Source organism: Flavobacteriales bacterium (assembly GCA_020435415.1).
Taxonomy (GTDB): Bacteria; Bacteroidota; Bacteroidia; order JACJYZ01; family JACJYZ01; genus JACJYZ01.
The window spans coordinates 1-46,594 of sequence record JAGQZQ010000014.1; the positions used below are offsets into that span (position 1 = coordinate 1).

The 46,594-nt window shown below is 47.1% G+C and carries 36 protein-coding genes and 5 tRNA genes; 2 read left to right on the forward strand and 39 right to left on the reverse strand.

What is annotated here, in order from left to right; translation table 11 throughout:
• Positions 1–41: 41 nt before the first annotated feature.
• Both KDD36_04140 and KDD36_04145 read right to left on the reverse strand, forming a co-directional pair.
• Complete coding sequence (locus tag KDD36_04140) at positions 42–722, reverse strand: hypothetical protein (protein MCB0395818.1); 681 nt, start codon at positions 720–722, stop codon at positions 42–44.
• 110 nt (positions 723–832) lie between these two features.
• A complete protein-coding gene (locus KDD36_04145; protein ID MCB0395819.1) occupies positions 833–1,726 on the reverse strand; it encodes an alpha/beta hydrolase in 894 nt (297 codons plus the stop codon).
• Positions 1,727–1,941: 215 nt separating this feature from the next.
• Between KDD36_04145 and KDD36_04150 the strand changes: the two genes are divergently transcribed.
• Entirely contained in the window at positions 1,942–2,169 is a 228-nt protein-coding gene (locus KDD36_04150) for a hypothetical protein (protein ID MCB0395820.1), read from the forward strand.
• Between the two features lie 206 nt (positions 2,170–2,375).
• On the opposite strand, the gene KDD36_04155 is transcribed toward KDD36_04150, so the two are convergent.
• From KDD36_04155 to secDF, 33 genes are all read right to left on the reverse strand, one after another.
• Positions 2,376–2,699 carry a DUF3467 domain-containing protein gene (locus KDD36_04155; protein ID MCB0395821.1) on the reverse strand — a complete coding sequence of 108 codons (324 nt, stop codon included), beginning with the start codon at positions 2,697–2,699 and terminating at the stop codon, positions 2,376–2,378.
• Position 2,700: 1 nt separating this feature from the next.
• Positions 2,701–7,014: a DNA-directed RNA polymerase subunit beta' gene (gene rpoC / locus KDD36_04160; GenBank protein ID MCB0395822.1), complete on the reverse strand. Its 4,314-nt coding sequence runs from the start codon at positions 7,012–7,014 to the stop codon at positions 2,701–2,703.
• Between the two features lie 69 nt (positions 7,015–7,083).
• Positions 7,084–10,890 carry a DNA-directed RNA polymerase subunit beta gene (gene rpoB, locus KDD36_04165; GenBank protein MCB0395823.1) on the reverse strand — a complete coding sequence of 1,269 codons (3,807 nt, stop codon included), beginning with the start codon at positions 10,888–10,890 and terminating at the stop codon, positions 7,084–7,086.
• Between the two features lie 118 nt (positions 10,891–11,008).
• On the reverse strand, positions 11,009–11,389 hold the full coding sequence (rplL, locus tag KDD36_04170) for a 50S ribosomal protein L7/L12 (protein ID MCB0395824.1): 381 nt from the start codon (positions 11,387–11,389) through the stop codon (positions 11,009–11,011).
• Between the two features lie 41 nt (positions 11,390–11,430).
• On the reverse strand, positions 11,431–12,120 hold the full coding sequence (locus tag KDD36_04175) for a 50S ribosomal protein L10 (protein ID MCB0395825.1): 690 nt from the start codon (positions 12,118–12,120) through the stop codon (positions 11,431–11,433).
• A gap of 35 nt (positions 12,121–12,155) precedes the next feature.
• Complete coding sequence (gene rplA / locus KDD36_04180) at positions 12,156–12,851, reverse strand: 50S ribosomal protein L1 (GenBank protein MCB0395826.1); 696 nt, start codon at positions 12,849–12,851, stop codon at positions 12,156–12,158.
• 29 nt (positions 12,852–12,880) lie between these two features.
• Positions 12,881–13,321 (reverse strand): 50S ribosomal protein L11, encoded by a 441-nt coding sequence (gene rplK, locus KDD36_04185; protein MCB0395827.1) that lies wholly within the window; start codon positions 13,319–13,321, stop codon positions 12,881–12,883.
• A 20-nt stretch (positions 13,322–13,341) separates the two neighbouring features.
• A complete protein-coding gene (gene nusG / locus KDD36_04190; GenBank protein ID MCB0395828.1) occupies positions 13,342–13,896 on the reverse strand; it encodes a transcription termination/antitermination factor NusG in 555 nt (184 codons plus the stop codon).
• A 35-nt stretch (positions 13,897–13,931) separates the two neighbouring features.
• Positions 13,932–14,162, reverse strand: coding sequence for a preprotein translocase subunit SecE (secE, locus tag KDD36_04195; protein MCB0395829.1), 231 nt, complete (start codon positions 14,160–14,162; stop codon positions 13,932–13,934).
• Positions 14,163–14,167: 5 nt separating this feature from the next.
• Positions 14,168–14,240 (reverse strand) — tRNA-Trp (locus KDD36_04200).
• Between the two features lie 70 nt (positions 14,241–14,310).
• A complete protein-coding gene (gene tuf / locus KDD36_04205; GenBank protein ID MCB0395830.1) occupies positions 14,311–15,498 on the reverse strand; it encodes an elongation factor Tu in 1,188 nt (395 codons plus the stop codon).
• Positions 15,499–15,648: 150 nt separating this feature from the next.
• Positions 15,649–15,720, reverse strand: a tRNA-Thr gene (locus KDD36_04210).
• A gap of 17 nt (positions 15,721–15,737) precedes the next feature.
• Positions 15,738–15,811 (reverse strand) — tRNA-Gly (locus tag KDD36_04215).
• 40 nt (positions 15,812–15,851) lie between these two features.
• Positions 15,852–15,934 (reverse strand) — tRNA-Tyr (locus KDD36_04220).
• A 33-nt stretch (positions 15,935–15,967) separates the two neighbouring features.
• A tRNA-Thr gene (locus tag KDD36_04225) sits at positions 15,968–16,041 on the reverse strand.
• Positions 16,042–16,221: 180 nt separating this feature from the next.
• Positions 16,222–16,524, reverse strand: coding sequence for a ribosome-associated translation inhibitor RaiA (raiA, locus tag KDD36_04230; GenBank protein ID MCB0395831.1), 303 nt, complete (start codon positions 16,522–16,524; stop codon positions 16,222–16,224).
• A gap of 12 nt (positions 16,525–16,536) precedes the next feature.
• The gene (locus tag KDD36_04235) at positions 16,537–17,421 is read right to left on the reverse strand and encodes a tyrosine-type recombinase/integrase (GenBank protein MCB0395832.1); all 885 of its coding nucleotides are present in this window, start codon (positions 17,419–17,421) and stop codon (positions 16,537–16,539) included.
• Positions 17,422–17,503: 82 nt separating this feature from the next.
• Positions 17,504–17,701, reverse strand: a complete 198-nt coding sequence (locus KDD36_04240) for a 30S ribosomal protein S21 (protein MCB0395833.1) — start codon at positions 17,699–17,701, stop codon at positions 17,504–17,506.
• 110 nt (positions 17,702–17,811) lie between these two features.
• Entirely contained in the window at positions 17,812–18,954 is a 1,143-nt protein-coding gene (locus tag KDD36_04245) for an acyl-CoA dehydrogenase (GenBank protein MCB0395834.1), read from the reverse strand.
• Between the two features lie 6 nt (positions 18,955–18,960).
• On the reverse strand, positions 18,961–19,488 hold the full coding sequence (locus KDD36_04250; protein ID MCB0395835.1) for an adenine phosphoribosyltransferase: 528 nt from the start codon (positions 19,486–19,488) through the stop codon (positions 18,961–18,963).
• A complete protein-coding gene (locus KDD36_04255) occupies positions 19,485–20,183 on the reverse strand; it encodes a helix-hairpin-helix domain-containing protein (protein MCB0395836.1) in 699 nt (232 codons plus the stop codon). The genes KDD36_04250 and KDD36_04255 overlap by 4 nt, the downstream gene beginning before the upstream one ends.
• A 45-nt stretch (positions 20,184–20,228) precedes the next feature.
• A complete protein-coding gene (locus KDD36_04260; GenBank protein MCB0395837.1) occupies positions 20,229–21,776 on the reverse strand; it encodes an alanine:cation symporter family protein in 1,548 nt (515 codons plus the stop codon).
• A 57-nt stretch (positions 21,777–21,833) separates the two neighbouring features.
• Positions 21,834–22,745 (reverse strand): NAD(P)-dependent oxidoreductase, encoded by a 912-nt coding sequence (locus KDD36_04265; protein ID MCB0395838.1) that lies wholly within the window; start codon positions 22,743–22,745, stop codon positions 21,834–21,836.
• A gap of 11 nt (positions 22,746–22,756) precedes the next feature.
• Positions 22,757–23,764 carry a potassium channel protein gene (locus KDD36_04270; GenBank protein ID MCB0395839.1) on the reverse strand — a complete coding sequence of 336 codons (1,008 nt, stop codon included), beginning with the start codon at positions 23,762–23,764 and terminating at the stop codon, positions 22,757–22,759.
• 9 nt (positions 23,765–23,773) lie between these two features.
• Positions 23,774–25,093 carry a DUF2851 family protein gene (locus KDD36_04275; protein ID MCB0395840.1) on the reverse strand — a complete coding sequence of 440 codons (1,320 nt, stop codon included), beginning with the start codon at positions 25,091–25,093 and terminating at the stop codon, positions 23,774–23,776.
• A 140-nt stretch (positions 25,094–25,233) separates the two neighbouring features.
• On the reverse strand, positions 25,234–26,055 hold the full coding sequence (gene pyrF / locus KDD36_04280) for an orotidine-5'-phosphate decarboxylase (GenBank protein MCB0395841.1): 822 nt from the start codon (positions 26,053–26,055) through the stop codon (positions 25,234–25,236).
• A gap of 4 nt (positions 26,056–26,059) precedes the next feature.
• On the reverse strand, positions 26,060–27,139 hold the full coding sequence (gene prfA, locus KDD36_04285) for a peptide chain release factor 1 (protein MCB0395842.1): 1,080 nt from the start codon (positions 27,137–27,139) through the stop codon (positions 26,060–26,062).
• 9 nt (positions 27,140–27,148) lie between these two features.
• Positions 27,149–28,318 carry a phosphoribosylformylglycinamidine cyclo-ligase gene (locus tag KDD36_04290; protein ID MCB0395843.1) on the reverse strand — a complete coding sequence of 390 codons (1,170 nt, stop codon included), beginning with the start codon at positions 28,316–28,318 and terminating at the stop codon, positions 27,149–27,151.
• Positions 28,319–28,417: 99 nt separating this feature from the next.
• The gene (locus KDD36_04295) at positions 28,418–30,370 is read right to left on the reverse strand and encodes an OmpA family protein (protein MCB0395844.1); all 1,953 of its coding nucleotides are present in this window, start codon (positions 30,368–30,370) and stop codon (positions 28,418–28,420) included.
• 277 nt (positions 30,371–30,647) lie between these two features.
• Positions 30,648–32,846, reverse strand: a complete 2,199-nt coding sequence (locus KDD36_04300) for a glutamine synthetase III (protein ID MCB0395845.1) — start codon at positions 32,844–32,846, stop codon at positions 30,648–30,650.
• 195 nt (positions 32,847–33,041) lie between these two features.
• Positions 33,042–33,971 carry a calcium/sodium antiporter gene (locus KDD36_04305; GenBank protein ID MCB0395846.1) on the reverse strand — a complete coding sequence of 310 codons (930 nt, stop codon included), beginning with the start codon at positions 33,969–33,971 and terminating at the stop codon, positions 33,042–33,044.
• A 110-nt stretch (positions 33,972–34,081) separates the two neighbouring features.
• Entirely contained in the window at positions 34,082–34,324 is a 243-nt protein-coding gene (locus KDD36_04310) for a twin-arginine translocase TatA/TatE family subunit (protein MCB0395847.1), read from the reverse strand.
• Positions 34,325–34,332: 8 nt separating this feature from the next.
• Positions 34,333–37,329 carry a protein translocase subunit SecDF gene (gene secDF / locus KDD36_04315; protein ID MCB0395848.1) on the reverse strand — a complete coding sequence of 999 codons (2,997 nt, stop codon included), beginning with the start codon at positions 37,327–37,329 and terminating at the stop codon, positions 34,333–34,335.
• 195 nt (positions 37,330–37,524) lie between these two features.
• Here secDF and KDD36_04320 point away from each other — a divergent pair, with 195 nt between their 5' ends.
• Positions 37,525–39,975, forward strand: a complete 2,451-nt coding sequence (locus tag KDD36_04320) for a T9SS type A sorting domain-containing protein (protein MCB0395849.1) — start codon at positions 37,525–37,527, stop codon at positions 39,973–39,975.
• A gap of 220 nt (positions 39,976–40,195) precedes the next feature.
• Here the strand turns inward: KDD36_04320 and mdh are convergent, their stop codons facing one another.
• The 4 genes from mdh to KDD36_04340 form a co-directional block, all read right to left on the reverse strand.
• Complete coding sequence (mdh, locus tag KDD36_04325; protein MCB0395850.1) at positions 40,196–41,134, reverse strand: malate dehydrogenase; 939 nt, start codon at positions 41,132–41,134, stop codon at positions 40,196–40,198.
• A gap of 109 nt (positions 41,135–41,243) precedes the next feature.
• Complete coding sequence (gene gyrB, locus KDD36_04330; protein ID MCB0395851.1) at positions 41,244–43,208, reverse strand: DNA topoisomerase (ATP-hydrolyzing) subunit B; 1,965 nt, start codon at positions 43,206–43,208, stop codon at positions 41,244–41,246.
• A gap of 255 nt (positions 43,209–43,463) precedes the next feature.
• Positions 43,464–45,155, reverse strand: a complete 1,692-nt coding sequence (locus KDD36_04335; protein MCB0395852.1) for a hypothetical protein — start codon at positions 45,153–45,155, stop codon at positions 43,464–43,466.
• The coding region (locus tag KDD36_04340; GenBank protein MCB0395853.1) for a tetratricopeptide repeat protein at positions 45,148–46,594 on the reverse strand (1,447 nt) is incomplete at its 5' end. The genes KDD36_04340 and KDD36_04335, both read right to left, overlap by 8 nt.

Here is a 46,594-nt window from a genome sequence, read left to right on the forward strand (position 1 = left end):
CGCTAGCAGAAAGAGGCCGGTCAGAACGATGAAATACCTTTTCATTTGACTCCGAAGCAATGGGCCAATTGTTGAGAAAGGGTCACGCCTTCTGCACATGGCGACATGATGTTTTTTTGTCCGGACAAGTCTACCTCCTTAAAAAATTGCCCCAGGTCCAGCATCAGGTTCACATCACGCTTTGCAGGAACATCCAACGTGATGATCTGTAAAGAACTGAACGGATGCTGGTATCCACCCAGGTGAAATTCAAAACGCTTATCAGAAGCACCGGACGTTCCTTCCATTTTAAAATTCACATAACCACTTTGCCAGGTCCAGTACATTCCTTTGGTAGGATCAAGGTCACCGCCCATCGCGCCGGAAACATTCGTAGTACTGTCTATGCCCAGGTTAAATCTCACCTGATCAAAGGTGAACTGGTCAGTTGTTTGCAGTAAATGCTTCCGGGAACCATCCCTGGAAACATCCACGAGGTGATAACTGTTCTTTTCGGAATAGACCACCTTTCCATTTTGAAGCAACTGAATGCCGGAGAGATAAAACTTCAGGGTCTCAAGTTTAATGCCATGACCGTTTTGGATATGATATACGGAATCATTGAGAGTAACCGGACGGTTATTAAAAACAACGTCCAGGTTGATTTTCAGGGAATCTGATTGCTGACAAAAGCCTTTCAGGAAAAACAGGATGTGCAATATGGAGATCATTGATCTTTTCACCGTATGTGCAAATATTTATATCAACTGATAAAAGTGGAGGATTTTTGTTTACCAAGATATTGAAATTACCCGGCGATTACTTAAAGGTTTGAATATTCCAGGTGAACATCCTAATCGAGGAACTCACTGATGTCCTGCGTCCATTGCTCCTTATACCTTATTAAGTAATTTTCATGCCCGGCCTCCGGGTAAATGTTTACTTCTTTCATCCCGCCCAGGTTTGCGAATATTTCATCTATTTCGGCTCTACTCACTTTCTTATCCTTTGCCCCGTAAAGCAATAGTGTTGGACAATTGATCTTTCTGGCGTAACTGACAGGGTTATGTCCGAATGCCCAAAATCCATTTTGAACGCCACCCCAAAAAACAAGGAGACCTGCCATAGGAAAGGTAGGTGTATTCATTGCTTCAAATCTTGCACAAACCGTTTGATACATCGACCCGAACGGACATTCGAGTATGATTCCTTTTGGACTCATCTCGTAATCATTCATGGCCTTCATTATTGCAACTGCACCCATTGAAGTCCCGAACAAATAAATGTTTTGCTCTCCTTTCTGTGTAAGGTAATCAACACAAGACTTGACTTGCTCTCCTTCCATAAAGCCAATAGTGGTTTGGTTACCCTCAGATCCACCTGAGCCCATGAAATCAACCAAGAAAGTACTGGAACCCAACTCCCGGAAAATATCTGCCTTGTCCAGCATGGAGGATTTTTGTCCACTAAACCCGTGAAACAGGATAATCGTTCCTTTTGGATTTTCCGCCGTTATGCTCCAGCATTCTATATCCCTATTGCTTTTCAGCAATACCGTCTCATAGGGTTTCCCGGGAAGCGTCTTGTTTTCCGGTCGCGGATTACTGATCCCAAATAACAGGGTTTGCACTTTCTCCAATGAACTCAGCTCCTGAGGTGAATTGGTTTTTTGCGTTCCGCTATCCGCGAAATGAGTGAATTTATAGGAATGAAAAATGGCCACAACATTCATAAATATGAATATCATCACCAGGGCACCAACGCCTTTTTTTAACCAATTACGACTTGAGTTCAGAACAGTGTGTTATTAAATTATTTAGATTAGAATAGCGTGGGCAATAAAATACCTAAACGACGGACATGTAAGATTCGTTGCCCTCGTTAGCCATCTCTAATCAATAAGTACACATACTTTCTCAATAACGCTGAACATATTCCTCTGCATTTCGTTATCATTTGAATATGAGCACCGCAGAGCTTAAATCCAATCTTTGCAGACTTATAGACGGTATTTCCGATCACTCCGTCTTATCAGCCTTATATGCTATCCTATTAAGGGTACCGGCACAAGATGGATGGGACACACTGGAGGATGAACAGAAAGCAGAGATTGAAGAAGCGATGGGGCAGCTTGACAATGGTGAGGGTATTCCTCACGAAAAAGTATTCTCAAAATTCGAGGGCAGGTAGATGATAAATGAAAAGACATATCGTCTGGTCGCCGAAAGCGGCTGCCTCGCTCTATAGCCTTATCGCTTTTCTTGAAGGACATTGGGAGCAAAGGGTTACACAGGTGAAATCCTAAGAAATACTCCTTTAAAAAGCACAATCAACCATCCTGATACAAAAAAGCCCCGGTCAACAACCAGGGCTTTTTACATTATTATGATGGATGATCAGGCTTGCGCCGTGGGGCCACCGAAGTTCATCGGCACCGCATGGCCTGCCTCGGTGTCCTTGATCTCGCCATGTACCGACTCGAACTTGTCGAGGTTCTCCTTCATCGCCTTCAGCAGGCGCTTGGCATGCTGTGGCGTGAGCAGGATACGGGATTTGACGCGAGCCTTGGGTACACCCGGCATCACCTTTATAAAGTCCAGTACGAACTCTGAATTCGAGTGGGTGATGATGGCGAGGTTGGAATAGGTTCCTTCCGCCACATCTTCCGACAGCTCAATGTTCAGCTGGTTTTCGTCCTGTACATTTTTATTATCAGCCATATTACTTGGTTTCTTCGGCGACCGCTTCCTCCTTAGAGGCCTCTCTGCCTGATGTCAACGCTTCGTAGTCTTCCCTGGAACCAACCACGATCTTCTCATAGGCACGGATACCGGTACCTGCCGGGATACGGTGTCCTACGATCACGTTCTCTTTCAGTCCGCGCAGGTAGTCGATCTTGGCGCTGACAGCAGCTTCGTTGAGTACCTTCGTGGTTTCCTGGAACGATGCAGCGGAAATCCAGCTTTCTGTTTGCAGCGATGCACGTGTGATACCTTGCAGGATAGAGCTTGAAGTTGCCGGAACGGCATCCCTTGCTTCCACCGGCTTCTTATCTTTCCTCTTCAGCATGGAGTTCTCATCACGCAGTTTACGTGCGCTGATGATCTGACCTGCTTTGAAGGTTTCGGAATCACCGCCTTCAACAACCACCTTCTTTCCGAAGATCCAGTCGTTCTCCTCAGTAAACTCGGTCTTGTTAACCAGTTGTCTTTCCAGGAAGCGGGTATCACCCGGATCCTGAATTTCAACCTTACGCATCATCTGACGCACGATCACCTCAAAGTGTTTGTCATTGATCTTCACACCCTGCAAACGGTATACTTCCTGTACCTCGTTCACCAGGTATTCCTGCACCTTGGTCGGACCTTTGATGGACAGGATATCGGATGGTGTGATGGCACCGTCAGACAATGGCTCACCAGCTTTCACGAAGTCATTCTCCTGGATCAGGATGTGCTTGGAAAGTGGCACCAGATACTTCTTCACTTCACCGGTCTTGGATTCGATGATGATTTCACGGTTACCGCGCTTGATCTTACCAAAGGACACGATGCCGTCGATCTCGGATACCACGGCTGGGTTAGACGGGTTCCGTGCTTCGAACAGTTCGGTCACACGAGGCAGACCTCCCGTGATGTCACCGGACTTACGGGTGGCACGCGGGATCTTCACAAGGATATCACCTGATTTGGTCTTATCCTTGTCGTTCACCATAATGTGTGCACCTACCGGGATGTTATAGTTTTTGAGAGGATCGGCGCCCTTCTTTCCGGTTGTGATCCGGATGGTTGGGTTCTTGGTTTTATCCTTGCTCTCAACGATCACTTTTTCCTTGTAGCCTGTTTGCTCGTCGGACTCTTCCTTGAACGTGATGCCTTCTTCGATGTTCTCAAACTCCAGCACCCCGTCGAATTCGGAGATGATTACGGCGTTATAAGGATCCCAGTCACAGATCAGATCACCTTTGGCCACCTTTGAGCCGGGTTTCACATACAACAGGGCACCATAAGGAATGTTACCGGTCATCAGCACAATACGTGTGTTCGGATCAACAATACGGAGTTCCGCAGAACGACCGATCACCACATCGTACTTCTTATCGCCATCATTCTTGGCAACAAACCGGAGTTCATCAATTTCCACGATCCCGTCATACTTTGCAGTCAACTGGGATTCAGAAGCGATCTTACTCGCGGTACCACCCACGTGGAAGGTACGCAGTGTCAACTGTGTTCCAGGCTCACCGATCGACTGAGCAGCGATCACACCTACGGCTTCACCCATCTGTACCATACGGCTTGTGGCCAGGTTACGGCCATAGCAGCGGGCGCAAACACCTTTCTTCGATTCGCATGTCAGCACCGAACGGATTTCCACCTGTTCGATAGGAGAATCTTCAACACGCTGTGCAATTTCTTCGTTGATCTCTTCACCTGAATTGGCAATTTGCTCACCGGTGATCGGATCAAAGATATCGTGAAGCGAGGTACGTCCGAGAATCCGGTCGTAGAGTGTTTCCACTACTTCTTCGTTGTTCTTCAGTGCTGTTGCTACCAGTCCGCGAAGCGTTCCGCAATCCGGCTCGGTGATCACCACATCCTGTGCGACGTCAACAAGACGACGGGTCAGGTAACCGGCATCGGCCGTTTTCAGGGCCGTATCCGCAAGACCTTTCCGTGCACCGTGGGTAGAGATGAAATACTCAAGGATCGACAGTCCCTCCTTAAAGTTGGAGATGATCGGGTTCTCGATGATCTCACCTCCGGTTGATCCGGACTTCTGCGGCTTGGCCATCAGACCCCGCATACCGGACAGCTGACGGATCTGCTCTTTCGAACCCCGTGCACCGGAATCCAGCATCATGTAGATCGGGTTGAAACCCTGCTTATCGGTAGAAAGGGTGTTCAACAGTTTCTGGGTGATACGGGAATTGGTATGTGTCCAGATATCGATGATCTGGTTGTAACGTTCGTTGTTGGTGATGAAACCCATGTTGTAGGAGTTCATCACATCATCCACCTGCAGGTGTGCATCATCGATCATCTTCTCTTTGTCTTCAGGGATGATCACGTCAAGCAGGTTGAAAGACAGTCCGCCTTTGAAGGCTTCCATAAAGCCAAGAGATTTGATATCGTCCAGGAAGTGGGCGGTATCGGCCAGGCTGGTCTCCTTCATGATACGGGAGATAATACGCTGCAGTGATTTCTTGGTCAGCAGTTCATCTATATAACCGATGCCCTTAGGTACCACCTGATTGAACAGTACGCGACCCACAGTGGTTTCCACCAGTTTGGTCACCAGTTCGTTATTCTCCTTCACCTCGGTACGCACCTTGATCACACTGTGAAGTTCCACCACCTTTTCGTTATAGGCGATGATCACATCTTCGGGTGAGTAGAACGTCATACCTTCACCGATCATAGCACGGTCTTCATCCGTCACACGACTCTTGGTCATGTAGTACAGACCCAATACCATGTCTTGCGATGGTACGGTGATCGGTGCACCATTGGCGGGGTTAAGGATGTTGTGTGATGCCAGCATCAACAGCTGAGCTTCCAGGATAGCCGCGTTTCCGAGGGGAACGTGAACGGCCATCTGGTCACCGTCAAAGTCGGCGTTGAATGCCGAACATACGAGCGGGTGAAGCTGAATGGCTTTTCCTTCAATAAGTTTTGGCTGGAAGGATTGGATACCGAGGCGGTGAAGCGTCGGGGCCCGGTTCAGAAGAACCGGATGGCCTTTCAGTACATTTTCGAGGATATCCCAGATAACGGGATCCTTCCTGTCCACAATCTTCTTTGCGGATTTCACTGTTTTCACAATACCACGTTCGATCAGCTTACGGATCACGAACGGTTTGAACAGCTCAGCAGCCATATTCTTTGGCAGTCCGCACTCGTGCAGTTTCATTTCAGGACCTACGACGATCACCGAACGTGCAGAGTAGTCAACCCGTTTACCGAGAAGGTTCTGACGGAAGCGACCTTGTTTTCCTTTGAGGCTATCGCTAAGGGATTTCAGGGCGCGGTTTGATTCCGTCTTCACGGCGCTGGCCTTACGGCTGTTGTCGAAGAGTGAATCCACGGCTTCCTGAAGCATCCGTTTCTCGTTTCTCAGGATCACCTCCGGTGCCTTGATCTCGATCAGGCGTTTGAGGCGGTTGTTCCTGATGATCACACGGCGGTAGAGATCATTCAGATCCGAGGTAGCAAAACGGCCACCATCCAGAGGTACAAGTGGGCGCAGTTCCGGCGGGATCACAGGCACCACCTTGATGATCATCCACTCCGGGTTGTTATCTTTTTGCTCTTGTGATTGACGGAAAGCTTCTACTACCTGCAATCTTTTCAGGGCTTCATTCTTCCGTTGCTGAGACGTTTCAGTGTTGGCCTGGTGACGGAGACTGTAAGACAGTTCATCCAGGTTCAAACGTGCAAGCAGATCATGCAATGCATCTGCTCCCATCTTCGCAATGAACTTCTGCGGATCGGTATCGTCCAGGTATTGGTTTTCTTTCGGCAGTTCCTCCAGGATGTTCAGGTATTCCTCTTCCGTAAGAAAGTCCAGGTAAGCCAGTCCGTCGGCTTCTTTTACCCCGGGTTGGATCACCACATAACGCTCGTAATAAATGATACTATCGAGCTTCTTCGTAGGTAAACCCAGCAGATAACCGATCTTATTCGGCAGGGATCTGAAATACCAGATATGGGCCACAGGCACCACCAACTGAATATGTCCCATTCTTTCGCGTCTTACCTTCTTCTCTGTCACTTCGACACCACAACGGTCGCAGACAATTCCCTTATAGCGGATACGCTTATACTTTCCGCAGTGACACTCCCAGTCTTTCACCGGTCCGAAGATCCTTTCACAGAACAAGCCATCACGTTCCGGCTTATAGGTTCTGTAGTTGATGGTCTCTGGCTTTAATACTTCGCCGCTGGACCTTTCCAGGATACTTTCCGGAGAGGCAAGACTAATGACGATCTTCGAGAATTCGCTTCTGGACTTAGTGTCTTTTTTGAAAGCCATGTGCTCTATATTAATAAGTTGTATAAATCTACTTTACTTCAGGTCAACGAGTATGGGGGCGGCCGCAGATCAGGGATCAAGTGACACGTCGAGACCCAGGCCACGCAATTCGTGCAACAGTACGTTGAACGATTCGGGGATACCCGGTTTCGGCATGGCTTCACCCTTAACGATAGACTCGTAGGCTTTTGCCCTTCCAACCACATCATCCGACTTCACCGTCAGGATTTCCTGAAGGATATTGGATGCACCGAATGCTTCCAGTGCCCAGACTTCCATCTCACCGAAACGCTGACCACCGAACTGCGCTTTACCGCCGAGAGGTTGTTGCGTGATGAGAGAGTATGGTCCGATGGAACGTGCGTGCATCTTATCATCCACCATATGACCCAGTTTCAGCATGTAGATCACACCTACGGTTGTGGGCTGCTGGAAACGCTCTCCTGTGCCACCATCGTGCAGGTACGTTTTACCGAAAGACGGTATACCGGCAGATTTGGTGTGTTCTTCGATCTCTTCGATAGAAGCACCGTCGAAGATCGGGGTATAGAACCGTTGGCCTGTTTTCAGTCCGGCCCATCCGAGAACGGTCTCATAGATCTGACCGAGGTTCATCCGGGAAGGTACACCCAGCGGGTTCAGTACGATGTCGACAGGCGTTCCGTCTTCCAGGAACGGCATATCTTCCTCACGTACGATCTTCGCTACGATACCCTTGTTACCGTGACGTCCGGCCATCTTATCCCCTACCTTCAGTTTCCGCTTCTTAGCGATATAAACCTTGGCGAGTTGAACGATACCGGTAGGCAGTTCATCCCCAACGGTCACCTGGAATTTCTTCCGCTTGTAGTGACCCATCAGGTCATTGGCCTTGATACTATAACTGTGTAACAACTGCTTGATAAGATCATTCTTCTTCTTATCAGGTGTCCATTCGCTTGGATCAACTTGCGTGTAGTCTACCTTTTGCAGAGCCTTCTGCGTGAACTTGGTTCCTTTGGGGATCACCATTTCCTTGAAGATGGTGGTCACACCGTTGGAGACCTTGCCGCTTACCAGCACAAACAATTTATCGACCAGTTTGGATTTCAGTTCACCGGCTTCCTTCTGGTATTCAGCATCCAGCTTTTCGATCAGCGCTTTGTCGGCATTGCGTGCCTTACGGTCTTTCAATGCACGTGAGAAAAGCTTTTTGTTGATCACCACACCTTCCACAGAGGGAGGTGCTTTCAGCGAAGCGTCCTTCACATCACCTGCTTTGTCACCGAAGATGGCACGAAGCAGTTTTTCTTCCGGAGAAGGATCTGTTTCCCCTTTTGGAGTGATCTTACCGATAAGGATATCTCCTTCCTTCACTTCGGCACCGACACGGATCAGACCATTTTCGTCGAGATCCTTGGTTGCTTCTTCACTCACATTAGGGATATCCGAGGTCAATTCCTCAAGTCCACGTTTTGTGTCGCGTACTTCCAGTACATATTCGTCGATATGGATGGAGGTGAAGATATCTTCACGAACCACCTTTTCAGAGATCACAATGGCATCCTCGAAGTTGTATCCTTTCCATGGCATGAAGGCCACCATCAGGTTCCGACCGAGGGCCAGTTCACCTTCTTCGGTTGCATATCCTTCACAAAGCACCTGTCCGCGTTTCACCTTTTCACCCACCGCAACGATCGGTCTCAGGTTGATGCAGGTATTCTGGTTGGTCTTCTGGAATTTGGTCAGGGAATATGATTTCAACTCATCGTCGAACGTCACGAGTTTTTCTTCTTCACTCTGAATGTAACGGATACTGATACGTTCCGCATCCACATATTCAACCACACCATCACCTTCCGAGTTGATCAGCACGCGCGAGTCGCGGGCTACCAGGGGCTCCAGACCGGTACCTACGATAGGGGCCTGGGGTCTGAGCAATGGCACGGCCTGACGTTGCATGTTCGATCCCATCAACGCACGGTTGGCATCATCATGCTCCAAGAATGGAATAAGTGATGCGGCAATCGATGCGATCTGGTTCGGCGCTACGTCCATCAGGTCGATATTCTTTGGTTCCACAACCGGGAAGTCACCTTCAAAACGTGCCTTTACCCGATTATTGGTAAAGACGCCATCATCTTTGATCGGGGCATTCGCCTGTGCGATCACCTTTCTGTCTTCCTCTTCAGCGCTGAGGTACACCACATCCTGGGCCAGTTTCACCTTGCCTTTTTCAACAGAGCGGTAGGGTGTTTCGATAAAACCAAGCTTATTGATCTTGGCATACACACACAAAGAAGAGATCAGACCGATATTCGGACCTTCCGGTGTTTCGATCGTACATAGACGACCGTAGTGGGTATAGTGTACGTCACGAACCTCAAAGCCGGCACGTTCGCGGGAGAGACCACCTGGTCCGAGGGCGGAAAGCCTTCTTTTGTGGGTTACTTCAGCGAGTGGGTTGGTTTGGTCCATGAACTGTGACAACTGATTTGTTCCGAAGAACGAATTGATCACGGAAGACAAGGTCTTGGCGTTGATCAGGTCAGTAGGTGTGAACACCTCATTGTCCCGGACGTTCATTCTTTCACGGATCGTTCTGGCCATACGGGCAAGACCGATGCCGAACTGTGTGTGCAGCTGCTCACCTACCGTACGTACACGACGATTGCTAAGGTGATCGATATCATCCACATCAGCCTTGGAGTTGATCAGTTCGATCAGGTACTTGATGATAAAGATGATATCTTCTTTGGAGAGAACGCGCAGTTCAGGATCTATATCCAGACCGAGTTTCTTGTTCAGACGATACCGTCCTACCTCACCCAGATCGTATCGGGTTTCAGAGAAGAATAATTTTTCAATGATGCCGCGGGCGGTTTCTTCATCCGGTGGCTCAGCATTACGAAGCTGACGGTAGATATGCTCTACGGCTTCCTTCTCAGAGTTTGAAGTATCCTTCTGAAGCGTATTATATATGATAGCAAAATCTGCGGAGTTCACATCTTCCTTATGCAGGATGATGGTTTTGGCTCCGGATTCGAGAATCTGATCCAGGTGTTCCTTTTCGAGGATTGTCTCACGGTCAAGGATGATCTCATTCCGTTCGATGGATACAACCTCGCCGGTATCTTCATCCACAAAATCTTCAAGCCATGAGCGAAGCACACGGGCAGCAAGCTTACGTCCGATGCAATTTTTCAGCGATGTCTTGGAAACCTTCAGTTCATCCGCAAGATTGAAAATCTCAAGAATGTCCTTATCACTTTCATAGCCGATGGCCCTGAGCAGGGTGGTTACGGGTAATTTCTTTTTACGATCGATGTACGCATACATTACCGCATTAACGTCCGTGGCAAATTCGATCCACGAACCTTTGAACGGGATCACGCGGGCACTATAGAGCTTGGTGCCGTTCGCATGTCTGCTTTGACCGAAGAATACACCCGGGGATCTGTGAAGCTGAGAAACGACAACACGTTCTGCACCATTCACCACGAACGAACCTTTGGGGGTCATGTAAGGGATCATTCCCAGGTACACATCCTGAACGATGGTTTCGAAGTCCTCGTGTTCGGGGTCCGTGCAGTAAAGCTTCAGCTTTGCCTTGAGGGGTACGTTATGGGTAAGTCCCCTTTCGATACATTCTTCAATGGTATATCTGGGGGGATCGATAAAGTAGTCGAGGAACTCGAGTACAAAGTTGTTTCTGGCGTCGGTAATCGGAAAATTTTCCGAGAAGACCTTAAACAGGCCTTCAGATCGACGGTTCTCAGGGGTTGTTTCGAGTTGGAAGAACTCTTTAAAAGACTTCAACTGGATTTCAAGAAAATCCGGGTACTCGAGGGTGTTTTTTGTAGAAGAGAAGTTAATTGCTGCTTTCTTCTTTGACACAGGCGCTGCCACAGGCTAAGATTTTGAAATTGTTAAAAGAACCGTAGGAACGAAAAGGCCATAGACTCCCCTTCTCAGAAGGGGAGTCCTGACCTAAATCTTCTTGAAAGAAGCTAAATTATGCGAGCTCAACTTCGGCTCCTGCTTCTTCCAGCTGTTGTTTCAAAGACTCTGCTTCGTCTTTGCTAACACCTTCCTTGATCGGTTTCGGGGCACCGTCAACCAGGTCCTTGGCTTCTTTCAAACCAAGACCGGTGAGGTCCTTCACGAGCTTCACAACGGCAAGTTTAGATGCGCCACCTGATTTCAGGATTACATCAAACGCTGACTTGGCCTCAGCACCTGCATCTGCAGCACCGCCTGCAACGCCACCTGCAACAGCAACTGCTGCGGCTGCCGGCTCGATACCATACTCGTCCTTCAGGATCTGAGCAAGTTCACTAACCTCTTTTACAGTCAGATTTACCAACTGATCTGCAAAAACCTTAAGATCTGCCATTTTTATTGATTTTAAAGATGAATTACTGTTTTGGATATTGCTTACTCACTTTTTTCACTACCTGCCTCATTTTCCGCACTCGGTTTGTTCTCAGGTGCGCTTTCACCACCTTCAGCGGGTTGTTCCTCTGCTTCTCCCTGGGGAGCTGCTGCGGATGCTTCTGCTGCGGGTGCTTCTGTCGCTGCCTGAGGTGCAGCTGCTGCTTTGGGTTGTACAGGATTTTCCTCCAGTGATTTTAATAAACCAGCGATGGTGTTCTTCCCGTACTGCAATGCAGATACCACATTCTTCGCAGGAGATTGCAACAGAGCGATAATTTCTCCGACAAGCTCTTCTTTCGATTTGAGCGTCGCCAGGGTTTCGATCTGATCATCTCCTATGTAGATGGACTCTTCTACATAAGCAGCCTTCAAAATTGGTCTGTCATGTGCCTTTCTGAATTCCTTGATAATCTTGGCCGGTACATTGGCCGTTTCGGAAAACATGATTGAGGTGGATCCGTTTAGAATGGCATGCAGATCGGCATAGCCGTCATTTGCACGTTCCATGGCTTTCAACAACAACTTGTTCTTCACCACCTCAAGGCTCACCCCTTTTTCGAAGCACTTCCTACGCAGTTGATTAGAGACCTCAACCGTCAGATTGGAAATATCAGTCAGGTAAAAATGAGGGTTACCGGATAGCTTATCCGCCAACCTGTCTATTACCTGATTTTTGTCTTGCTTGTTCATGGGTTATAAGCATTAATTCGTTCAGGGAAACATTATTATTCTGCAAGCGTCTTGGTATCTACCTCGATGCCGGGGCTCATGGTAGAAGAAAGAGAAATACTTTTCAGGTATGTCCCTTTAGCCGATGACGGTTTCAGTTTAATAATGGTCTGGAGCAGTTCCCTGGCGTTTTCGAATAACTTTTGGTCTTCGAAGGAAGCTTTGCCAACGGAAGCGTGGATAATTCCCTGCTTATCCACTTTAAAATCAATTTTACCCGCTTTTACCTCTGTAACGGCTTTACCCACATCAGGCGTAACAGTTCCTGTTTTCGGGTTAGGCATGAGGCCTCTGGGGCCGAGTATTTTACCGAGGGCACCGATTTTGGCCATCACACTTGGCATGGTGATGATCACATCGATATCGGTCCATCCGGTTTTGATCTTTTCGATATAGTCGTCAAGGCCTACATGATCCGCGCCCGCTTTCTTTGCTTCTTCTTCTTTGTCGGCTGTGCAAAGAACCAGTACACGAACTTCCTTACCGAGCCCATGAGGCAGGGTAACGGTTCCTCTTACCATTTCATTGGCCTGACGGGGATCCACACCCAATCTGACGGCCAGATCCACTGACGCATCAAAATTCGCTTTGGTCACTTCCTTCACCAATTTCACTGCATCGTTCAATTGGTATTGCTGACCGGGTTGAATTTTCGACAGTGCTTCCTTTCGTTTTTTACTGATCCTTGCCATGATCTTGACGTGTTCGATATTATAATAAATTAAGCGGGGGCGTTTCCACCACTTACATTGATTCCCATACTTCTTGCGGTACCGGCCACCATTTTCATGGCAGACTCTACGGTGAAGGCATTCAGGTCAGGCATTTTATCTTCAGCGATCTTTCTAACTTGATCCCAGCTAACGGTAGCCACCTTTTTACGGTTGGGCTCCGGGCTTCCTGATTTTTGCTTGCTCACTTCCTTGAGTTGCACGGCAACAGGTGGGGTCTTGATGATAAATTCAAATGACTTATCCGTATAGACCGTGATGATAACCGGAAGCACCTTACCCGGTTGATCCTGCGTTCTTGCGTTGAACTGCTTGCAGAAATCCATGATGTTCACACCCTTGGCACCCAGTGCGGGTCCGATGGGCGGGGCGGGATTTGCGGCGCCACCTTTTACCTGAAGCTTAATCAGGCCTGAAACTTCCTTTGCCATAATGTGTATTAACTAATTCGTTAAGATTCTTTTTCCACTTGCATGTAACTCAATTCGAGTGGCGTTTTACGCCCGAATATTTTCACCATTACCTTCAGTTTCTTTTTCTCGTCATTGATCTCCTCAATCACTCCGCTGAAGCTGTTGAATGGTCCGTCGATCACCTTCACTGTTTCCCCTACGATGAAAGGAACCGTGATTTCCTCTTCACTTTCCGCCAGTTCATCCACTTTACCCAGAATCCTGTTTACTTCAGACATGCGCAGTGGAACTGCCTCACCCCTGTTACCAAGAAAACCCATCACTCCGGGTATGTTTTTCAATACGTGAGGAATCTCTCCTACAAGATTGGCTTCCACCAGAATGTATCCCGGGAAGAAGTTACGCTCTTTACTTACTTTCTTTCCTTTTCGTATCTGATATACTTTTTCAGTGGGTATCAGAACTTGTGAAATATAATCCGCCAGGCCCAGCCTGCTTACTTCAGACTCGATATAATCCTTAACCTTCTTTTCCTTACCACTGGCCGCACGAACAACGTACCACTTTTTTTCGCTATTTTCAGTTTGGCTCATATGAAGTGCCTGGGACACGATTACTGGTTACTTAATTAGCTATCAATACCATAAAAAAGGCCGAAGACGCCGTTCCATCCGAAGATTCCGCCCGGATTGATTCCGAAAACGACATCCATGATCAATACGGCCACTGCAATCAGAACAGAAGCGATCATCACGATGATGCCGCTGCTTTGCAGTTCGCTCCAGGTGGGCCAGGACACTTTGTGTACCAGCTCATCAACTGTTTCTTCCAGGTATGCTTTTAGACCCACTTTATCAATGTTAACACGGGTGGAGAGACTCGAACTCCCAACCTATGGTTTTGGAGACCATTGCTCTACCAATTGAGCTACACCCGTAAATCTTAATCCACTCAGAGACAGGCAAAGGTGTGCAAACAGCACACCTTCACCGTCTAATCATGGCTAATTATTTTACAATCTCAACAACCTGGCCGGCACCAACGGTTCTACCACCTTCACGGATGGCGAAACGCAGTCCTTTGTCCATGGCTACAGGAACGATCAATTTTACATCGATCGTCACGTTATCACCGGGCATTACCATTTCACGACCTTCTGGCAGCATGATCTCACCGGTAACATCCGTTGTTCTGAAATAGAACTGTGGTCTGTATTTGTTATGGAAAGGGGTATGACGACCACCTTCTTCTTTCTTCAATACATAAACCTCAGCTTTAAATTCTGTATGAGGAGTGATAGAACCTGGTTTTGCGATAACCATTCCACGACGGATATCATTCTTATCGATACCACGAAGCAGAAGACCTACGTTGTCACCAGCTTCACCGCGGTCGAGGAGTTTTCTGAACATCTCAACACCAGTAACGGTTGATTTCAGTTTTTCTTCCTGCATACCTACGATCTCAACCTCTTCACTCACGTTGATCACACCGGTTTCGATCTTACCGGTAGCAACGGTACCACGACCTGTGATTGAGAACACGTCCTCAACGGGCATCAGGAATGGCTTTTCAACATCACGCTTGGGAACCGGAACGTAGTCATCCACTGCGGCCATAAGTTCCATGATTTTGTCAACCCATTTTTCATCACCATTCAAACCACCAAGGGCAGAACCACGGATGATCGGGGTATTGTCACCGTCAAATTCGTAGAAAGAAAGCAGCTCTCTGATTTCCATTTCAACGAGATCCAACAGTTCAGGATCGTCTACCATGTCTACTTTGTTCATGAAAACAACGATACGAGGTACACCAACCTGACGGGCAAGAAGGATATGTTCGCGAGTCTGTGGCATCGGACCATCTGTAGAAGCTACCACGAGAATGGCACCGTCCATTTGCGCAGCACCAGTTACCATGTTCTTCACATAGTCGGCGTGACCTGGGCAATCCACGTGGGCGTAGTGACGGTTTGCAGTTTGGTACTCAACGTGAGAGGTGTTGATCGTGATACCACGCTCTTTTTCTTCAGGTGCATTGTCGATCGAGTCAAACGACCGCAGTTCTGAAAGTCCCTTACTGGCCAGCACAGTTGTAATTGCTGCCGTAAGTGTGGTTTTTCCGTGGTCAACGTGACCAATCGTACCAATGTTCACGTGGGGTTTGGTCCGTTCGAATTTTTCTTTTGCCATGACTATACTTACTTAATGTTGGTTAAAAAAACTTTCCTATTTCAACAAAATACTTCAGGCCTTTAACCTGCAAGACACTTTCTTTCGCCCTGTACATTTCTCATACATGGCAGACATTGGGTCCGCAACCTCATCAGCGTTGCATCCCTGAGCCAATGATGGGACTTGAACCCATGACCTCTTCCTTACCAAGGAAGTGCTCTACCACTGAGCTACATCGGCTACTGAGCCCCGTCTTGAGCGGGAAACGGGATTCGAACCCGCGACCCTCAGCTTGGAAGGCTGATGCTCTAGCCAACTGAGCTACTCCCGCTTAAAATCCCTTCGAAAATATTCGAAGAACGAGGCCCAAGTGGGGAGAGCAGGATTCGAACCTACGAAGGCGAAAGCCAACAGATTTACAGTCTGCCCCGTTTGACCGCTTCGGTATCTCCCCCTTTTTTGTAGGTTGTTTATGACTAAGAACGAAAGCCGATGGAGGGATTCGAACCCCCGACCGGCTGATTACAAATCAGCTGCTCTGGCCAGCTGAGCTACATCGGCATTTATGCTGGTACTCAATGCTTTACAATTCTTAAACAATTCCTTTCCAAAAAAGAACTGCAAATCTATGAAAAAGATTCGCTGCATACAACACTGAGGTTAAAAAAAATACGTAAAGACAAAAGAAAAACCCCGGCCTTACGACCGGGGTTTGACAGTTTGATTTCTCTATCGGAGCTCTCAGACCTTGCGGACTTTCTCCTTGTAACGCTTGATCTGGCGCCGTAAAGCCTCAACCGCAACATCGGTTGATTCTTCAAATGACTTGGCATGTTTCTTGGCAAACAACTCCCTTCCGGGAATATTCAAGCGAATCTCGGCTACCTTATTATCGATGCCGTTGTTTCCTTTTTCAATTCGCAAATACACTTCTCCACCAATAATGTTGTCAAAATACTGCTGGAGTTTATCAATTCGTTCCTGAACAAACGCAACTAGCTTGTGATCAGCGTCAAAATGAATGGAATGGATCTTTAAATTCATACGCGTCAGGTATTATGCCCTGGGATGGGCTTGTTTATAAATAGACTTCAATTTATCTACGGTATTGTGGGTATACACTTGTGTTGCAGCCAGACTTGCATGCCCGAGCAACTCTTTGATAGCGTTCAGGTCTGCTCCGTTATTTAGCAGGTGTGTCGCAAATGTATGACGGAGAACATGTGGACTTTTGGTAGTAATTGTGGAAACCTGCCCCAATGTGTTATGCACCAACCTGTATACAAACTTCGGATACAAGGGTTTTCCATTATTCAGGGTAAGCAGCCTTCCATGACTTTTATTATCAGTATGGGTGTCACGCACTTGTTGGTACGCCAGGATTGCATCTATGACTTGAGGAGAAACCGGTATAATCCGTTCTTTATTCCTTTTACCCAGCACTTTTATCTGTGACTGAAAACGATCTACATCTTCATCACACAAAGACACCAGTTCCGCCAACCGCATTCCGGTGGCATAAAGCAATTCCAGTATTAGTTGATCACGCTTTCCGGGAAAGCCATCATCAAATTGAACCTCGGACCATATCCGGTCCATAGAAGATGCTTCTACAAATACCGGAAGCCGCTTTGGTTTCTTGGGAGCCACCACTTTGGACATAGGATCTCCTTCAAATCCATGATGGCGCTGCAGATACTTATAATAACTTCTTAGGGATGAGATTTTCCGATTGATGGATGAAGCTGTCAAGCCGCTCTCGGACAGCTCAGCGAGCCACGACCGGATCATGCCATGTCTTACGGAAGACAACTCTACAGTCTCGTAAGTCCGAATGAGGTAATCAGAAAATTGTTGTAAGTCCTTTTTATAGGAAGAAAGCGTGTGAGGGGAATAACGCTTCTCAATTTCAATATATTTCAGGAACCGGGTAAGCGACATAAAAGCTTCAAGTGAGCGTACATCTTCTTCAACGTTAAATTTACGAAAAAGTTTTGGAAGATGCAGGGGCTTTCAGGAAGCTCTAGTTGCTGGCGAACTGGTCTTTCATTTTCTCCTTGTAGACAGCTTTCAATTTCTTTTGACGCCGGTCTACAGAAGGCTTTGTGAAAGTTTGACGGTCTCTTAATTCCCGCACCACACCCGTACGCTCAAATTTCTTTTTGAACTTCTTGAGTGCCTTCTCAATGTTTTCGCCTTCTTTTACAGGTATAATAATCATATGTCGACCTTTCTATACAATAATTAGGAGCGCAAAGATAAGACAACAGTTTTAAACATGCAACACAGCAAGAAAGTTTACGGTTGCCAAGAACCCTCGAACCTTAAACTCTAAACCTTCAATATCTCCCGTGCGATGACCAGTTTTTGTATTTCAGATGTTCCTTCGCCGATGGTGCACAGTTTGGAATCACGGTAAAACTTCTCTACCGGAAACTCTTTTGTATATCCATACCCACCGAAAATCTGCACAGCTTCTGTAGAAACACGGACAGACACTTCCGATGCATAATACTTGGCCATTGCAGCCAGTGTGGTTACAACTTCACCCGCATCCTTCTTAGCGGCAGCCTGGAAAGTCAACAATTCAGCCGCCTCCACTTCTGTTCTCATATCGGCCAACTTAAAGGCAATGCCCTGAAAGTTAGATATCGGCTGATTGAACTGGTGTCGTTCCTTTGCGTATTTCAACGAAGCATCCAAAGCGCCTTTGGCAATGCCCAATGACAACGAGGCGATAGATATCCTGCCACCATCAAGCACTTTCATGGCCTGTACGAAACCGTCACCTACTTCACCCAGGATATTGTCTTTATGAACACGGCAATTATCAAAGATCAGCTCCGTTGTTTCCGACGCACGCATGCCCAGTTTGTCCTCCTTTTTTCCAGCAGAAAAACCCGGCGTACCTTTTTCAACCACGAAGGCCGTGGTTCCCTTGCGATCGCCTTTCTCCCCTGTTCTGACGATAACAACCGCAACGTCACCTGACTTACCATGCGTGATGAAGTTTTTACTTCCGTTGATCACATAATGATCCCCATCTTCCACCGCGGTGGTCAGCATATTCCCGGCATCGGATCCTGTATTGGTCTCAGTCAACCCCCAGGCTCCGATCCATTCACCGGATGCCAACTTTGGAAGCCATTTCTTCTTTTGCTCCTCATTGGCAAACTGCAGGATGTGCCCGGTGCATAAGGAATTATGCGCTGCGGTGGATAGTCCAATTGAGCCACATATGCGGGCAATCTCGGAAACCACAACCACATAATCCTTGTAGGTTAGTCCTGATCCGCCATATTCAGTTGGCACCAAGACCCCCATCAGGCCGAGTTCACCCAACTTCTTAAACACTTCAATGGGAAATTCCTGGGATTCATCCCACTTCATCAGATTGGGACGAATATGCTTGTCCCCAAAGTCACGAATCATATCAGCGATCATGCGCTGATTCTCGCTCAGTTCGAAATTCATCATAAATTAATATTCTGCAAGACTGTAGGTGTGCTCCGAAAAGGCAACCAGCTTGCTATTTCCACTCAGAAACGACAAATGTATCAAAAAAACGAAAGCGGAAACGCTCCCTCCCATTCTTTCCACCAATTGAGCGGTGGCAGATGCTGTTCCTCCGGTTGCTAAAAGGTCGTCATGGATGAGAACTTTCCAGCCTGACCGGATCGCATCCACATGCATTTCCACCTCAGCAAATCCGTATTCCAGTTCATACTGCTGTGTTACCGTTTCATAAGGGAGCTTTCCCACTTTGCGAACGGGTACGAAGGGCACATTCATCGCCTGCGCCAGCATAAAACCGAACATGAACCCACGGCTTTCAATTGAAACGACAGCATCAATGGAGAGATGCGAGACCAACTCCTTCATGGCCTTGGTAATCTCCCCACAAAGTACCGGATCAAGAAAAACGGGCGTGATGTCTTTGAACATGATGCCCGGCTTGGGGAAGTCAGGTACATCCCTGATAGCGGCTTTAAGCTGATCTGATATCATAGTGCTATTAAATAAGGTGCAATTTTAGCATATAATTCCGGGGTTACCAATCCCCTTTCCACAAGCTCGGCATTGTTCTGAAACGGCGAATCACGTCTGCTGTTGGCAATTGATTTCACAAGTTCAAGAGAGAAATACGGATGTCGCAACAGCGTTCGGAAATCCGAATCATTCAAGTGGAGGTGTGGCTCCGGAACAACTTCCAGTTTCATCAGTTTTTTATTTTGGTTAACCACAGCAGAGTCAAGGCCATATACCTCATACAGCTGATTGATATTGCTAAACCCTCCGAGCAGATCCCGGTATTTCACAATGCGTCCGGAAAGCACGGAACCGATACCTGGAAGTTTCTGAAATGTTTCTGCCGAAGCGGTATTGATTTCAACGGGATCCGGTTTCACTTCCTGTTTACGGACGCTGCGCTGGGAAATCCGGTATTTTGCACTTGGGGCCGGATTTACCTCACCTGAGGAATCTGTCAGCGTTAAAGATTTTTCGGGATCCGGGCCATGCGCTTGTTGCTTTATCAATGCATGCTCCTGCAAATTCGATGGTAATTCCGGTGGTTTGGGGTCCGGCCACCATTCAATTACAGCCCATAGAAAAAGAATGAGTGTGGCCAGAATGATCAGGCCACGCTTTTCACCATTGGTATAGCTGTGGTACTCGAGGACGAGCTTGCGAAATGGATGCATGCTTCATAAAATGCCCTCTGAATGAAAAAATGTCTGCTTCCAGACCTACTTATATTGCTTGATCTCCCCGGATTTGATCCTGGACACAAATGAATTCAGTTGATTCTTCACAACTGGTGCAAGAATAACCAGACCTAACACATTGGGAAAGCACATGGCAAAGATCATGGCATCCGAGAACCCGACCACGCTATTCATATTCATCGCGGATCCGAAAACTACGAATAGCAAAAAGATCAATTTATACGTCAAATCCATGGCCTTTGTATCACCAAACAAAAAGGTCCATGCCTTTAATCCGTAGTAGGACCATGATATCATTGTTGAAAATGCGAAAAGCACAACTGCCACACCAAGCACATACCTGCTGCCAGGAATGACACTTTCAAAAGCATGGGAAGTAAGCGTAATACCATCGGTTTCCGCGGACGAATAGAAACCAGTGATTACAATGACCAAAGCCGTCATTGTGCAAACCACAACAGTATCAATGAAAGGTTCCAGGAGTGCGACCAACCCTTCGGTTACCGGCTCATTGGTTTTTACAGCAGCGTGTGCAATTGAAGCAGAACCAATTCCCGCCTCATTTGAAAATGCCGCCCTTTGAAAACCGGTGATCAATACACCAATAAATCCACCAAGTGCTGCCGAAGGAGAAAAGGCGCCTTCAAAGATCAAAGAGAATGCCAATGGAATCTCACTGAAATGCCCCATGATCACAATAAGAGCAGCCAGTACGTAAAGACCGCACATAAATGGAACGATCTTATCCGTGACCTTCGCAATACCCTTAATACCACCCACAATAACGATAAAAACGAGGGCAGCCATAACCAACCCAAATATCCAGCGACCACCACCCGAAATGATGCTATCCGGGCCTCCGGTAATATTGATAAATTGTTGACATGCCTGATTAACCTGGAACATATTACCTCCGCCAAATGAACCACCGATACAGCATATCGCAAATATCACAGCCAGCACGGCACCAAATCCACCCATTCCTTTTTCTTTCAGGCCTTGTTTCAGATAGTACATAGGTCCACCGGAAACCACCCCGTTATCATCAATTTTCCTGTATATAACACCCAGTGTACATTCTACAAACTTGGATGACATCCCCAACAACCCCGCAACAATCATCCAGAACGTTGCACCTGGGCCCCCAACGGTGATTGCGATAGCTACACCGGCAATATTTCCTAAACCAACCGTTCCTGAGAGGGCTGCCGTGAGTGCCTGGAAGTGAGAAACCTCTCCCTTGTCATTCGGATCATCGTATTTCCCCCGAACAATGGATAGGGACAGCGGAAAACCCCGAAGGTTGATAAAGCCCATATATATGGTAAAGCCAATCGCTCCCAGAACCAGCCAAATTAAAACAAAAGGGACTTCTTTAGAGGAAGTGATCGGAATTGTTGTAAATATAAAATTGGTAATGGCATTAGAAGCAGGCGTTAAGGCATCATCGATACGCTGATCAAATGATTTCTGAACCGTATCAATTGCTTCCGGATCCTGTGCAAAAGTGGACAGGCTTAGGGCAATAAGAATTCCAGAAATCAGTAAGTTGATTTTATTTAATCGCATGTTTGGGGATTTTTGTTCCGGGTCAAATATAGCTCAATTTGGATGAAACGACCAAGCTTAACCGACCGGCATTTTCTTCAATTGTTCCGATAGAATCCGGAGGCCTTCCTGAAATGAATGGGGTTTATAACCCAGTTCCTTCTTCGCCTTATCCAGCACAAACCCTGTTACGGGAGGTCTTTCTGCAGCCTGGTTAAGTGACGAGGTTTCTATCTCCGTGATCAGGCTTTTATCTCCACCAAAGAAGTCTGCCACCTGTTGTGCCAGCTCCACCATGTTCATCATCTCATCACCCGACACATGAAAAATTCCGGTGGCTTTTCGTTTTGCTATTCGGATGCAGGCATCAGCAAGGTCCTCCGCCAAAGTAGGCATTCGGTACTGGTCGTTTACTATACGTAGGGTCTCTCCGCTTGAAAGGGCCTGTTTCACCCATAATACAATATTGGATCGGCTCATCCCTTCCGCCACGCCATAGATAATGATGGTGCGTGCAATGGCCCATGGCAACGATGATTTCATCACCAACGCTTCCGATGCAACCTTGGAGCGGGCATAGTGACTTAATGGCCCAACGGCATCCTCTTCCTTGTATGGCCCGTTCTTTCCATCAAATACAAAATCGGTGGAGAGATGTATAAAGTGTGCTTTATGTGGTTTGCATGCTTCGAGCATATTTCCAACCGCATCCACATTGATCTTCCAGCACAATTCCTGATCTTTTTCACAGGCATCCACATTGGTCATGGCTGCTGTATTGATGACAACATCCGGTTTAACCATATCAAAAACACGGGTCACTTCATTCGGATCCGTAATATCCATGGGATAGTAAACATACCCTGATTGGTCACTGATCCTGTTTTCACCCTTCGAGGTAGCAAACAGGTTGATGTCCGGATCATTCATCAGCGCATGAATGATCTTCTGTCCCAACAGCCCGTTGCTGCCTGTTACCAATATCTTCAATGCCTTGCTCATTAAACCTTTAATAGAATATCCTTGAGTTTTCCCACTTGTTCCGGGGTTCCCAGCACAAACACTTTGGAGTTGGACTCGATCCTTGTTTCAGGAGATGGGTTGATCACAAAAGCACCTTGTGAAGTTCTGAACCCGACAATATTGGCGCCGGATCTTTTTCTGATCTCCAGTTCACTTATGGTTTTATTGCGCAGATCCTCGGGAAGGTTTTCAAATGATATTTCTTCCAGATTCGTGCTGAGGGAATATTGACCGACGATATAGTCGATAAACTCAATGACATCCGGTTTTACCACCAGAGACGCCATATGTGCCCCACCTATCTTATCCGGCATAATCACGTTATCAGCACCGGCCCTTTTAAGCTTTTTGTCGGAATGTTCATCTGAAGCACGGCTAATGATCATCAGGTCCTTATTCATGCCGCGTGCGGTCAGGACAACCAACAAGTTATCCGCGTCTTTTGGCAGTGTAGTGATCAGGGCACGGGCATGCCCAATGCGTGCTTCTTCAAGCACCTCATCTTGTGTAGCATCACCTTCCAGCACCAGGTGTTCACTGTGTTCACGGATAACGGATAATGACTCTTCCTTTTGTTCTATCACAATATAGGGTTGTCCATGCGCCTGCAGTTGCGCTGCTGCTTGTCTGCCATTTCTTCCGAAACCACAGATCACCACATGATTATTCAGTTTTTGAATTTCCCTGGTCAACTTCTGATCTTTAAAAAAACGCTGAAATTCCCCTTCCACTACAAATACGGTAACCGCGGAAACAGCGTAAGCAAATGTACCAAAACTTGTTACAATCAGGACGATGGTAAAAATTCTGCCGGATTGTGACAGGTCACCCACTTCTCTGAACCCGACAGTCGACACCGTGATCACGGTCATGTAAAGCGCATCGGCAAATGAATAGCCCTCCAGGATCATATACCCTGAAACACCAAGCGTTGCAATAAAGAACAGCAATAAAAAAGCGAACAGGATTCTTGAAAAACGTTTCATGGTCAGGGGTTAACAGGCTGTGTCGGGCGGATGCTCCTTGGCCCTCAGATACGCCGAACCGACGTTGCAAATTAAGCACTTTTTTTGTTGACAATATTTGTCATGCAAGTGAAACAATGCCTGGGAATGTCCACTATGAACCGGTTCCAGTGGTGATTGACAAAACATCCTTGTAATGTGATTGTCTTCCGGTTTTAATACCTGTAACCAGTTCAATGCTCTTTCCTTCCATGCTTGTTGTTCATAGGCCTCACCCATGGCAAACAAGGCAGGAGCCATCGTATTTACCACAATTCCAATCCTTGCGTTTACACCAATACAGGTAGCATGTGGCTTTGTGTTTTGTTTGAAATGCCAGTGTTCTTTCCAAAACGGGGATGCGTTTAACTCCAGTTTTTCAAGAAGGTCGTGTACCTTTTCCGTATCCCGCACCAGTCCGGAAAATGAAGGTATGGCATACAACAGCGCTGCCAGCTGGGCCATGCGGAATGTCGGGAAATTATATGGTCTCATCCGCAGGAACTTCCACACATGGCCGTCCATCATTGGGGTCTTTTGGATGGTAAGCCAATATTGATACTTTTCTATGAGGCCAGATACATATGGATGTGAAGATTGGGGCGGAAGCAAACCGGCAGTACCGAACAAGGCCGCCTCGATCATCATCAGGTCATGTCTTTTCTTCTGGATCACCTTCAACGGCAGGCGTTGCGCCAGCCATTGAAAAGGCAATGCATTGACATGAAAACCGAAGCTTCTGCACAACATCCGGTATATGGCCTCATCCCAATCCCCGCATAATTTGATCAAGGTCTTCCAAACAGAAATCCGATGTTCCAGACGTTCCACCATCATACGGTCAAGCCACGAAATTGCCTCAACGGCAGAGACCTGATGTATCGCATTTCCGCATGGCAATCCGGATTTTGCAAAATGAAGCCTGTTCATACGGGAAAGGACATCATCACTGATCCACTTCCGGATTTCAAACACTTCCGGTATACGTCCATTGGCCGAACGCACCTCCGTATCATGAACCCAAACCACGTGAAGGATCACATTGTTATAAGCCGGATCGCACTGGTGTTGGTGACGCACCCAATCAGATGAACGAACGTGTATCTCAACATGACCCGCCCAGGTGATGTTACCCACGCGGATACGGGCTTCGGTAAAATCCGGACCGGCATGATCATTTCGCCTTCCTGGTTGCACAACCGAGCAAGCTTTTCCACCGTGAAGTAAAAGATTAGGGGAAGGAAGTAATTGATTTTCCCAGACGAAGGCGATGAATGCTTCGTCGATGGATTCGGGTAAGGTAATGGACATGGGCATTGTCCCCGTATCAAACAAGTTCAACAATGCCCTCTGCGGGATGGCATCCATCCCGGTGTCCCGAAATTAGTCAATAACCGAACACAAAAAGTGATGGTGTAAGTTTAGTCAAAAGGTTTTCTGTGAAATCCGGATCAGCCAACCGGAGTAAAAGTATCCATCAATGCGGCCATTTCTGTTTGCATACGTCTGGCTTCTTCCGCAGATTTTTCAGCGAAGTCTTCACCCTTACCGGCGTAGAGGATAGATCTGGAGCTATTTACCAGAAGGCCGACATCTTTATTCATACCGTAGCGGGCGACTTCATCCAGACTTCCTCCCTGTGCACCCACGCCCGGAACGAGCAAAAAATGATCAGGAATCTCCCGGCGGATCTCTTCCAGATATGCAGCCTGGGTAGCACCTACCACATACATCATATTATCTGCGGTGCCCCAGGCAGATGATGCCTTTAAAACCTTTTTATAGAGTGGAATCCCATCGACCTTAAGGTGTTGAAAATCATCAGCTCCTTTGTTGGATGTCAGGGCAAGAAGAATCACCCATTTGTTGTCATATTCCAAAAAGGGCCGCACACTGTCTTCTCCCATGTAAGGAGCAACCGTAATGGCATGGAATGGCATTTCCTCAAAGAACGCCCGGGCATAAAGGCCGGATGTATTTCCGATATCCCCTCGTTTGGCATCCGCAATGGTCATGACATCTTTCGGGAGGTACTCCACAGTTTTACGCAGACTTTCCCAGCCTTTTTTGCCGTGTGCCTCATAAAAAGCCAGATTGGGCTTATAAGCAACCGCATAAGGCAAGGTGGCATCTATCACCGCTTTGTTAAAAGCAAACAAAGGATCAGGTTCGATCAAAAGGTGCCGCGGCATTTTCTCCAGGTCAGGATCAAGTCCTACACAAAGGAATGAACGCTTGGATCGAATTTGTTTTACAAGTTCCTTTCTGGTCATATGATCAGGCGGCATGTTCAGTTCCTTCCTTCAGACGTTCGGCATTTTCCGCCACCTGAAGTGCATCTATGATCTCATCGATGGCACCGTCCAATATGGCTGACAAATTATAAAGTGTCAACCCGATGCGATGATCGGTCACCCTGCCCTGAGGGTAATTATAGGTTCTGATCTTGGCAGATCTGTCGCCGGTGGCCACCATGGTCTTCCGTTTCTTCGAGGTCTCTTCCATTCGTTTTTTCCATTCAATCTCATAGATTCTGGAACGCAAAACGGAGAGCGCCTTTTCATAGTTCTTTATCTGCGATTTCTCATCCTGGCAGGAAGCGACAATCCCGGTGGGAATATGAGTGAGACGTATCGCGGAATAAGTGGTATTCACTGATTGTCCGCCAGGACCTGATGAACAGAAGGTATCCTTCCGGATATCGGAATCTTTCAGCTGGATATCTATTTCTTCCGCTTCCGGCAGAACTACTACTGAAGCTGCGGAGGTATGCACCCGGCCTTGTGTTTCCGTTTGAGGTACACGTTGCACACGATGTACTCCTGATTCATACTTCAAAATACCATAAGCGCCGGGACCAACCACTTTAAAAATCATTTCTTTAAAACCGCCTGCGGTGCCTTGCGTATGGTCCATGGCCTCCAGTTTCCATCCACGGGTCTCCACAAACCTGGTGTACATACGATAGAGGTCACCGGCAAAAATGCTGGCTTCGTCTCCACCGGTACCAGCCCTGATTTCCACAATCGCGTTGCGGTCATCTTCCGGATCTTTCGGCAACAACAATACCTTGATCTGCTCTTCAAGTTCTTCCTTCTTTTCAGAAAGCGTATCGATCTCCGACTTGGCCATCTCCCTGAACTCTTCATCCTTTTCGGTTTCCAATATCTTTTTGGAAGATTCGAGATTTTGTACAACCTCCTTATAAATCTTGTACATATCCACGATATCCTGAAGATCTTTATACTCTTTGGAAAGACGTATGAATTGCTTCTGATCGGCAATGATGTTGGGATCGGTGATTTGTTCACCAACTGCATCCCAGCGCTGTTTTATGGCTTCGAGTTTGTCTAACACAACACTTAATTAATGATATTGAAAAGATCCATGTGTGCTGCTGATGGCAACTTCACTGCGATCGGCTTTTTCCGTACGACCGATGATTTGTGCCTGGATGCCAAATGACTCCGCAATATCTATCACCTTATTTGCAGAAGCTTCTTCCAGGTAAATCTCCAATCTGTGTCCCATATTAAACACCTTATACATTTCTTCCCATGGAGTTCCGGAGTCTTTTTGAATCATCGCAAACAAAGGCGGCACAGGCAACATGTTATCTTTGACTACACGCACGCCTTCAATGAACTTCAGCACTTTGGTTTGTCCCCCCCCTGAACAATGGATCATTCCCTTGATTGCGGATCGTTCAGTTTCAAGGATTTTATGAACGACGGGCGCGTAGGTGCGGGTAGGAGACAACAACAACTTACCAACCGGCAGACCTGTCTTTTCCTCAATATCCGTTAGCTTGTGAGGACCGGTATAAAGCACATCTTCCGGCACATTCGGATCAAAACTTTCGGGGTAATTCCTGAGATAATGTTTAGAAAGCACATCATGACGTGCGGATGTGAGGCCATTGCTACCCATTCCGCTGTTGTATTCTTTCTCATAGTTTGCCTGTCCGTATGAAGCAAGTCCTACAACTGCCAGTCCCGGGGTTATATTATTCACCACAAGGTCCGACCTCTTCAAGCGGGCAAAAGCGGTGAATCCCACATCAAGGGTTCTGACGATATCGCCAACGTCGGCTGTTTCACCACCTGCCAAATGTATCTCCACACCCAATGCTTTCAACTCGTCAGCCAACTCTGCCGTTCCTTGAATCAGATGTTTGAGAACATCTGCTGTTATAAGATTTTTGTTCCTTCCGATGGTAGAAGAAAAGACGATGCCTGTTGTTGCTCCGACACAGATCAGGTCATCAAGATTCATGACCAGTGCATCCTGCACAATATTCTTCCACACGCCAAGATCACCTGTTTCTTTCCAGTACAGATAAGCTATGGCTGTTTTTGTACCGGCGGTATCCGCATGCATGATATTGCAATATTGCTCATCACCACCGATGTGATCGGGAAGAATTTTGCAAAAGGCATGGGGGTGCAATCCTTTATCAAGGTTGGCAATGGCATTATGAACATCCTGCTTATCTGCAGAAACGCCGCGTCTGTCGTATTTAAGTGAATGACTCATTTGAGGAACAAAGGTACGTTGAAAATCATGTTGGTCGTGCAGGAAATAAAAAAAGCATCCCGCTTTTTGCGGGATGCTCAGGGTATATACTGTTTAAAACTATCGTCCGCTTGCTGCCTTCGGCACATAGTCGTCCCTCAATACCCGGAATACGGTACGACGGTTTTTCTGGTGTGCTGCTTCTTTTTCATCTTCCGTTTCAAGCTTGGCTATTTCGGCATCGCTTACCAGAAGTTTCTTCTCGCCATAACCCACAGGCACCATGCGATCAGCAGGAATCCCTTTAGAGATCAGGTAGTCTACACATGATTTGGCACGGTTCTGCGACAGTTTCTGGTTGTATTTATCGCTACCGCGTGAGTCGGTGTGTGAAGAAAGTTCGATAACGATCGTTGGGTTATCAATCAATACCTTGTAAAGGAAGTCCAGAGAATCCTTTGACTCCGGCCTTAGTTCATATTTATCCAGATCGTACAATACATCGGGAAAACGAATCTCACCCACCTTGATGCTTTGGAGATAAAAGTCGTGGATCAGGTCCGTTGACTCGGTCAGGCCAACAGTGGTTTCAGTTCCGCTGTCTTTCAGATAATCCTTTTTGGTAGCAACCAGATCATAGGTCACGTTCTGGGCAATCTTAGTAAAGTAATGTCCTGCTGTATCGGTGTTGATCTGCATACTTTCGCCATTGGAACCGGTAATGCTAACGGTGGTGCTTGGCAATACCTGTTTGGAATCAACATCATAAGCCACACCCTGCAGGGTGAAGATCAATGGTGGCAACCAGAACATATAGATATCATCACCACCTTTTCCGTTAACGCGGTTGGAAGTAAAGTATCCTCTCTCTGCTGTCTTCTCAATGATGATGGCAAAATCGTCACCAGGACTGTTGATTGGCGACTTCATATTTTCGGGTTTGGTCCACTTACCTTCTTTCTGGTCTGACCAGAAAATATCCAGTCCACCCATACCGGCATGTCCATTAGACGCGAAGTACAGCTTTCCGTCTGCATGGATGAATGGGTACATTTCATCACCGGGGGTATTGATGGTGGGTCCGAGGTTCTCCGGATCAGACCACACTTTGGTCTTTTTATCGTAGTTGCTTTTCCAGATATCCTTACCACCCTGGCCGCCGGCCATGTCAGAGGCAAAGTAAATGGTAAGTTCATCTTCGGTCAAGCTGGGGTGTCCTACAGTAGAGGAATCATTCCCGAAGGGAAGTTCAACCACATCTTCCCAACCTGTTCCTTTCTTTCTGGACTGGCATATTTTACACACCAACTGTTTGTCCTGCTCCGCTGTACAACGGGTGAAGGTCATCTCATTGGCTCTTTCATTCAGCCATGGGCTTCCGTCATTGGATTCGCCATTAGCAGTCCCGGGGATGAGCGTTGGTTCACTCCATTTACCATTGCGATCACGCTTGGTTTCGTAGAGGTCGCTGAAACTTTCACCTGTCCATTCATCCACTCCTTTTCCCGTTGAGCTGGGGCGGGTGGATGTGAAATACAATATGGAGTAGTCCTTCTTGGCGTATGCCGGTGAAAAGTCGGATTGAGGGCTATTGATCAGCGCCATGTTCTCCACCTTATATCTTGTGGGATTGTCTTTCCAGTCCTGTGCATTCTTACAGGCCTCCACTCCTGCTTCGCCGCGGGAATCATCGGGAACCAGCTTTTTATACTTCTCATATTCCACAATGGCTTCCTCATACTTCTCATTGATCTTTTTCATATCAGCGAGGTAGAGTTGCGCAATGGGGTCCTTATATTTTGCTTTGATCGCCTTATCATACCAAATCTCCGCTTGCTTCGTATCATTGATATAACGATAGCATTCTGCGGTCTTAAAGAGTATCTCAGCTTTCTTTACAGGCTTTTTCTCCTTGGCATAAGCCTTCTTGAATGGATCTATGGCTGCCGAGTATTGGTAATTATTGAATTTGGCATTGGCATCATCCAGGAAATCCTTTTGCGCAAAGGACGACAGACTGCAAATGGCCAGGAAAAATACCGTACCTAGAAAGCGTGCAAGATTGGAGATCATAGATTTCGTTTTGGATAAGACTGTGCGCTCTTGGTCACCATTGACCGCCGCTAAATAAATAATTATTTTCAAATAATACAAGCCGATTGCCATGCAACAGCCGGTCGTAATTACTGAATGACAGGCTTTTCGAATCCATACCGATTGGGTTGTCTTTCACCAATCAGCCAACGATCATCAAGCTGTTTACATGGCCTTGACTCAGGAGTAAATGAATTCCGAAATATTTCGAGTCGAACATCAAAAAAAGGGGCGATTGCCCCTTTTTTATCCATGTTTATCTTGAGAACAGCAACTCCCGGTATTTCGGAAGCGGCCATATCTCATCATCAATCACCAATTCAAGTTTATCCACATTGTAACGGATCACCTCAAAATACTTTTTCACATCGTGGCAATAGGCCACTGCTTTCTTTCTGGCATCTGTAATCGCGTTGGCTTTTTTCCGCGCCTCGAGCATTTCGTTTGCCCCATTTGTGATCGCCGCAACATGTTCAGAGATGGTCTTAATGGTATCCAACGGAATCTTTGCTGCCTTATCATACTCCGCTTTGGTAAGAACCTCTTTCAATCCTCTGACATTTTCCAGCAGTACATTTTGATAGCGGATAGCAGTAGGCACAATGTGATTGATCGCCAGATCCCCCATCACCCTCGATTCAATCTGAATCTTCTTGGTATATGTTTCCAGTTGGATTTCATAGCGGGCATGCAATTCCCGTTCCGTGTAAATATCGTTTCTACTGAAGAACTCGGCCGCCTCTTTGGTGATCATTGCATCCAGTGCTTCCGGAGTGGTCTTGACATTTGAAAGACCCCGTTTGGCAGCTTCCTTCACCCACGCATCACCGTAACCATTTCCTTCGAAACGAATGTTCTTGGAGTCGATGATGTATTGACGAAGCACCCTTAAAATGGCCACATCTTTCTTTGCACCTTTCTTAATGTGCTTATCCACCTCCACTTTGAACTTCTTCAGCTGATCGGCCATGATCGCATTCATGATCGTCATTGCGGATGCGCAGTTGGCCGAAGACCCTACTGCCCTCAGTTCAAACTTATTTCCGGTAAAGGCGAAAGGAGATGTCCTGTTACGGTCTGTATTATCCTTAAGAATCTCCGGAATTTTTCCGATATCCAACTTAAGAGCCGTTTTATCATCGGGAGATAAATTTCCCTTCCCTACTCTTTCAACAAGGTCATCCAACACGTTGGTTAACTGCGAGCCGATAAAGATGGAAATGATTGCAGGTGGCGCTTCATTGGCTCCCAGCCGATGGTCGTTTCCGGCGGATGCGATACAGGCACGAAGCAAATCGGCATGCTGATGAACCGCCATAATGGTATTCACAAAAAAGGTCAGAAACTGAAGGTTTGTCTTTGGTGTAGAACCGGGACTCAACAGGTTTTTACCTGTACTTGTGGCCAGCGACCAGTTGTTATGCTTTCCGGAACCATTGACACCGGCATACGGTTTCTCATGCAACAGCACCCGGAAATTATGACGACGCGCGGTTTTCTCCATCACATCCATGAGGAGTTGGTTATGATCCACGGCCAGGTTACATTCCTCAAATACCGGCGCGCACTCAAACTGGTTGGGCGCAACCTCATTGTGACGTGTTTTCACCGGTATACCCAACATCAGACATTCCGCTTCAAAGTCTCTCATAAAAGCACCCACCCGGTCGGGAATTGAGCCGAAATAGTGATCTTCCAATTGCTGATCCTTTGCGGATGCGTGCCCGAAGAGGGTTCTTCCTGTCAAAGCAAGATCCTGACGTGCCGCATATAGTGCCGAGTCCACGAGGAAGTATTCCTGTTCCCAGCCCAGGGTAGCAGTTACCTTGGTAACATTCTTGTCGAAATACTGACAAACAGCCGTTGCAGCTTCATCCACTTTATGAAGTGCCCTGAGCAATGGCGTCTTATAGTCCAGCGCATCACCTGTATATGATACGAATATCGTTGGGATGCAAAGTGTTTTACCAATAATAAAGGCCGGAGATGTCGGATCCCACGCTGTATATCCACGGGCTTCAAACGTATTTCTCAATCCACCGCTTGGAAAACTGGAAGCATCCGGCTCCTGTTGCACCAGTTGGTTGCCACCGAAGGATTCAAAAGCCCGTCCGTCAGAGGTAGGTTCAAAAAACGCATCATGTTTTTCAGCAGTAGAACCGGTTAATGGCTGAAACCAGTGTGTATAATGGGTCGCACCGCGCTCAATAGCCCAGGCCTTCATTGATGATGCCACCTGATCGGCAATCTTCCTGCTAAGCCTTTCCCCGCGTTGAACGGCATTCCGTACATCACTGAAAGCATCATCCGGCAAATACTCACGCATGGCATCAATTCCGAACACTTTACTTCCATAATACGTTGAAACAGATCCTTGAACTCCATTGGGTACAGATGGCACCCTGTTGATCACGCTATCAAGGGCTTCAAATCTGAAACTGGCTGCTGTAGACATATAAATAGCTGTTATTAGGTGTTAATGTGACGCAAAGGTATTCCATTTCAGGGGTCAAGTCAAATATTTTACACTTTTTTTGAGATTACCCCCCTAAATTTTTACACACTCCATCCATTTTTTTATTTTATCCAAGATTTCATGCAAAAAAAAGACCCTAACGGGTCTGAATTTTAAAAAAGATCAACTCCGTTTCTAAAACAAGAGAATCATATAAACCGCATAGGCTGCAATCAACACCAACCCCGCAAGACGTTCAATCCTGAATCGGAATATCATCATGGGAAGGATGACAGCACTTGTTCCCAACATCCAGAACACATCGGAACGCATGACCTCTTCCGCTACCGGGATTTCTGCGAAAAGTGAAGTCGTTCCAAGTATGGCGAGGAGGTTAAAAATATTCGACCCGATAAGATTACCCACGGTGATATCCGTCTCACGCCGAAAGGAAGCCATCACAGACGTGACCAGTTCCGGAACACTTGTACCAAACGCGATCATTGAGACCGCAATAATCCTTTCAGACACGCCAAGCTTGGTGGCAATGTTCACCGCACCGCCAATCATCCAATCGGCACCAAATGCCAGACCCACACCACCAGCGACGATAAGCGTAATACTTTTCCAAACGGACATGTACTTTTTTACACCTTCATTATCGCCCTTTTGTTTTTCTTCACGCCTGGATTTCATCACCAGCCAGATCATAAAACTGATCAACACCACAAGGAAAACCATTCCTTCCCACATTTCCAGAATGCCATTCCATGCGAAAACGGTAAAAAGCAAACTGGCAATCATCATCATGGGCCAGTCAATTCTAACCGAAGAACGATTGACTGCAACGGGAAAGATTAGCGCGGTGATTCCAAGAATAAGGGCAATGTTGGCAATGTTTGAACCCACTACATTCCCTATTGCAATATCCGGATGACCATTCAATGCAGCCTGTATACTCACGATAAGCTCGGGCGCCGAAGTGCCCATGGATACCACGGTCATACCCACCACCAGGGTGGATATTTTAAGGCGCAGTGCAATAGCAACCGCACCTTTAACAAGTAACTCGCCCGCCACAACCAACGTGGCAAGTCCACCAATAAGTAACAGGTAATTATTCACGGTCTGACCGGATGGGTTAAAGAATGCAGGTAAAGTTAATCCGGGAACCGAAGATAGGGATGTCTTTCTTCTTTAAAAATTTTCTCTTGTACTATAGGACTAGGTCCTGATCAGTTGGACGATGACGCGGATGGTTCATCATTCTTTCTGGCATCGTCCTTCTTTTTGTCCTGATCGATGTTTGTACTTTGCTGGATCTCCCGCTGAATATCATTCGCCGCATTCTTGAATTCACGCATGCCCTTACCAAGGCCACGAGCCAGTTCAGGTATTCGTTTTGCACCAAAGAACAACAGGATCACCAACATGATGACGACAATCTCTCCTCCTCCGAGATTAAAAAAAAGCAGCATACTGTCTACTACTTAGTGTCTTCCTTTTTTGGCTTTACCAAATCCACTACAATAGGAGTGGCAATACAAATTGACGAATAGGTACCCACAATCACACCGATAAGAAGTGCAAACGAGAATCCGCGAATCACTTCACCACCTAAGATAAAGATAGAGATCAACACCAGGAATACCGTCACCGATGTATTGATGGTTCGCCCAAGTGTACTGTTCAAGGCCATATTAATAACTTCCGGCATTTCTTTGCGCTTATGCTCCGCGAGATATTCACGGATACGGTCAAACACAACCACCGTATCGTTAATGGAATAACCGATCACCGTAAGCGTAGCAGCAATGAATGCCTGGTTCACTTCCATGGAGAAAGGCACAATGGCATCCAGTAAGGAGAATGCTCCGAGTACAAAAAGTATATCGTGTGCCAATGCAGCAAGTGCTCCCAGACCGAATTGCCATTTCTTAAACCGGATCAGGATATACAGGAAGATAATGAATAGCGAAAATGTAAGCGCCCATACCGCATTCTGCTTGATATCATCCGCAATCGTTGCCTCAACCTTATTAGAGCTTTCGATACTCCAGTTGGGCTGAATGGAATTCAATCCCTCCTCAAGTGCCGTCTGCACCTGATTATCTACCTCCTGGCCATCCTGATCAATCATATAATTGGTGGTGATACGCAGCTGGTTTGACCCTCCATAGGTTTTAACCTCGGGAATGGATCCGCCAAACGGTACTTTCAGAATGTTACCAACTTCCGAAGCATTAACCGGTTTATCGAAGCTAACCACATAAGACCTTCCACCCACAAAATCGATCCCCAGATTGAGTCCCTTTGTAGCCAGTGAGAAGATACCAACAGCGATAACGGCCCCAGAGATGGCATAATACAGTTTCCGCTTCCCAACAAAATTGATACTCAAATTACTGAACAGGCTCTTGGTAGCTTTCGTATAAAACGTAATCTTTTGTTCCTTGTCCATCATCCACAAGAAAACCAGTCTTGTAATAAATATGGCAGAGAACAATGAGGTAAGAATACCAATGATGAGCGTAGTTGCAAAGCCCTGAACCGGACCGCTACCGAAAGTGAATAGCACGATACCTGTCAGCATGGTGGTAACGTTCGCATCCACAATGGAAGAATATGCATTTTTATATCCGTCCTTCAGGGCCAGTCTCAACCCCTTACCCTGTGCCAATTCCTCACGCACCCGTTCATAGATAAGTACGTTCGCATCCACGGCCATACCGATGGTCAGCACGATACCCGCAACACCTGGCAGGGTCAGAACCGCACCCAGTGATGCAAGCACACCCATGATAAAGAAGATGTTGGCAAGAAGTGCGATGTTGGAAACCATCCCGGCACGTGAGTAATAGAACACCATGTACAACAGAACCAGCACCATCGCAATAGCGAAGGACTGGAAACCGTCACGAATGGCTTTATGACCGAGAGAGGGGCCCACCACTGCCTTTTCAACAATACGGGCTGGGGCTGGAAGCTTACCGGCTTTGAGTACGTTTGCAAGGTCTTCTGCTTCCTGAATGGAGAAACTTCCGGAAATCACGGATATACCATTCCCGATCTCCTGTTTTACATAAGGATGAGAATAAACATAGTTATCCAGCACAACCGCAATGGAACGCTTCTGAGAACCTGATGATGCTTCTTTGGTGAGCTTCTTCCATGAGTTTGCTCCCTGAGCATTCATGATCATCAACACTTCCGCTTCAGCGCGGTTCTGACCGAATTCCTGACGGGCATCTACCACCACATCACCGGAAAGCGCCGGACTACCATCCCTGTTGGTTACTTTAAGCGCAACCAGGGTCATCACAGCCTGTTTTTCTCCGACAGGTTTTACGTTCCAGGCAAACTTCACTTCCCTGGGCAGGAGATCACGCAATTCCTCCATATGCAGGTATTCATTCACCTTGGCAGTGTCCTTCACCTGCACATAACCGACAATGGCGCCGGGAGCCAATCCGCCTTTTTCGTCCGTGGGCGGTTGCAATAATTCAAACAATGGGTTCTTCTGACTTAATGCATCAGTTTCAGCTTTATCCTCTAAGGATTTCGCCAATGAATCATTCTTCAGTGAATCAGGGACAGTCACCACTGTCCCGTCTGCTACAACTGAGGTGTCAGGATTCTGAGGCTCACTGAAGAAATCCGTCACATCATCTCCCGTACTCTTCGCCGTTGAGTCTGCCGGATCGCTCAATTGCATTTGGCGAAGACGGGTATTCACCTTATCCAGGTAAGGGTAAATCTCGCGGTTCTCAAACGTTTCCCAGAACTCCAACTGTGCCGTCTTCTGAAGAAGGTCTGTAACCCGCTTTGGATCTTTAATACCGGGGAGTTCAACAAGGATTCGTCCGGATGTTCCCAATCTCTGGATATTGGGTTGGGTAACACCGAATTTATCGATCCGGGTGCGAAGTATATTATAGGTACGATCAATGGCATCTTCCGCTTCCTCACGGATCACGGCCAACACCTCTTCGTTTGTAGAGTTATAATTAACCTTGTCCTTCAGATCAAGGGTGGCATATACCGATGCAAGACGGGCATTGGGATCGATCTGTGCAAACGCTTTACCAAATAATGTCACAAAGTCCTCATCACTGCTTTTCTGCATTTCCTTAGCCTTATCGATGGCTTGAAGGAAAACAGGGTCATCACTGTTGTTGGCCATGTTAAGGATGAGATCCACCACGGACACTTCCATGGTCACGTTCATTCCGCCTTTCAAGTCAAGACCCAGGTTGATCTCGTTGTTTTGAACTTCCCTGAACGTATAGTTCTTAACACCGAGGTTGTATACCGGCTCCGTTGCAATTGAATCCAGATAATGGGTAACTTTTTCAGGAGATCCCTTGGCCCAGACTTCAGCGTCATTCCTTACCCCGTTGGCCACCCAGGTAAACGAAAGCTGGAACAGGCATACCAATGCGAACACTACCGTAAAAACCTGTATCGCTAACTTATTTTGCATAATGAGAATTTTTTTCCGAGCGGCAAAGATAGAACAACAAACCATAAATACCAATGGGTTATCAGCAGTTGCAAAAGTTTAAAAAAAACGAGGCCGATGAGGTCTTAACAAATTGTAAACGGATCGGAAAATCATCGGCGGGACTTGCCTTACCGGATACATTTACCGTAACTTAGCAGGTCAACCCAAGGCCAAATGAATAGAATACGTTGTTTCTGGTCCATGTGCTTTCTTCTGGGTAGTTTGTCATCTTTTGCACAGCTTACCTTTAAGCGGGACATGTCTGTACCGGTGATCATAAGCGGTGAAACACTTCCATATGCCTGGGCGGGCGGTCTCAACTTCACCCAGTTTTCTTCCATCGATATCAACCTGGATGGAAATAAAGACCTGGTTGTTTTCGACCGGAGTGGTAACCACCTTCTCCCATTCATTCATCTTGGAGGAAATGATACCATCAACTATGAATACCAACCGGATCTGGCCGGTAACTTTCCGCCTCTCCATGACTGGGCATTGTTCGCAGACTACAACAACGACAACAAGGAAGACATCTTCACCTATTCCAACGGAGGATTCTCTGTATACAAGAACACTTCTTCCGCCACCCAACTGTCCTTCAAGCTGGAAAAGTACCTCGTATATTCACAGTACGGATCAAACTATGTCAATCTTTGGATCAGCGCCGTGGATATTCCCGCCATCACAGATGTGGATAACGACGGTGATATTGACATCCTGACGTTCGGACTTGCCGGGGCTACGGTGGAATACCACCAGAACATGTCCATGGAGAACTACGGTATTCCGGATAGCCTCGACTTCGTTTTGAATACCTCCTGCTGGGGACAGTTTAGTGAGAACTTCAGCAGCAATTCCGTACTCCTGAATGCCACATGTAAAGGCGGGGATACATCTCCGGACCTTAGTGAGACGGGAGAACTTCACTCAGGCTCAACACTACTTGCAATTGATGGGGATGACGATGGAGATAAAGAGTTGATATTGGGAGACATCTCCTTTGCCAATCTTGTTTACCTGAACAATGGAGGTGATTCTTCAAACGCCGTCATGATAAGCCAGGACAGCCTGTTCCCCATTTACGACACACCGGCAAACCTGGAAATCTTTCCCGCCAGTTTTTATGTCGACATAGATCATGATGGCAAAAGGGACCTGATCATAGGCACGAACTCTCAGAATGCGGCGGAGAATTTCCAAAGCGTACATTATTATAAGAATACGAATACAGACCTTGCCCCGGTATTTTCTTTCCGCAAGAATTCCGTTATACAGGAGGATATGATTGATCTGGGAGAAGGAGCATATCCGGTCTTTTTTGATTACAATGCCGACGGACTTCAGGATTTGATCGTGGGCAACTATGCATATTATGGTCCGGCAGGTAACTACAAGTCCCAGCTTGCTCTTTTTGAGAATACAGGAACTGCAACTTCTCCTGTGTTCACCCTCATCACAAGGGACTACCTGAACATTGCTTCACTGAATTTATACGGCGCCGTTCCTGCCTTTGGCGATATGGATGATGACGGCGATGATGACATGCTACTTGGCGACTATAATGGTTATGTGCATTTATTCAAAAACGCTGCCGGCCCGGGGAATCCGGCCAGTTTCAGTTTAACGCAAGCCAACTACGAATCCATCGATCCCGGTCAGTTTGCCACACCACAGATCATTGATGTAGACAGGAATGGAGTGCCGGATATTCTGTTGGGTGAGCGCAACGGAAACCTGAATTATTACCCGAACCTCGGAACAGCTACACAGGCCCAATTCAAGCTGGATGTTAAGGAGATACTTTGGCAATCCGGCATCACCGTCAGGTATATGTTCAACGGAAGTGCAGATCTCAGTCGTGTTGGAATTGGTGAAAAGCTGAATGCCTTCGGATGCACCGAGGCTCCTAACAACGGAACTTTCGTCATAACCGACGTCAATCCCGGGGCGATGTATATTGAGGTAACCAATAGCTTAAGGCCCGATGCGACTTACGACGAGGCGGCCGACACACCTGGTGAAGCAATACCGCATGACGACTTCTTCGGAAATGTAGATTCACGTCAGTTCGGTTACTTCACAGGATACAGTGTGCCATTTATGTATGATAACAATGGCAGCTACAACCTCCTTGTTGGTTCAGAAACCGGCTATATATTCCGGTATGACAACATAGATGGCAACCTGGATGGGGCCTTCACTGAAACCGACACCACCTACATGCAGATTCGGGAGGGCCAGCGCTCCTCCGTAAATGGCACCGACATCAACGGAGACGGGGTCATTGACCTGGTGATGGGAAATTACCGCGGGGGGCTTGGTCTTTTTACCGGAAGTAAATTCTTCGGCACCATTGATCCGAACATGTCGGAATCACAAGTTCATATTTTTCCAAACCCGGCAACCAATACAATCCATATCTCCTGCCCCGGACTTATGGCCGGAATGCACTACCGGTATCAGGTTCATGATATGCTGGGCAGATTGGTTCAGGATGGAACAATCGCGTCACACGACCCGACGATTGACGTCCAAGCGTATGGCTCGGGCACCTACCTGCTGACTCTTTATCTGGAAGATATGATTGGACATGCCCGGTTTATCGTATCTGCCGACGGGCGATAAAAAAAGCGTCCCACATGATGCAGGACGCTTCTCAATGATATATTAACCCAACTTATGCAGTAGGAGGTGAGGAACGAGCTGAACTATCTGTATTTAGTTGGGGTTATCCCGATTTAGAAAATCACTTTTCGGATGCACGAAGTACAGGCCGGAAAGGTTAATTTTCTTAATCGCTATGCAATAGAAAATTTTCTATTGCATCGTTTGGGATTTATTCAGATCAGGATACCTGCTGCATTCCGTCAAGAACGGCCATCACCTCTCTAACGGCGCTGGCTGATTGTTCCAGAAGAGCTTTCTCCGCATCATCCAGCTTCACTTCAACAATTTGCTCAATGCCCTTCTTACCTAATTTTACAGGTACGCCGAGGTAAATATCTTTCATACCGTATTCACCTTGAAGCCATGCACAGCAGGGGAAGATACGCTTCTGATCCCTCACAACCGCCTCTACCATTTGTGCAGCGGCAGCACCGGGGGCATACCATGCAGAAGTTCCCATCAGGTTAACAAGTTCACCACCACCTTTCTTGGTGCGTTCAACAATGGCATTCAGTTTGTCCTCATCGATCATTTCTGTCACAGGAATTCCTGAAACGGTTGTATATCTTGGCAGGGGAACCATGGTATCGCCATGTCCACCCATCAGGAGTGCCTGAATATCTTTAGGAGACACATCCAATGCTTCGGCGAGGAATGCACGATAGCGCGCGGTATCCAGGATACCTGCCATACCAAAGACCCTTGAAGAGTCTACCTTGGCGGTTAGGTATGCACAATAGCACATCACATCCAACGGATTAGACACGATGATGATGATGGCATTTGGAGAATGCTTGATCACATTTTCGGTTACCGTTTTCACGATCCCAGCGTTGGTCGCGATAAGGTCATCGCGGCTCATTCCAGGCTTGCGGGGCAGACCGGAAGTAATAACCACCACTTCAGAGCCGGCCGTTTTTGCGTAGTCGTTTGTTACGCCGATAGCACGGGTATCATACAAGTTGATGGGCGCTGTTTGCCAGATGTCAAGAGACTTTCCTTCGGCCAGACCTTCTTTGATATCCACGACCACCACTTCGGTAGCCAATTCTTTGTGGGCAATTACATTGGCACAGGTTGCACCTACATTTCCTGCGCCGATCACACTAACTTTCATGGTACGCTAATATTTATAGTTTCAACAATGGGACGTTCCGTGGGGACGAACAAAGATAACCAAATCCGGCAATTGCCCATTTCGGGGTTCATGGAAAAACCGCAGAAGTTTAGGCGTCGATCTTTGCGTACTTCGCGTTGCGTTCGATGAACTCCCGGCGAGGGGGAACATCATCGCCCATCAACATGGAGAACACGCGGTCTGCTTCAGCGGCACTCTCAATGCTCACCTGGCGTAAGGTTCTGGATTCAGGGTTCATGGTCGTTGCCCACAACTGTTCAGCGTTCATCTCTCCAAGACCCTTATAACGCTGCACATTCACACTGCTTTCCTTCCCTTCTTTGGCGAAGTCCTTGATGGCGATATCGCGTTCGTTTTCGTTCCAGCAATACCGCTCATCCTTTCCTTTCTTAACCAGGTAAAGAGGTGGGGCGGCGATATAGATATAACCTGCTTCGATCAGTTCTTTCATGTACCTGAAGAAGAACGTAAGAATAAGTGTCGTGATGTGGCTGCCATCCACGTCGGCATCCGTCATGATCACGATCTTGTGATACCGGAGCTTGTCGGTGTTGAGTGCCCGCTCATCTTCCTCGGTACCTGTGGTCACCCCGAGGGCAGTATACATATTTTTTATTTCTTCATTTTCGTAGATCTTATGCCCCATGGCCTTCTCTACGTTGAGTATCTTACCACGAAGTGGCAGGATCGCCTGATACCTTCTGTCCCTACCCTGCTTGGCTGTACCACCTGCCGAATCTCCTTCCACAAGGAAAATCTCACATTGTCCCGGATCAGTTTCCGAACAATCCGAAAGCTTTCCGGGTAATCCGGATCCGGTGAGAACGCTTTTCCGCTGCACCAGTTCCCTTGCCTTACGCGCCGCATGTCTTGCGGTGGCAGCAAGTATCACTTTTTGCACAATGGCTTTGGCTTCCTTGGGATGCTCTTCAAGGTAGTTGTTAAGCATTTCTCCCACCGCGATATCCACAGCACCGGTCACTTCATTATTTCCAAGTTTGGTTTTCGTCTGCCCTTCAAACTGAGGTTCTGCCACCTTTACGGAGATCACTGCGGTCAGTCCTTCTCTGAAATCATCACCGCTGATCTCAAATTTCAATTTGGTCAGCATACCCGATTTCTCAGCGTAAGATTTCAGGGTACGGGTTAAAGCCCGGCGAAAACCTGCCAGGTGCGTTCCACCTTCGTGTGTATTAATATTGTTAACGTAGGAGTGTACATTTTCAGCAAAAGTGTTGTTGTACTGCATGGCCACTTCCACGGGGATACCGTTTTTATCGCCTTCGATATGGATGGGATCGGGAATGAGTTTTTCCCGAGTGGCATCCAGAAACTCAACGAACTCGCTGAGGCCACCTTCCGAAAAAAATGTTTCTGTGGTTTCGGCTTCACCTTCTGCATGGCGGTGATCCGTGAGCGTCAGCCTGATTCCCTTGTTAAGAAATGCCAGTTCGCGAAGACGCGCAGACAAGGTATCGTATTGGTATTCGGTGGTATTGAAGATTGTATCATCCGGTTGAAAGGTCACGGTCGTGCCGGTTCTGTCCGTCGTCCCCACTTCCTTTACATCATAGAGAGGCTTCCCTTTCTCGTATTCCTGAACAAACACTTTTCCTTTGCGGTGCACCTCCACCTTCAGGTGATTGGATAGGGCGTTCACACATGATACACCCACACCATGCAGACCACCGGATACTTTGTACGAATCTTTATCAAATTTACCACCTGCGTGAAGCACCGTCATAACCACTTCCAGGGCCGAACGCTTTTCCTTCTCGTGCATTTCTGTTGGGATACCACGTCCGTCATCCTGAACGGTGATGGAATTTCCCTTGTTGATATGTACGTCGATATTCCGGCAATGTCCTGCAAGGGCTTCATCGATAGAGTTATCTACCACTTCATACACCAGGTGATGAAGTCCTTTCGATGACACATCGCCGATATACATGGCAGGGCGTTTCCGCACTGCTTCCAATCCTTCCAGAACCTGTATACTGGATGCCGAGTAATCTTTTTCCTTCGTCATTTTAACTTCCGTTTCTTCACTCATATTCCTATGATCGATGTTGTTGATATACGATGATCAACTTTTAAACTTTGTATGTACCGTGTTTACCAGGACCGGACGCTTGGTCTGTTGCACTTAAAGCCGTTCGTGATCGTCTGCAAACCGATTCTGCGACCCCTTATTTACCGGCTTTTTTCAAAGCTTTCACAAAGATAGCATTTTTGCGCTCCGAGCGGCTTTCGGGCACCCTTAAGCCTGTTGATTTTATCAACAAATAATTAACATAAAAGCAAGAAATTATTGCCCCCAGAAAGAATAGGAAAAGCCGAGCATTACCTGAAGGCGCTGAGAGGGGTATTGATTCCATATCATATACCTCTTTCCCAGCAGGTTATAAGACTTGATCCAGGCAGATAGTATCTTGGAATAACGGTATTCCAACTCAAGTCCCATATCCAGATATCCGGGAAGATTTCCGGAGACTTCCTTACCAGCGTCATCATAGCCGGCCAGATATTTCCGTTGCCCCACATAATGAGCGTTCAATGTTGTCAGCAGTTTATTTCTGAAATTATACCGAAAAGTACCACCTGCCTTTAACTGCGGCAGGTGCCAGGCTTCTGACACGGAATCCATCTGATAGGTATTGTATTCTCCGTTCAGGGATAAACGGAAACGGTTCTGGTCATCCCAGGTAAAGCCCCCATGAGCACGACCGGATGTCATGTCGTCATAGACCGGCAGGAACTTATTCCGGAGCACCATTGTGGGGTCATTGACAAAGAGTGCGACATTCTTCACATTAAACAGGGTATAGCTTACTGTATAGGTGGTATTCCGACTCAAACTTCCCCTGAGTCCACCCGTCACACCCAATTCCCGCTTATTCATCAACCTGAAATCCAAATTATCCGTTGCAATCCATGGATTTTCTCCTGCAAGTTGGGCCAGGTCATTACGTCGTACATCCCCATATCCCTTCATATAAGCGGTTACCACATTCCGAACCAGGTGATAACCCAATTGCATATCCGGATAAAAGTTCTTTTCCCTGGTACTGTCAGACTCTAAGAAAAGCTGCGCGCCAATGGTAAAGAACAGACGTTCCTTCCGTGTGGAAATTCTCGGGTTAAGATTCAATATGACCGCAGAGGCTGTATCAACATAAAGCGCCTGACCATAATAATAGGTGTTCAGATCTATGTTGAGGAATTCGGTATTGAATGCCCTGGCCATGCCTGCATTAAACTTGATGCGGTTTTCTGCCACACCAATAAGATCCATGTACCGACGTACGCTCACATGGGAATGCAAACGCATCTTTCCGGTATCTACCTGCTGGTTTTGCACGCCGAGATCGAACTGCAAGCCTAAGAACCGCTGTCTCAGGTCTTCCTTTTCTATCGGAATATCATAATAGGGTATCAAGCTATCCGATGCATTGAAGCCATAATAATGTACAGCCTTGCTTTGCATATCCAGGGAGCTTTCCCAGGAAGCCTTACGCGAAAACTTCTTTCCGTAAAGTGTTACCCCATTTTCACTCCAACCGCTATATCCTGCGTCCTTCAAAGTGGTTGCTGAAGAAAGGTGCTTAAGATGGGCACCCAATGCCCCCTTACGCGATCTCAGGGAATTCAGGTAGATCTCCGCATAGGGCGTAGCATAATTGCCGATGCCGCCGCGGGCATAACCACGGTATAATCTGGGCAGCTTTTCTCCCTTGAATTTTGCTGCGGCAATAGGCTCCGGTGTAAAGCCGGTTTGCATTTGCTTTTTTATCACCTCCACCTTCATGGGAGGCGCCGGAATGGTGGTATCCGGAATCTGCGGCAGATCATTGCGTTTGACCGCCTCAACCACCGTAGGCCTGAAGTTGGTTGACACCTTAAACTTCACCGTCTCCAGGTCTTTATTCTGGGCCGTCGATCTCGCGGTCATACCACAGACAAAAGCCACACTCAAAGCGGATATCAACAGCTTATTCATGATCTTCCTCCTTTTGCGTACGGTCCGGAACCGGATTTCTGTCCAATTCTATTTCGAGGGTATCTCTTTCCCTCACCCTTTGATTGGCTTTCTCCTCTGCTTCTATGATCGCAAGGCGTTCACGCGCTTGCTTCTTGACTGATTCCACCCGGGCATCTTCCACCAGCGACTTGAGGGTGTATTTTGCCTGGAACAGGTCTCCCTGCTGATAATAATTCTCCGCCAGCAACAACAAGGCCTTTGCCACCCATTCATCATAAGAAGTAAGTTCATCAATGAGGGTAAAAATAGCTTCTTCGGAAGCTTTGTATTCCTGCCGGCTATGCAGGATGGATGCTTTTCTGTATTGGGCACGAGCTGCCATCTGGCCTTTACTATGTTTGAACACCCATTCAAATTGTTCCATGGCTTCATCGCTCCGGTTCAACCCAAGGGCAGATTCGCCCCACAACAGATGAATTTCAACTTCCAGGGCCTTATCTACTTTCGATAATTCCAGAATCCTCCGGGCCAGTTCCAGCACCTCTTCATGACCTGAAAGTGATGCATAACATCTTAATTGCCCGACCATAGCAGCCTGTTTGGTAGACTGCATTTCGGCAATTTGATCCAGTGCCTTCCAGTACTTCAGCGCCGGTCCGTATTCTATCTTGATCATGTGGATATTTGCAGCTGCCTGCAGTGATTGCTCGGTATAGGTATTCTTGGGCTTGGAGATCACATACTCATATCCCTTGAGTGCCTTGTCGTACGCCTCAATGAAGTACTCACATTCGGATTTATAAAAGTGCGCCTGAACGCTGAAAATACCATCCGGAAAACGTCCGAGATAATTTTCGAAATCCTTCATCGCTCCGCTGCAATCACTCTTCATATACCTCAGATAAGCCGCTTCGTAGGTGATCGAATCCTGGGCTGTAAGCTCAATAGAAGTTCCCGGCAGTTTATTTTTCACCCATTCGAAATAGGCATCCACCTGACCACGCTCCACGTAGTATTCCTTCAAAGCATTCAGCGCTTCCCGGGCTGCATCGGTGCCCATATGCTCAACGGCAACTTTTTCAAATGAAGCCCTCGCCTCCTCTGACTTTCCGGATTGCAGAAAGATCAGTCCCCTTTTCATGATGGCATCTTTCACGTAAACACTCTGGGGGTAGTCCTTTTCCACGCGGGCATATTCTTTCAATGCATCCTCCGGACGATTCATCGTACCGTAAGCATTGGCCAGTTCATAGGTAGCTGCGGCGCGATAGCCAGACTTAGAATGGGAAGCCAGCAGCGACTCCAGGGTCTTGACCTTTTCTCCATACTTACTTAACACACCTTGTACCATTGCCTTCTGATAAAGCGCATAGTCCATATCTGCAGCTGCAACGGAGATGGCCTTGTCGTAATACTCGAGGGCATTGTAGAAGTCTTTATTCACATAATAACAATCA

Bases quoted from the DNA above. Each gene is read 5' to 3' on its own strand.
- KDD36_04240 (MCB0395833.1), bottom strand. From the start codon at position 17,701: ATGATTATTATACCTGTAAAAGAAGGCGAAAACATTGAGAAGGCACTC.
- mdh (MCB0395850.1), bottom strand. From the start codon at position 41,134: ATGAAAGTTAGTGTGATCGGCGCAGGAAATGTAGGTGCAACCTGTGCC.
- pyrF (MCB0395841.1), bottom strand. From the start codon at position 26,055: ATGACCAGAAAGGAACTTGTAAAACAAATTCGATCCAAGCGTTCATTC.
- KDD36_04310 (MCB0395847.1), bottom strand. From the start codon at position 34,324: ATGCTGCTTTTTTTTAATCTCGGAGGAGGAGAGATTGTCGTCATCATG.
- KDD36_04235 (MCB0395832.1), bottom strand. From the start codon at position 17,421: ATGTCGCTTACCCGGTTCCTGAAATATATTGAAATTGAGAAGCGTTAT.
- KDD36_04295 (MCB0395844.1), bottom strand. From the start codon at position 30,370: ATGATCTCCAATCTTGCACGCTTTCTAGGTACGGTATTTTTCCTGGCC.
- nusG (MCB0395828.1), bottom strand. From the start codon at position 13,896: ATGAGCCAAACTGAAAATAGCGAAAAAAAGTGGTACGTTGTTCGTGCG.
- KDD36_04155 (MCB0395821.1), bottom strand. From the start codon at position 2,699: ATGGCTGATAATAAAAATGTACAGGACGAAAACCAGCTGAACATTGAG.
- raiA (MCB0395831.1), bottom strand. From the start codon at position 16,524: ATGAATTTAAAGATCCATTCCATTCATTTTGACGCTGATCACAAGCTA.
- KDD36_04320 (MCB0395849.1), top strand. From the start codon at position 37,525: ATGAATAGAATACGTTGTTTCTGGTCCATGTGCTTTCTTCTGGGTAGT.
- rpoC (MCB0395822.1), bottom strand. From the start codon at position 7,014: ATGGCTTTCAAAAAAGACACTAAGTCCAGAAGCGAATTCTCGAAGATC.
- KDD36_04275 (MCB0395840.1), bottom strand. From the start codon at position 25,093: ATGTCCATTACCTTACCCGAATCCATCGACGAAGCATTCATCGCCTTC.
- KDD36_04245 (MCB0395834.1), bottom strand. From the start codon at position 18,954: ATGAATTTCGAACTGAGCGAGAATCAGCGCATGATCGCTGATATGATT.
- KDD36_04270 (MCB0395839.1), bottom strand. From the start codon at position 23,764: ATGAAACGTTTTTCAAGAATCCTGTTCGCTTTTTTATTGCTGTTCTTT.
- KDD36_04255 (MCB0395836.1), bottom strand. From the start codon at position 20,183: ATGCATCCATTTCGCAAGCTCGTCCTCGAGTACCACAGCTATACCAAT.
- tuf (MCB0395830.1), bottom strand. From the start codon at position 15,498: ATGGCAAAAGAAAAATTCGAACGGACCAAACCCCACGTGAACATTGGT.
- rplK (MCB0395827.1), bottom strand. From the start codon at position 13,321: ATGGCAAAGGAAGTTTCAGGCCTGATTAAGCTTCAGGTAAAAGGTGGC.
- KDD36_04150 (MCB0395820.1), top strand. From the start codon at position 1,942: ATGAGCACCGCAGAGCTTAAATCCAATCTTTGCAGACTTATAGACGGT.
- rplA (MCB0395826.1), bottom strand. From the start codon at position 12,851: ATGGCAAGGATCAGTAAAAAACGAAAGGAAGCACTGTCGAAAATTCAA.
- KDD36_04335 (MCB0395852.1), bottom strand. From the start codon at position 45,155: ATGAATAAGCTGTTGATATCCGCTTTGAGTGTGGCTTTTGTCTGTGGT.
- secDF (MCB0395848.1), bottom strand. From the start codon at position 37,329: ATGCAAAATAAGTTAGCGATACAGGTTTTTACGGTAGTGTTCGCATTG.
- gyrB (MCB0395851.1), bottom strand. From the start codon at position 43,208: ATGAGTGAAGAAACGGAAGTTAAAATGACGAAGGAAAAAGATTACTCG.
- KDD36_04250 (MCB0395835.1), bottom strand. From the start codon at position 19,488: ATGATATCAGATCAGCTTAAAGCCGCTATCAGGGATGTACCTGACTTC.
- KDD36_04300 (MCB0395845.1), bottom strand. From the start codon at position 32,846: ATGTCTACAGCAGCCAGTTTCAGATTTGAAGCCCTTGATAGCGTGATC.
- KDD36_04175 (MCB0395825.1), bottom strand. From the start codon at position 12,120: ATGAACAAGCAAGACAAAAATCAGGTAATAGACAGGTTGGCGGATAAG.
- KDD36_04260 (MCB0395837.1), bottom strand. From the start codon at position 21,776: ATGCGATTAAATAAAATCAACTTACTGATTTCTGGAATTCTTATTGCC.
- KDD36_04290 (MCB0395843.1), bottom strand. From the start codon at position 28,318: ATGAGTCATTCACTTAAATACGACAGACGCGGCGTTTCTGCAGATAAG.
- KDD36_04145 (MCB0395819.1), bottom strand. From the start codon at position 1,726: ATGATATTCATATTTATGAATGTTGTGGCCATTTTTCATTCCTATAAA.
- rplL (MCB0395824.1), bottom strand. From the start codon at position 11,389: ATGGCAGATCTTAAGGTTTTTGCAGATCAGTTGGTAAATCTGACTGTA.